Genomic DNA, 54,569 nt, shown 5'->3' on the forward strand with positions numbered 1-54,569 from the left:
GACACGTTCTTGAACTCGACCTGCACCGTGGCGGCGGCCGGGGTCGCGGCGCCTTCGGCGGCCGGAGCGGCCTCAGCGGCGGGCGCCGCCGGGGCAGCGGCCGGGGCCGGCGCGTCGGGGGTCATCGAACCGCCCTTGGAAGCCACCCAGGCCTCGAATTCCGGCTGGGTCACGACCTTGATTTCGATCGGCATGAAGGCGTGATCGACGCCGCACAGTTCCGAGCACTGACCATAGAAGGTGCCGGTGCGCTCAGCCTTGAACCAGGTTTCGTTGATGCGGCCCGGGATCGCGTCGATCTTCAGGCCGAAGGCCGGCAGAGCGAAGGCGTGGATGACGTCGGCGCCGGTGACCAGCACGCGGACGGTCTTGTTGACCGGAACGACCAGCGGTTCGGTCGACGCCAGGCGGAACGGAACGTCACGCTTCTTGGCTTCGTCCTCGGGCAGCATGTTCGAGACGAACTCGCCGACCTTCTGGTCCGGAAGCTCGTAGCCCCAGTACCACTGATAGCCCGTGGCCTTAACCGTGTAATCCGGCTTGGGCATGTCGTGATAGGCGAACAGCAGGCGGAACGAGAAGATCGAGATGCCCATCAGGATAAGGACGGGAACGATCGTCCAGATCACCTCGATGAGCGTGTTGTGGCTCCACTTCGCCGGAACCGGGTTCGAGCGCTTGTTGTAGCGCACGACCACCCAGATCAGCAGGCCCAGCACGAACACGCAGATCAGCGTGATGATCGGCAGCAGGATAAGATTGTGGAAATCGTGCGCAGCGTGCTTCAGCGGCGAAGCCGCCGGCTGCAGCCCGATGCCGCCTGGGGTCGGTTGCCCCATCAAATCCTCTGCGAACGCCTGGACGCCCCAGAACGCCGACGTTGCGCCCGCCGCGGCTGCCGCCGCCCACGTCCGCATGCCCTGAACCCTAGACTTCATGTCCCCTCGGTCTGCTTGGCCGGCCGCGCCTCGCGAAAGACGATCGCCCCCGCCGACTGAATCAAGACGTAGCGCCGCGCAAACCGCGAGGCCCCGCCCTTAAGCCGGGGTGCATACGCGCTCTCCCGGAGCTTGCCAAGGCGCTAAGACCCCCTATGGCGCAATGTCTCGACATGGAGACGCTTCGGATCATGGGAGCACGCCTGAAAACGGCCGTTTTCGCATAACTGCGGAAGGTTAAGCGGGCCAGTTTCCATCAAGGCGCCGCCAAACCGGGGGCTGGCGGCGGTTTGGGGTGACGATCGCAGCGCGAGCCCCTATTTCTGTGGGCTCGCCTTCCGAAAGCAGAACCGCCGATGAACGCCCTCGCTCCCGCCGCCTCGATTCTCGATTCCGTCGGAGTCGCCCCCGAACGCGCCCGCGAGATCCTCGGCGAGGCCCTGGCCGGGGCCGACGACGGCGAGCTGTTCGTCGAACGCTCCGAGAGCGAAGCGTTCCTGTTCGACGACGGACGGCTGAAATCGGCGTCGTATGATTCGTCCGAAGGTTTCGGCCTGCGGGTGGTGGCCGGCGAGACCGCCGGCTACTCGCACTCGAGCGAGGTTTCCGAGGCCGCGATCAAGCGCGCGGCGTCGTCGTCGTCGCTGGCCAAGCGCGGCTACTCCGGCGTGTCGGCCGACGGCCCGCGCGCCACCAACACCAAGCTCTATGGCGAGGACGATCCCACCGCCTCGCCCGCCTTTGGGGACAAGGTCGCCCTGCTGCAGGAGATCGACGCCTGGGTGCGGGCGCGCGACCCGCGCGTCGTGCAGGTGATGGCCAGCATCGCCGGTGAGCGGCGGATCGTGGAGATCCTGCGCGCCGACGGCCGGCTGATCCGCGACGTGCGCCCGCTGTGCCGGGTGAACGTCCAGGTCACCATGGAAAAGGACGGCAAGCGCGAGAGCGGCTATTCGGGCGCCGGCGGCCGCGCCGGCTTCGACGCCTGGATCGCGCCCGACAAGTGGCAGTCCCAGGCCGACGAGGCCATCCGCCAGGCGCTGGTCAATCTCGACGCCGTCCCCTGCCCGGCCGGTGAGATGGACGTGGTGCTCGGCCCGGGCTGGAACGGCGTGCTGCTGCACGAGGCGGTCGGCCACGGGCTGGAGGGCGACTTCAACCGCAAGGGCACGTCGGCGTTCTCCGGCAAGATCGGTCAGCGCGTCGCCGCCCCCGGCGTCACCGTCTTCGACGACGGCACCCTGCCCGGCCGCCGCGGCTCGCTGACCGTAGACGACGAGGGCACCCCGACCGAGCGGACCATCCTGATCGAGGACGGCATCCTGGTCGGCTACATGCACGACCGGATGAGCGCGCGGCTGATGGGCATGGAAGCGACCGGCAACGGACGGCGCCAGTCATACGCCCACATGCCGATGCCGCGGATGACCAACACCGCCATGCTGGGCGGCCAGCACAAGCGCGAGGAGATGATCGCCTCGACCAAGCGCGGCCTCTACTGCGCCAACTTCGGCGGCGGCCAGGTGGACATCACCAACGGCAAGTTCGTCTTCCAGTGCACCGAGGCCTACCTGATCGAGGACGGCAAGATCACCACGCCGGTCAAGGGCGCGACCCTGATCGGCGACGGCCCCTCGGCCCTGACCCGGGTGACGATGATCGGCGACGACTTCGACTTCGACGCCGGCGTCGGGGTCTGCGGCAAGTCCGGCCAGAGCGTGCCGGTCGGGGTCGGCCAACCGTCGCTGAAACTGACCGGCCTGACGGTGGGAGGCACCAGCATCTAGACGCTGGACCGTTCGGCGACCGCGGAACATGTCGCCGATTTAATCCACCTTTCCGGGATTTAATTGGCCTCTCGCGGCCCCCACAGGTCACCTGCAGGTGATCTCTGGGGGAATTGTTACATGCTCGTTTCGGCCTTGGCCTCAGCCCTTGCGCTCGTCGCGCCCGATGCGGCGCAGGACGCCGCCGCGCCGTCGGCCGCCGCGGCCGAACAGTCTCCGTCCCAGAGCCAAGGCGTCATTCGCTATCCGCCGGAGTTCTTCGCCGCCGCCCAGCCGACCACCGCGCTCGACATGCTCCTGCGGCTGCCGGGCTTCAACATCGACACGGGCGACTCGGTTCGCGGTTTCGAAGGCGCCGCGGGAAACGTGCTGATCGACGGCCGGCGACCGGCCACCAAGACCGACAACCTCGAGGAAATTCTCCGCCGGATTCCGGCCTCTCAGGTGGCCCGCATCGACCTCATCCGCGGCGGCGCGCCGGGCGTCGACATGCAGGGCAAGTCGGTGCTGGCCAGCGTCATTCGAAAGGATGGCGGCGGCTTTCGCGGTCTGGTCGCTCTGTCGGGCCGCGCAGTCTATGACGGCCGCAACACCGTCAGCGGGCGCGTCGAGCTGTCGGGCGGCAGCGCCGCGCGCACCTGGGAAACGTCGCTCAACATCGGCAAGGGCATCGACGACGGTTCCGGAGAGGGACCCGGCTTGCGCGCCGGGCCGGGCGGCGCGGTGATCCAGCAGTCAGAAATCGACCAGGAGGGCGACACCATCCAGACGACGGCTACGGCCGCCTACTCGACACCGCTCGCCGGCGGAACCTTCAAGCTCAACGGCCGGGTCTTCGACGACAATTTCAAGTTCGACGAGGTGAACCACATCGTCTTCCCGACCGACCGGATCGAAAAGACCGTCGAGCATTACGACGAATTGGAATCCGAACTGGGCGCCAGCTTCCTGCGCGACTTTGGAAGCAAGACCACCCTGGAGGTCATCGGTCTGCGCCAAGACGCCCAGGTCGACATCGTCTCGGACTTCTCGGCCGGCGCCCGAAACGCCAACTTCACCCTGGACCGCACGACCAGCGAGACGATCGGCCGCGCCGTGCTGAAGCACCGCCCCAGCGACAAACTCTCGCTCGAAGGCGGCGCCGAGGTGGCGATCAACGTTCTGGAGAGCGAGACCGCGTTCGCGGAGAACGGCGTGGCGATTCCCCTGCCCGCGGCGAACGTGCGGGTGCAGGAGGATCGCGGCGAGGCGTTCGTGAAGGCGGTCTGGCGTCCCAGCGCGATCTGGACGCTTGAAGGCGGCCTTCGCTACGAAGCCTCCGCCATTGAATCCAGCGGCGACGTGAGCCTGGAAAAGACGCTCTACTATCCCAAGCCGCGGCTGGCGGCGACGTGGGCGCCGAATAAGTCGACCCAGCTGCGCTTCCGGTTCGAGCGGATGGTCGACCAGCTCGACTTCGATGACTTCGTCGCCGACTCCTCGCTGAACACCGGGGTCGTCACCGCCGGCAACCCGGACCTCGTGCCCGAACAGGCCTGGGTCACCGAGGGCGCCGTCGAGCAGCGCTTCAAGGGCGGCGCCGTGCTCGTCCTGACTGCCCGGCATTACGCGATCTCCGACGTGGTCGACCGCGCGCCGGTCTTCACCCCGGCCGGCGTCTTCGACGCGCCCAGCAACATCGGCGACGGGACGAAGGACGAACTGGCCCTGACGCTCAGCCTGCCGTTGGCGCCGTTCGGCTTCAAGGGCGCGACGATCCGCGGCGAGTCGACGTGGCGGAGGTCGGAGGTCAACGACCCGACCACCGGTGAAGCGCGGGAGATCTCGGGCCTGCACCCGGTCGATTGGGAGATCCATTTCACCCACGACCTGCCGGCCTATCGCACCAACTGGGGCGTCGACCTCTACGGCGGCTGGCGCGAGAGCTACTACCGCTTCGACGAGATTTCGACCGACAAGCTGAAGCCGTTCATGGTGCTTTTCGCCGAGTGGAAGCCGCGCTCGGATATCGTGATACGCGCCGAAGTCCAGAACGCGACCTCGCGCGGCTTCCGTCACACGCGCACCGTCTATGACGGGCCCCGCAACACGGCCGACGTGCTGTTCGTGGACGACCGCGACATCCAAATCGGCTCGATCTACTGGATGCGGGTGCGCAAGACGTTCGGCGCCTAGGCGGTCCGCGACGGCAAAAGAAAAGGGCCGGAGGCGGCGACGCCTCCGGCCCTTCCTGTCAGCGCTTCGCGCCGGAGGTCCTAGTTCTCGCGGTCGGCCCGGATCGCCGCAGGGCTGACGGCCTGGCGCTCGCCGTCCAGCACCGGAGCGATCGGCTCAGGCTGGGCGTGGGCCGGATCGTTGGCTCCGTGGGCCCAGTGCTTGATGAAGAAGCTCAGCACCACGAACACCACGCCGACGCCGACACCGGCCCAGCCGAGCTTGTTGAAGCCGTCCATGGACGTGGCCAGCGCCGCAGCCGGATCCAGCACCTGGCCGCCGACCGTCTCGGTCCCCATCGCGCCGGCGATGGCGCCGCCGACGAACTGGGCGATGGACGAGGCCAGGAACCACACCGCCATCATGAACGAGACCACCGAGGCCACCGAAAGCTTGGTGATCTCGGACAGGCCCACCGGCGAGAGGAAGAGCTCGCCCGTGGTGTGCAGCATGTAGAGCAGCGCCAGCATGATCAGCGGCAGGCGGTAGTTGTCGTCGGCCAGGCCCTGGGCCCAGACCACGACCAGGAAGCCGAGGCCGACCTGCAGCAGGCCGAAGCCAAACTTCAGCGTCGGGTTCGGATCGCGGCCGCGCGCGCCGAGCCAGGCCCACAGCGCCGCGAAGATCGGCGCGAAGATGAGGATGAAGCCGGCGTTGAACGACTGGGTCTGGGCCGCTGAGATGCCCATCAGGTCGACGTTGCGGGCGGCGAACAGGTTCAGCGAAGTGCCGGCCTGTTCGAACAGGGTGAAGAACACCACCGAGCCGAAGATCAGCACCAGCGCCAGCATCATCCGCTCGCGCTCGATCTTGCCGCACTTCACGACCAGGAAGTAGGCGATGAACGCCAGCGCCAGGACGGTCGAAATGCCAAGCGCCCAGCCGACCAGCTGGTTGCTCTGCACCAGCAGCCAGATCGGGGCGACGCCGAGGATGGCGAGGATGTAGATCAGCCATTCGCGGTTGATCGGGCCCGCGATCGGGGCCTTCAGCAGCTCGAGGTTCGGCGGCTCGCCCTTGCCTTGCAGCAGCGGCTTGCCGAGCACGAAGACGACCCAGCCCAGCGCCATGCCGACGCCGGCGAGGCCGAAGCCCGCCCACCAGCCGACCGTCTGGCCGAGCAAACCGCAGAGCACCGAGGCCCAGAAGGCCCCAAGATTGATGCCGTAGTAGTAGAGGGTGAAGCCGGAATCCCGGCGCGGGTCGCCCTGCGGATAGAGCTGGCCGACGATGGTCGAGATGTTCGGCTTCAGGAAGCCGACGCCCATGATGATCAGCGAAACCGCCAGGTAGAACGCGTTCTTGCCGAGCGGATCGACCTGCTTCTCCATGGTGTAGCTGTCCTTGGGGAGGACGGTGGGCAGCGGGCCGCCGGCCTGCAGACCCTTGATCTCCAGGCCGCCGCCCTCAGCGGGACCGAAGTCATAGGCCTTGTCGCCGACCATCAGTTTGACGGTCCGCGATTCCATCCGCCCCTCGGCGACGACCTCGTACTTCTGACCACCATAGACGAGCTGCTGGGTCGCAGGCTTGCCCTCGACCGCCATGGTCAGGTGACCGGCGACGAGCAGCAGGGCGCCGAAGGCCACCGCCTTGCGGGTGCCGAGATAGCGGTCGGCCAGCAGGCCGCCGATCAGCGGCAGCAGGTAAACGAGGCTGGTGTATGAGCCGTATTGCGCCCCGGCGGTGGCGTCGTCGAACAGCAGATGCTGCGTCAGGAAGAAGATCAGGATGCCGCGCATCCCGTAGTAGGAGAACCGCTCCCACATCTCGGCGAAGAACAGGATGATCAGTCCTCGCGGATGCTGTTTCAGCAACTGCATGAGGACGGGGATCCCGGTCGCCAACGTAATGACGATCCCCAAAAGGATTACGATGTTCATGAGGGCGGTGTTCCGATTCCTTGGTCTGCCGGCTCGTTGAAGGGGGTCGTTTTCGCCCCCGCCGGCTAATTTGGCGGGAGAAGATCACGCAGCCGGGTCGAGCACAAGCAATCGGGCGCCTGAAGCTTGGCAATGAGGGAGCCTGCACCCCACCTTGAGCGTTGCATCTGCACGAAGGAGGAGCGTCCCATGCTGACCCCCGGTCCCGACCATCCCATCGAGATCACCCCGGCCAAGACCCGCTGGCGCGTCATGTACGGGGAGCACGTGATCGCCGACAGCGGCGACGTCCTGATCCTGACTGAGGCCAGCTATGCGCCGGTCGCATACTTCCCGCGGTCCGACGTCTCGATGGAGTACTTCTCGCGCTCCGACCGCCAAACCCATTGTCCGTACAAGGGCGACGCCGCCTACTACACGATCCTGATGGACGGGCGGTTCGCCGAGAACGCGGTCTGGACCTACGAGGAGCCGTATCCGGCGATGGACGCCATCCGCGGCCGGCTGGCCTTCTATCCGGACAAGGTCGAGGTCTATGCGGTCGAGGACGTGCTGGTCGACCGCAAGCACCCGCATGCGGCGGTGGATCAGATCGTCCAGCATACCGACAGCGGCTCGGGCGCAAGCCAGCGCGACCATTGGCCGCCGAACGTCACCTCGCCCTCGCCCCAGGGCTAGCCCTAGTCAGGCGCGCGGTCCGGGCCATTCCGGCCGCGCGTCCGGATCCTCCAGCGTCATGCCGACGCCCTCGGTGGCGCGCACCGGAACTGAGCCCGGATCGAAGCCGTCCAGACAGAAGACGTTGATGCCAAAGTGATCGGGCGCTGATCGCTTGCGGTGGAAGGTGTAGATCCCGCAGCGGCTGCAGAAGTAGTGCCGCGCCCGGCGCGTGTTCCAGCGATAGAGCGAGAGCACGTCCTCGCCCGCCGTGATGGTCAGGGCGCTCTCATGCACCTTGGCCATGACGGCGTTCTTCTTCACACACAGCGAGCAGTCGCAGGTGGTGAGTTCGGTGATCTCCGCCTCGACCTGGAAGCGCACGGCCCCGCAGTGGCACGAGCCGGCCAGCATGGTCAGTAGGCGAAGTCTTCGAACACCCGGCGCACGTCGCCCTTCCACGGGCCGTTGTAGAGCTCGAGCAGGCGCTCGGCCGGGGTGATCCCGCTGTCGGCGATCTCTTCCAGCTCGGCCAGATAGCCGCTCTCGTCGACCATGCCGGCGCTGAGCCGATTGCGGTTCTTCAGGCCCTGCTTGGCGATGGCGACCATGTCCTTGGCCACGTCCTGGACGCTGCGGCCGTTGACCTGCGCCTTGAGGCCGAGACGCGCGACGTCGGCGCGCAGGCGCTCATGGTCCTCGACCTGCCAATCCTTGCAGAGGTCCCAGGCGGCGGCGAGCGCAGCCTGGTCGTAGAAGATCCCCGCCCACAGCGCCGGCAGAGCGCACAGGCGGCTCCAGGGGCCGGAGTCTGCGCCGCGCATCTCAAGGTACTGCTTGAGGCGCACTTCCGGGAAGGCGGTGGTGGTGTGGTCGGCCCAGTCCTTGAGGCTGGGGCGGTCGCCGGGCAGTTCGGCCAGTTCGCCGGCCATGAACTTGCGGAACGACTTGCCGGCCAGATCGACGTACTTGCCGTCGCGCTTGGCGAAGTACATGGGCACGTCGAGCGCATAGTTGGCGTAGGTCTCGTAGCCGAAGCCGTCGGCGAACACGAAATCCAGCATGCCGGTGCGGTCCGGATCGGTGTCGGTCCAGACGTTGGCCCGAGCCGACAGGAAGCCCGACGGCTTGCCCTCGATGAACGGCGAATTGGCGAACAGCGCGGTGGCGATCGGCTGCAGCGCCAAGCTAGTGCGGAACTTGGCCACCATGTCGGCTTCCGAGCCGAAGTCGAGATTGGCCTGGACCGTACAGGTGCGGAACATCATGTCGAGGCCGAGCTTGCCGACCTTGGGCATGTACTCGCGCATGATCTTGTAGCGGCCCTTGGGCATGACCGGGATCTCATCCCGACGCCAGAGCGGGGTGAAGCCGAGGCCGAGGAAGCCGAGACCGAGTTCATCGGCGACTGTCTTCACCTCCGTGAGGTGCTGGCCGGTCTCCTCGCAGATCTCGTGCATGGTCTCCAGCGGCGCGCCGGAAAGTTCGAACTGGCCGCCGGGCTCGAGGCTGACATTGGCCATGCCGCGTTCCAGGGCGATGATGTTTTCGCCCTCGTAGACGCCCTTCCAGCCGAATCGGGTCAGGCCGTTGAGCAGCGCCTGAATGCCGGCAGGACCCTCGTAGGGAATCGGTTCGGCGGTGCCCAGGCGGAACACGAACTTCTCGTGTTCGGCGCCCACACGCCAAGCGCTGGCGGGCTTTTCTCCTGCCTCGAACCAGCGGACCAGGTCCTCCAGCGTGAGGGGACGCTCGTCGGTCACGACGTCGGCCATCTCGTTCTCCAGCCCAATCCAGCCCAAAGCGGCGCGATCTTTACGCCGCTCAGACAGGTGGGCGCAATTCAGGAAACCTCAAGGCTACGCCAATCGCCCTGAGCAGCTTGCCAAAGAGTAAGCGCGCTGATGGCGGCGGTGTCGGCCCGCAGGATCCGTGGCCCTAGGGTAGCGGGCGTGGCGTAGGGAAGGTTCCGCAGGGCTTCGCGCTCGGCCGGCGAGAAGCCGCCCTCGGGCCCGATCAGGATCGCCCAAGGCGCGGGCGACGCGCCGTCGAGGGCCGCCAGCACCGGATTGGCGTCGCCGGCCTCGTCGCAGAACAGCAGCCGGCGCGGGACGTCCCAGCCCTCGATGAGCTTGGAGAGCTTCACCGGTTCGAAGACTTCCGGCACGTCGAGGCGGCCGGTCTGCTCGGCGGCCTCGGCGGCGATGGCGCTCAGCCGGTCGACGCGGGTGCGCTCGGCGTTGGTGCGCTCGGTGATCACCAGCCGCACCCGGCGGGCCCCCAGCTCGGCGGCCTTCTCAACGATGGTCTCGACGCGCGAACGCTTGACCAGGGCGATCACGAGGTCGAGGTCCGGACCGAAGGCCTGGGGCCGTTCCTGCGCCGTCGGACGCAGGATCACGCCGCGCTTGCCGGCCACCTCGATCACGGCGCGCCACTCGCCGTCCCGGCCGTTGAAGACCAGCACCTCGTCGCCGACAGCCCGGCGCATGACCGAGGTCAGATAGTGGCTCTGCCCGTGATCGAGCCCGAGGGCGACGTCCTGGGAAAGATCGGCGGCGACGTGAAGACGGATCATGCACGAGGTTCTAGCCCTGGGCGGCCGTTCAGGACTAGGCTTCGATCCATGGCGAAGTCAGACAACGGCGATGACGCGTACGAGGCCGAGCTCGCGAAGCTGCAGCTGGCCCTGGTGCGCTACCAGCAGCACGCGATGAAGGCGGGCGACAAGGTGCTGGTGATCTTCGAGGGCCGTGATGCGGCCGGCAAGGACGGCACGATCAGCCGGATCACCGAGCACATGTCGATCCGCGCCACCCGGGTCGTGGCGCTGCCCAAGCCCACCGAGCTGGAATCCAGCCAGTGGTACTTCCAGCGCTATGTCCCGCACCTGCCGTCCGCCGGCCAGGTCGTGATCTTCAACCGCTCCTGGTACAACCGCGCCGGGGTCGAGCGGGTCATGGGCTTCGCCAGCCACAAGGACCAGGAGATCTTCCTCCGCGACGTGCCGCATTTCGAAGAGATGTTGGTCGAGAGCGGCCTCAAGCTGGTGAAGATCTGGCTCGACATCAGCCGAAAGGAACAGGGCGAGCGGCTGAAGGAGCGGCGCGAAGACCCGTTGAAGGCGCTGAAGACCAGCCCTCTCGACGACGTCGCCCAGGAGAAGTGGACCGACTACAGCGCCGCCCGCGACACGATGCTGACCCGCACCCACCAGGCGGCCGCGCCCTGGACCTGCGTGGTCACGGACAAGAAGAAAGTCGCGCGCATCAACGTCATGCGCCACCTGATCAAGACCATCGCGCCGGACGACATCGCCGAGAGCGTCGAGGCGCCCGACGAGCACGTGCTGTTCCCGTTCGAGATCGGCGCGATCGCCGAGGGCCGGCTGAACAAGTAGCCGCAGGTGACTGGGGTGGAGGATATCTCGGCCCGCGAGGCGAGGCGCATCGCGCTGGCCGCGCAGGGGTTCGCCGACCGGCGGCCGACCGCGCCCGGCAAGAGGCATCTGCTGAAGACCATCGAGCGGCTGGGCGTCGTGCAGATCGACTCGGTCAATGTGGTGTCGCGCACCCACTACCTCCCGATGTTCTCGCGCCTGGGCGCCTACCCGCGGCCCCTGCTGGAGGAGATCGCCTGGGGCCGGCGCCCCGCCCTGGTCGAGTACTGGGCGCATGAGGCCTCGCTGCTGCCGGCCGCGACGCATCGGCTGTTGCGCTGGCGGATGGACGACGCCCGCGCCGGGGTCGGCGTCTGGAAGGGCGTCGCCCGCTTCCTGAGCAGCCACGGCGACTTCATCGACAAGTGCCTGGCCGAGATCGAAACCCGCGGGCCGATGCCGGCGTCCGAGCTCAGCCTCGGCGCCAAGGGCGCCGGCAGCTGGTGGGGCTGGAGCGAGGGCAAGCGGGCGCTGGAGTGCCTGTTCTGGGTCGGCGACCTGACCACCGCCACGCGGCGCGGGACCTTCGAGCGGGTCTACGGCCTGCCCGACAAGGTGCTGCCCAAGGCGGCCCTCGAGGAACCGCCGCCGCGCGAGGAGGCCCAGCGCGAGCTGTTGCGGATCGCCGCGCGCGCCCAGGGCGTGGCCACCGAGCGCGACCTGCGCGACTACTTCCGGATGGGCGTGGCCGAGACCAAGGCGCGGATCGCCGAGCTGGTCGAGGCCGGCGACCTGATCCCGGTGAAGGTGAAAGGCTGGGACAACGGGGCCTATCTGCACGCCGAGGCGCGACGCCCGCGGAAGATCACCGCCAACGCCCTGCTCTCGCCGTTCGACAACCTGATCTGGTTCCGCGAGCGGACCGAGCGGCTGTTCGGGACCAAGGTGCGGCTGGAGATCTACACCCCGGCCCACAAGCGCGTGCACGGTTACTACGTGCTGCCATTCCTCCAGGGCGAGGCGATCACCGCGAGGGTCGACCTGAAGGCCGAGCGCAAGAAGGGCCTGCTGATGGTCCAGGCGGCCCACGCCGAGCCGGGCGCCGACGCGGCGACGCCGACCCTGCTGGCCGGCGAGCTGAAGGTGATGGCAGGCTGGCTGGGCCTCGACCGGGTCGAGGTCGCGCCGAAAGGGGATTTGGCCGGAGCGCTGGCGAGCGCGCTGTCCTGAGTTCCTCCCCTTCTGGGGGAGGTGGATCGAGGCGCAGCATCGAGACGGGGGCGCCTGCCGCCTCAGTCAGCCTTTCGGCCGGCAGCTCCCCAGAGGGGGAGCATCTAAGGTCCCCTACCCCTTCGGCGTCATCACCAGCCACGGCGTGGCCTGATGCCGGAACTCCCAGACCGCCAGCAGCTGGTCGAGGTGGCCCGCGCCCTTGAGGAAGTCGGGCAGCGGCAGGGTCTTGGGCTGCGGGTCCAGGCGGACGATGTCGTGGGTCGGCGTGAAGCGCTCGATCAGTCGCGCCAGGACGCCGGGCCGGTAGACGTCGTGGGTCTCGACGATCAGATCCATGCCTGCCAGGGCGGGCGAGAGGTCAGGCCGCAGCAGGTCGTCTTCCGCTCCCTCGATGTCGACCAGTACGAGGCAGCGGCGATCCTTGAAGGCCTCGAAGCCGTCGGGTGCGAAGCGCTCGCCGATGATCACCCGCTCGGACACGCCGTTCTTGGCGGCGAGGTCGGCGCAGGCGGTTCGGGCGGTCTCCTGGATGTCGAAGGCGTGGACGGTGACGCCCGGCATCATCCGCGCCAGCCCGACGGCGTAGTAGCCCTCAGCGCAACCGACATCGATGACGCAATCGAGCGCCTTTTCGGCGAAGCGCTGCAGATAGGGATGCAACTCGGACTCGTAGGTGCCGATCAGCCGCGGCGCCAGCGCCCCCTCGGTGGCGGAGGTCACATAATCCATGCCCGCGAACGGGCCCTGCATGATCTTGGCGCCGTACTGCCGGATGTAGGCGTTGGCGATGCCGCGCGAGCGCCAGACCGCCAGCACCCGCAAGGCCATGTTCAGCTCGCGCGGGTCGGCCAGCGACGGCTCGCGCGCCAGCCGGTCCCGCAGCCACTGCACCACCTGCTCGATATAGGTCATGCGACTCCCCCCAGGGTCGATGAGTCCCTGGGGGGCATCTAACACCCGCGACGATGCGTCTGTCAGCCGTCAGACCGTCCCCTCGGCGACCGCGTGCAGACGGGCGTAGGCGCCGCCCATCTTCACGAGGTCCGCGTGGCGGCCCTCTTCGACGATGTGGCCCTGGTCGAAGACCAGAATCCGGTCGGCGTTACGCACGGTGGACAGGCGGTGGGCGATGACAATGGTCGTGCGCCCCGCCATCAGCTCCTCCATCGCCGCCTGGACGTCGCGCTCGGTTTCCACGTCCAGCGACGAGGTGGCCTCGTCGAAGACAAGGATCGGCGCATCGGCCAGGAACGCGCGCGCAATCGCCACCCGCTGCCGCTCACCGCCCGACAGTTTCACCCCGCGCTCGCCGACCAGGGTCTTGTAGCCCTGAGGCAGCCTGGTGATGAACTCGTGCGCCCGCGCCCGGCGCGCCGCGAGCGCGACCTCCTCGGTCGTCGCGTCGGGACGGGCATAGGCGATGTTGTCGGCGATGCTCCGGTGGAACAGCGCCGGGTCCTGCGGCACCACGGCGATGGCTCGGCGAAGCGAGCCCTGCTGGACGCCGGCGATGTCCTGGCCGTCGATCAGGATCCGGCCCTCGTCCAGGTCGTAGAGCCGCTGGACCAGCTTGACGAAACTGGACTTGCCCGAGCCAGTCGGGCCGACCAGGGCGACGCGCTCGCCGGGACGGATGGTCAGGGAGAAGTTCCGGAACAGCGGCTCGGTCACCGACTTGTAGCGGAAGGTGGCGTTCTCGAAGACCACTTCGCCCAACTGACCGGCCAGCGGCGCGGCGCCCGGACGGTCGGCGACCTGAGGCTCGATCTCGGCGAAGCGAGCCACGTCCTCGACGTCGTCCAGCCCCTTCTGCAGCATGCGGACGTTCTCGCCGATGTTGCGAAGATAGCCGCTCATCACCAGGAAGGCCGTGATGCCGAAGGCGACGTCGCCGGGGGTGGCCTTGCCCTGCGCCCAGAGCAACAGCAGCAGGCCGGTGAGCCCGCCCTGCAACACTGCCAGCAGCATGTTCTGAATGAGCCAGAGGTCGGTGAACCGGTTCCAGGTGCGCACAACCGCCCCGCGCCAGGTCTCGGTGATTTCGCCGATGCGGGCGCTCTCGCGGGCCTCGGCGCCGAAGCTGCGAACCGTGGCGTTGCCGGTGACGGAGTCGGCCAGCGCCCCGCCGATCCGCGAGTCCAGCGCCACCGACCGCTGGTTCAGCGGCCGGCCGTACTTGGCCGTGAGGATGACGTTGGAGGCGATGTACAGGCTGACGACGGCCAGCGAGAACAGGCCGACCATCGGCCAGCGGACGATCATCATGCCCGATATGCCGATGAGCACGAGCAGGGCCGGCCCGATCCACATGACGATGGCGTCCGAGACCATGTCGTAGCCCCACATCGCCCGCGACAGCCGGCGCACGGTGGCGCCGGCGAAGGCGTCGGCGTGCCAGTCGGCGGAAAACGACTGGATGCGTGCGAAGCCTTCGTCGGTCAGGTCGCGCATGTTCAGCGCCGCCAGCGGGTTCCAGAACTTGTTGGCGATGTTCCGCACCACCGACAGCACCAGATAGAGCCCGACGAACACCGCCCAGGCGCCCCAGGCGACGTTCGCCGCCTGGGGGCCTTCGGCGACGGCGTCGACCAGCCGGCCGGCGGCCAGCGGGATGGCCATGTCGGCGGCGATGGCCAACAGCGTGAAGAACGTCATGCCGCTCAGCAGTCCAGGCCGGCGCAGCCAGTAGCGCATGACGAAGCCGATGACCCTATGGTTGGGCAGGGTCCGCTGCTTCTGGTCCTCGGCGTCTTCGTAGTGGTCGGTCACTGCTCGATTCCTTCGGTCACGGCGTGAAGCCGCGCATAGGCGCCGCCCTTGTCGATCAGTTCGGCGTGGCGGCCTTCCTCGACGATCCGGCCGCGGTCGAAGACCAGGATCCGGTCGGCGCCGCGGATGGTCGACAGCCGGTGGGCGATGACGATGGTCGTACGGCCGACCATCAGCTCCTCCATCGCCGCCTGCACCTGACGCTCGGTCTCCACGTCCAGCGACGAGGTGGCCTCATCGAGGACCAGGATCGGCGCGTCGGCCAGGAAGGCGCGGGCGATGGCCACGCGCTGGCGCTCGCCGCCCGACAGCTTCACGCCGCGCTCGCCGACCGGCGTGTCGTAGCCGTTGGGCAGGCGGGTGATGAAGTCGTGGGCGCGGGCGCGCTTGGCGGCCAGCATCACCTCGTCCGGAGTCGCCTCGGGCCGGGCGTAGGCGATGTTCTCGGCGATGCTGCGATGGAACAGGGCCGGGTCCTGCGGCACCACCGCGATGGCGCGGCGCAGACTGTTCTGGCCGACCTTCGAGATGTCCTGGCCGTCGATCAGGATCCGGCCGCCCTGTACGTCGTACAGGCGCTGGATCAGCTTCACGAAGGTGGACTTGCCCGCCCCCGTCGGACCGACCAGGGCGATGCGCTCGCCCGGCGCCACGATCAGGGTGAACCCCTCGTAGAGCGGCCGCGGCTGGTTGGCGTAGCCGAAGGTCACGCGGTCGAAGATCACCTCGCCGAGGTCGCCGCGGAACGGCCGCGCCTCGGCATGGTCGTTCAGCTGCGGTTCGGTGCGCATATAGGTGGCCACGTCCAGCATGTCGTCCAGGCCCTTCTGGAGCATCTGGGTGATCTCGCTGAAGTTGCGCATGTAGCCGGCCATGACGATGAACGAGGTGATCGCGAAGGCCACGTCGCCCGGCGTCGCCTGCCCCTGAGCCCAGGCATGGACCAGGAACCCGGTCAGGCCCGCCTGCAGGATGATGAGCAGCAGGTTCTGGCCCAGACCCACGACGTTGAAGCGGTCCCAGGTCTTGTTGACCGCCCAGCGCCAGGCGTCCGCCGTCTGCGCGAAGCGCTCGGCCTCGCGGTCCTCGGCCCCGAAGCTCTTGACCGTCGGGTTCGCCCCGATGGCGTCGGCCAACGCCGCCCCGATCTCGGAGTCGAGGGCGGTTGAACACAGGTTGGCCGGCCGCACGAAGTGCACCGACATCAGGATGTTGTAGGTCGCGAACACCGCGATCACGACGGCGACGAACAGGCCCGCCAGCGGCCAGCGCAAGCCCAGCGAGATGGCCAGACCGCCCAGCACCAGGACGGTCGGCAACAGCATGGCGATCAGGGCGTCGGCGGCGCTGTCATAGCCCCACATCGCGCGGCTGACCCGCCGCACCGTGGCGCCGGCGAAATTCGAGGCGTGCCAGTCGGACGAGAAGGCCTGCACGCGGGCGAAGCCTTCCTTGACCATCCGCGACATGATCCGGGCATAGAAGCCGTTCATCACCCGGAACATGCTGGTCCGCGACATGTAGAACACGAGGTAGAGGCCAGACAGCGAAGCCCAGGCGATCCAGGCCGCGTCGGTCACCTTCTCCGGACTGGAGACGGCGTTGATCAGGCCGCGGGTGGCCCAGGGGATCGAGAGGTCGCAGACCGTCGCCACCAGGCCGAAGCCGATGATCAGCGCGAACTTCTTCGGCTCGCGCATCCAGTGCCCGGCCATGAAGCCGAGCACCTGGCGATTGGTCAGGGTTCGGGGACGGTCGAGGTCGTCGTCGAGAATGTCGGTCATGACGGATTTCACAAATCGGCCCGGCATGCCGCCGGGGGTAAATTGAGACATCGAGGGTGGGCGCCGGGGCCCGTGGGGGAGCACGGGCCCCAGCGCCGCTGCCGCGCCCCTAGGCGGGTCGCCGGGCCTCGAAATTGAGTATTCGGCTCGACCGGCCGGGCGGCCGCCCGGGCTGGTGATCGGCGCCGACGGAGATGTCCGTGAAGCCCGCCGCGGCGAGCGCCAGTTCTAACTCCTTCAGGCCCCAGAGCCGGAAGGCCATCACCTCCAGCTCGGTCTCCACCAGCCGGCCGTCGCGCCAGCGCTCGTAGCGGTCGTGAGTGACCCGGCGCTGACGGACGAGATCGATCTCCACGGCCCGGCCCTCGATCCGCAGGACGTCGCCCGAGGGCGTGGTCCAGGTGCGGATGTCCGGCCGTTCGTTGGTCAGGTAGCCGAGCGGCATCAGGTCGATCATCAGCCGCCCGCCCGGGCGGAGGTGATCGAAGAACCGCTTGAGCACCGCCAGCGCCTCGGCGAAATCGTCCAGCAGGGTGAAGGTCCCGGCCGGCACAAGGATCGCGGCGAAGTCGTGGTCGTAGCCGAAGTCCTGGAACCGCGCCTGGCGGAGCGCGGGCGCAAGGCCGCGCGCGGCGCAGTGGCGGGCGCAGGAGGCCAGCATGTCGGCGGAACGGTCGAAGCCCTCCACCTCCAGCCCAGCCTCGAGCAGCGGGATCAGCAGGCGGCCGGTTCCAACCCCGGCCTCCAGGATCGGGCCGTCGGCTCCGGCCAGCCGCTCCAGATAGAACGGCACGTCGGGCAGCGAGCCGGGCGGTTTGTCGAGATCGTAGACCTCGGTGCACATCGCCCCGTAGCGATTGGGTTGCGGGGCGTTCGTCGGGACCGAAATGGGTTCGGCGATGGACATGTCGTCGTCTTTCGAGACGGACGGATTGCGCGCGTTGCGAAGGCGGAATCCGTGGAATCTGGGAACGCCAGGGCGGCGCGACGGATCGCGCTGGCATGCTGGCGATGGAGGAGCAGATCAGCCCGCTGGCGGGGCCGGGCGCGACCTAGTCGCGGAACCGTCCTGCATAGGCGATCACGGCGACAAGCGGCATCTGCAGGCGATGATTTACTGCTTTCACGATGATCACCTCCCTGTCAGATGGTTGCGGGGCCGGACGACGACGGGATGCAAACTGCGCGCATGGATTTGCCCTGTCAATCGCAATGACCGGCGTTATTTCACCTGCACCGCCTAGTTGCAGTCGAGGAGTGGCCGCGACGCCACAGGCGGAGTAAAGCCAGCCCATGACCGCCCAACTGCCCGACGCCGCGCCCAGCAACTGGGTCGATCGCCACGCGCCCGCCGCCCTGCAGCCTTGGCTGAAGCTCGGCCGCTTCGACCGGCCGGCCGGCATCTGGCTGCTGATGCTTCCGGGCTGGCAGGGCGCGGCGCTGGCTGCGGCGATGGACGGCAAGCTGCCCGACCCGCTGCTGCTCGCGAAGATCTTCATCGGGGCGGCGCTGATGCGGGCGGCGGGCTGCGCGTTCAACGACATCGTCGACCGCGACTTCGACGCCAAGGTGGCGCGCACCGCCATGCGGCCGGTGGCTTCCGGCCAGATCAGCGTGGCGCAGGCCTGGAGCTTCATCGTCGCCTGCAGCCTGGTCTCGCTGGGACTGCTGCTCAGCATGACGCCGCTGGCCGTGGGTCTTGGCGTCGCCTCGCTGGCGCTGGTCGCAGGCTATCCGTTCATGAAGCGCATCACCTGGTGGCCTCAGGCGTGGCTCGGCCTGACCTTCAATTGGGGCGCGCTGCTCGGCTTCGCGGCGGCGACCGGATCGGTCGGCGCCTATGGCTGGCTGGCGGCGCAGGCCGGCGGCGTGGTCCCAGCCGAACAACTGGAGATCGGCCGACTGACCCTGGCGGCGGCGCTGCTCTACGCCTCGGGGATCTTCTGGACGCTCGGCTACGACACGATCTACGCGATCCAGGACCTGGAGGACGACGCCCTGGCCGGGATCAAGTCGTCGACCCGACGACTGGGCGCGAACGTCAAGAAAGGCGTGCTGGTCTTCTACGTGCTGAGTTTCGCCTTGGCGCTGGCGGCGGCCTGGGCCGGAGACCTGGGCCCGCTGTTCCTGCCGCTGGCGGCGCTGTTCGGGATGCACCTGTCACGGCAGGCCGCCCGCGTCGACGTCAATGACGGGCCCTCGGCGCTGGCGTTGTTCAAGTCCAACCACCTGGCCGGACTGCTGCTGTTCCTGGCGCTTGCGGCCGGAGCCTGGAAAGGCCCCGTGGCGGGGTTCTAGGCCGCCACGGGATCGGCGTCAGCCGAAGGCGGCGCGGCCGGCGCGCTCGGCGAGTGCGGCTTCCAGCCGGGCGCTGGCGTCGTGCAGCACCTCGATCGCCTGGTCGATCTCGTGACGCTGGGCCTCGAACGCCTTGATGCGTTCCTTGAACTTGCCCAGGGCCTGGGTGTTCTGAGCGATCAGGTCGTCGTCGCGCTCGTAGAGATCGAGGATGTCGCGGATCTCGGCCAGCGATAGGCCGACGTGCTTGCCGCGCAAGATCAGGGTCAGACGCGCACGGTCGCGATAGGTGTAGATGCGCGCCTGGCCTTCGCGGCTCGGCGACAGCAGCCCCTGTTCCTCGTAGTAGCGGAGCGCCCGCGGGGTCGTTCCGAACTCGCGGCAGAGCTGGGTGATCGTGAAGGTGGTCGCCGGACGGCGAAGCTTCTGGAGCATCGTTACCTCCCTGATTTGTCTCTCATGCGCGGGGCTTGTTCCGCGCCCGTCAGGTCGAAGAGTTCCCCGACCTTACGTTCACGTCAATGCTGACGTTGGGTGAGCATTGCCGCACCCCTCCCTACGGCGTGAGGATGGCGAAAACAGGGAGGACGAGACGATGGGAGAGCTGGATTTCACCGGCCAGACCGTGCTGGTCGTGGGCGGATCGAGCGGGATCGGAAACGGCGTCGCGCACGGCTTCCGGGAGCGCGGTGCGGAGGTTCACGTCTGGGGCACCCGGCCGAGCGCCGCCGACTATGCGGCGACGGAAGGCTCCGACCTCATGGGCCTGGCCTATGCGCAGGTCGACGTCGCCGACCGCGACGCCATCGCCGCCAACGTCCCGGACTTCGAGCGGCTCGACGTGCTGGTGCTCTGCCAAGGCACGGTCGTCTACCGGCGCGGCGAGTTCGAACGCGCGGGCTGGGATCAGGTCATGGCGGTCAACCTCGACAGCCTGATGGCCTGCGCCGCCAAGTTCCACGACATGCTGGCCGCAGCCAAGGGCTCGATCATCATCGTCAGCTCGGTGTCGGGGTTCCAGGCCAACCGCGGCAACCCCGCCTACGCGGCGTCCAAGGCTGGCGCCGTCAGCCTGACCAAGACCCTTGGTCAGGCCTGGGCCGGCGACGGCATCCGGGTCAACGGCCTGGCCCCCGGCCTCGTCGACACCAAGCTGACCAAGGTCACCACCGAGCATCCAGATCGGCTGCGCGGAGCTCTGAACCGCATCCCGGCCGGACGCATGGGGGAGCCGGCCGACATGGCCGGGGCGGCGCTGTTCCTCGCCTCGCCGCTGGCGTCCTACGTCGTCGGCCAGACCCTGGTCGTGGATGGAGGGCTGAGCCTGTGAGCCGCCTCAGCCGATCGATGAAGGGCGCGCGGGTGCTGGTCACCGGCGCAGGCTCGGGCATGGGCCGCGCGACGGCCGAGGTGTTCGCCGAAGAAGGCGCGCGGGTGGCGGTGACCGACCACGCCCTGGCGCCGGCCGCCGCCGTCGCCGAGGAGTTGGCGGCCCGCGGCCTCAGCGCCCGCGCCTGGAAGCTGGACGTCTCCGACGCCGCCGAGATCGCAGCCGTCGTGCCGGAAATCGCCCAGCAGCTGGGCGGGCTCGACGCGGTGATCAACAACGCCGGCATCTCGGCCTTCTCACCCATCGACAGCGACGGATACGAGGCGGTGTGGGACCGCTCGCTAGCCATCCTGCTCAGCGCCCACCAGCGGGTGATCCGAGCCGCCCTGCCGTTCCTGCGCGCCTCGTCCGCCCCGCGGATCGTCAACATCGCCTCGACCGAAGCCCTGGGCGCGACGGCGATGGACAGCCCCTACGCCGCGGCCAAGGCAGGGGTCACCGGCCTGACCCGCGCGCTGGCGGTCGAACTGGGCCGCGAGGGGATCACCGTCAACTGCATCTGCCCCGGCCCGATCGCCACCGGCATGACCGCGGCCATCCCCGACGACCAGAAGGCGGTGTTCGCTAAGCGGCGCACGGCGCTTGGCCGCTATGGCCTGCCGGACGAGGTCGCGCACATGACGCTCAGCCTGTGCCTGCCGGCGGCGTCCTACATTACCGGGGTGAGCATTCCGGTCGATGGCGGACTGATGGCGCGCAACGCCTGACGTCCGATTGACCGCCATGTTTGTATGACGTACAAATAACGTCATGACGAACGTGCGACCCTTGAAGGCGACGCGGGCTGTCCGGGAGCCGGGCAAGCGGATGCGCTCGCGCCTGCTGGACGCGGCGGTGGAGCTGTTCAAGGACCAGGGACTGGCGGGTGTGGCGGTGGCCGACATCGCCGCGGCGGCCGGGGCGTTTCCCAGCCAGATCACCTATTACTTCCGCACCAAGGAAGCGCTGTTTGTCGAGGCCGCCTGCCGCGAGGTGCTCTACGTCGCCCGCCGGGCCGAGGAGGCCGCGGCCAGGGCCGCGACAGGCCCCGACTACAACCGCGTTTTGGTCGAGACGGTGATCGGATCGCCCGGTTTGGCGCTGTTCGTCGAGGCGCTGTCCCTGACCCGCCGCCGCCAGGACCTGGTTCCGCTGGTCGAGCGCACCTTCGAACGCCTGCACGCCCAGGGCGACCGCGCCTATGCCGAGACCAAGACGGCCAGAGGCTGGAGCGGCGGCGATGATCCCGCCGTCACCGCCCGCCGGTTCTGGACCCTGGCGCTGGGCGTCACCCTGCGCGACGGCGCGACCGGCGCCACGACGCAGGAAGCCGTCGACGAAATGCTCGCCCTGCTCCGGCATGGCGCCAGCGGAGGACACGACTGATGGCCGCGGCCGCCCGCCTCTCGCCCAAGGACTTCTTCACCGACCAGGAATGGGCGCCGATCTCGACGCGCTCGGTCTGGCGCGGCCCAGCCATGATCGCCCACGCCTGGGCGCTGATCATCGCCGCCGGCGCCATGGTTGTGATCTGGCCGCTGACCCTGCCGCTGGCGGTGATGATCATCGGCACGCGCCAGCTGGGGCTGGCGATCCTGATGCATGACGCTGCGCACGGCGCCCTGCACAAGAACCTCAAGCTCAACGACTTCATCGGCGAGTGGCTGACGCCGGGCGGCCTGCACCGCTACCGGCCCTACCACCTGACACACCACCGCTTCGCCCAGCAGGGCGAGGATCCGGACCTGGTGCTGTCGGCGCCGTTCCCGATCACGCCGTTGTCGCTGAGGCGCAAGATCATCCGCGACCTGACCGGCCAGACCTTCTTCAAGCAGCGGTTCGGCGGGTTCGTCGCCAGGCTGAAGATGCGCAAGGCCGGACAGCCCGTGCTGCCGATCATCGTCCAGGAGATCAAGGACAAGCGCCGCTGGCTGGGCTTCGGCCTGGTCGTCACGGCGCTCGGCGCGCCGTTTGGGCTATGGTGGATCTGGCCGGTGCTGTGGGTGCTGCCGCAGGCGACCTGGCTGCCGCTGGTCACCCGGCTGCGCAACATCGCCGAGCACGCCTGCATCGACGTCAATGAGCCCGACCCGATGCGTCAGGCGCGCACCACCCAGGCGAACTTCCTCGAGCGACTGCTGATCGCGCCCTACTATGTGAACTATCACTGCGAGCATCACATGTTCATGCATGTGCCTTGCTACAACCTGCCCCGGGTGCACCGCGCGCTGCGCGCCAAGGGCGTCGACGAGCGCATGCTGATCGAACCGGGCGGTTACCTGAAGGTGCTGAAGCTGGCCTCGTCGAAGGCGGCCTAGAGGCCGGCCTTCTTCCGCGCCGACCGGAGCTGGAAGGCGAGAAACAGCAGCACGACGCCGAACACCAAGCCATAGATCCCGAGCCACCAGGTCAGCACCACTCCGCCAGCCATCGGCGACAGGATCAGAACGATCCCGAACAGCAGCGACACCACCGCCGAGAAGGCCAGCCAGCCGCGCGCCGGCACCGGTCCGCGACGCATCGCCGTCACCAGTTTCACACCGCCGGCGAACAACGCCCAGACCGCGACGATGACGACGAAGGTGATCATGCCGAGGCCCGGCATGAAGAACAGGATCAGGCTGGCCAGGATGTTGGCCACCCCCTCGACCGCCAGCAGGCCCCAGGAATGGCGCTCGCGCATCGCCCGGAAGGCGCTGGCGATGGCCAGGAAGCCGTCCGCCATCAGGTAAATCGAGAACACCAGCACCAGCGACAGCGCCGTCGTCACCGGCGCGAAGACCGCCAGCAGCCCGAACAGCACCCCGACGACGCCGCGCAGCGCGATCGCCTGCCACGAGACCCCTTCGAACATCGAGGTCAGCACAGGGTTGGGGGAACGCAATCCTTGATCTGTCGTCATGGCCTTCTCCCGCTTGGAGGGAAAAAGGCGAAACCTGGGCGTTCGGTTCCCGCCAATCGCGGCGCGCGCGCCTCGCCGGCCCATGCTAGGGGGCGCGGGTGATCATCCAGACCCTGGAAGGCCGCCGCGCCTTCATCCTCGAAAACACCCGCATCCAGCCGCCGCCGCACACGCCGGAGCTGACCCTTCACCTGGCCGACGAGGTGACGCCGATCTGGCGTCTGACCGAGGAAGCGCTGGCGGAAATCGGCCTGCCGCCGCCGTTCTGGGCTTTCGCCTGGGCCGGCGGCCAAGCCCTGGCGCGCTACGTTCTCGACCATCCGGACGAGGTGGCGGGCAAACGGGTCCTCGACTTCGCCTCGGGCTCGGGGATCGTCGGCATCGCCGCCATGCGGGCGGGCGCCGGACACACCCTGGCCACCGACATCGATCCGTTCTGCGGGGCGGCCCTGGCGGCGAACGCCGAGCTCAACGACGTGCGGATCGACTTCACCGACCAGAACCTGCTGGACGCCCCGCCGCCGGACGTCGACGTCATCCTGGCCGGCGACATCTGCTACGAGAAGCCGCTGGCCGACCAGGTCATGAACTGGCTGGCCGCCGCGCACGTACGCGGAACCCGGGTGCTGATCGGCGACCCCGGCCGCAGCTACTTCCCCCGCGTCGGGCTGGAGAAGCTGGCCGAGTACGAGGTGCCGACCACGCGCGAACTCGAAGACCGTGAGGTGAAGAAGACCGCCGTCTGGACTCTGCCGGCCTGACCACGCAGATTGGAACGAATTAAGAACTAAGTAGCGGAGATCGCCATGCGCGAAGACGGCAAGATCGACTATGTGGAACTGCCGGGCGGCGATCTCGTCTCCACCAAGCGCTTCTATCAGTCGGCCTTCGGCTGGACCTTCACCGATTACGGCCCCAGCTACGCCGCGTTCGAAGAGGGCCTGGACGGCGGGTTCGACGCCGACGCCGCGGCGCAGACGGAGAAGCCGCTGGTGGTGCTCTACGCCCACGACCTGGAGGCCATGGCCGCGAAGGTGCAAGCCGCCGGAGGGGCCATCGTCAAACCGATCTTCAGCTTCCCGGGCGGTCGGCGCTTCCACTTCCGCGACCCGTCGGGCAACGAGCTCGCAGTCTGGTCTGAGAACTAGAGCGTCGTCGAACCGTCACGCGCCGTCGCTATCGTCCGCCAGCGGACGATGACGGGAGACGCGTGCGATGGGCAAGAGCTGCGGCGAGTGCGGCATGTGCTGCAAGCTGCTGGCGATCCAGGCCCTGGACAAGCCGGCCGGGGCCTGGTGCGGGCACTTCAAGCGCGCAGCAGGCTGCGGGGTCTATGAGGACCGGCCGCCGGCCTGCCGCGGCTTCATCTGCCTGTGGCTCGACTCCGAGAAGCTGGACGAGGCCTGGCGGCCCGACCGCGCCAAGTTCCTGATGTACACCGAGAAGGACGGCCGGCGACTGAATGTCGTCGTCGACCCCAGCCAGCCGGCCGCGTGGAAGCGCGAACCCTATTACCGCCGGCTGAAGGCGATGTCGGAACTGGCGAAGGAGGGGCGCGAACTGGTCGTCTGCATCGGCGACCGCCGCATCGTCGTGTTCCCGCACGAGGACGTGGACCTCGGCCTGGTCGATCCCGAGCACAAGCTTGTCAGCGGCTATGCGGAGCGCGACGGCATGATGGTCCCGTACGCGATGATCCTCAGCGACGTACAGGCCAGCTAGGTCAGCTGCGAAATCATCGTCGGGTCGCAGGTGGTGGCCAGCGCCATGCCTGCGCGATCCCTGGCGAGCGGCAACAGCCCCTCGTCCGCCCTGGCCGACGGCAAGGTCATGGCATAGCAGGCCTCGGCGGGGCCGCTCATTGCGCCCAGCAGCCGGACCATGTCCTGCTCCAGAATCCAAGTATCGGCGGCGATCTCGTCGGGCGACGCCTGCTGGCCCGCCACCTGGCTGAACGCCAGGACGGCAAGCAACGCCGCCGACGCCGCCAAGGCGTCGATTGTTCGCATGTCTATCCCCAAAGGCGCATATAGCCGAGCCGTCCCCCAAAGGGCAATCGGACGGGGACGGAAAGTCCCTGCGACAAGGTGGGACGGCCCGCAGAACCCGCGCGCACGGGGCAAACTTCACCTTATAGTGGCGTGTCGCCGAGCATCGATGTCGGGAGTTCCCATGCGCCGCCGCACCTTCCTCGCCGCCCTGCCCGCCACGGCCCTCGCCGGCGGCGCGCTGGCGCAGAGCCGCGCCGACAATCCCAACCGCGACCGGCCCGACATGCATGGCGGCGACCGCATCGACGGCGCGACCTTCGCCTCGCGCAGCGCCGCCTGGGGTGCGAACGGCGCGGCCGCCACCGCCCACCCGCTCGCCAGCATGGCCGCGCTCGACATCCTGCGGCTGGGCGGCTCGGCGGTGGACGCGGCGATCGCGGCCAATGCGGTGCTGGGCCTGGTCGAGCCCATCGCCTGCGGCATCGGCGGCGACTGCTTCGTTATGGTCTGGGACCCGAAGACCCGCCGCGTCGAGGGGCTGAACGGTTCGGGCCGCAGCCCCAAGGGCCTGTCGCTGGAGACGGTGCGCGGCCGGGCCAAGAACGGCCTGATCCCGTCCTACGGCGCGGTGTCGGTCAGCGTCCCCGGCGCGGTCGACGCCTGGTGGACCCTGCACCTGCGCTACGGGAAACTGCCGTGGAAGGACCTGTTCGCCCCGGCGATCATCTATGCCGAAGAGGGGCACGCGGTGTCCCAGAACGTCGCCTACTACCTTGACCGCTCGCTGAAGAACTTCACGCGCCCGACGGCGGGCATCGAGGAGGTGGAGAACTTCAGGAAGGTCTGGGCGCCCGACGGCCGCACGCCGAAGGAAGGCGAGGTCTTCAAGAACCCGGCGCTGGGCCGCACCTATCGCCAGATCGCCGCCAACGGCCGCGACGGGTTCTATGGCGGCGAGGTCGCCCAGACCATCGAGACCTATTTCAAGCGGATCGGCGGCTGGATGACCAAGGCCGATCTCGCCGCCCACCACGCGCGCTGGGACCCGCCGCACAAGGTCAACTACCGCGGCGTCGACGTCTGGGGCCTGTCGCCGAACAGCCAGGGCCTGGCGACGCTACAGATGCTGAACATCATGGAGATGTTCGACTTCAAGGCCATGGGCTTCCAGTCGGCGGCGGCGATCCATCATGCCGTGGAGGCCAAGCGCCTGGCCTTCGAGGACCGCGCCAAGTTCTACGCCGACCCCGACTTCTTCAAAGTTCCGACCGAGTGGCTGCTGTCGAAGGAGTACGCGCGCGAGCGGGCCAGTCTGATCTCGCCCGACAAGATCCTGACGCCGGTCTTCCCGGGCCAGGCGCCCAGCCGCGGCGACACCACCTACTTCACCACCGCCGACAAGAACGGGATGATGGTTTCGATCATCCAGTCGAACTATCGCGGCATGGGCTCGGGCCTGTCGCCGGACGGGCTGGGCTTCATGTTCCAGAACCGCGGCGAGCTGTTCGCGCTGGAAGACGGCCACGCCAACATCTATGCGCCGGGCAAGCGCCCCTTCCAGACCATCATTCCGGGCTTTGCGACCAAGGGCGGCGATCCCTGGCTGTCGTTCGGGGTGATGGGCGGCGACATGCAGCCCCAGGGCCAGGCGCAGATCATCTCCAACATGATCGACTTCGGCCTAGGCGTGCAGGAGGCGGGCGACAGCCCGCGCTGGCACCACGGCGGCTCGAGCGAGCCGACCGGCGAGGCGCAGAAGGGGGTCGGGATCCTGAACCTCGAGAGCGGCGTGCCGGAGGCGACCAAGACGGCGCTGGCGGCCATCGGCTGGAACCTTGCGCCCGATCCCGGCGGCTATGGCGGCTACCAGGCCATCGAGCGCTGGCCCGGCCGCTACGCGGCGGCGACCGAGATGCGCAAGGACGGCGTGGCCCTGGCCTACTGATGTCGCCGACCTTCTTCGAGACGCCCGAGGCGTTCCGCGTCTGGCTGGAAGAAAACCACCAGACGGCGACCGAACTCTCGGTCGGCTTCCGCAAGAAGGGCGCGGGCCGCGCCTCGATCACCTGGCCGCAGGCTGTCGACCAGGCCCTGTGCTTCGGCTGGATCGACGGGGTTCGCCACGCGATCGACGGGGAGAGCTATCGCATCCGCTTCACGCCCAGGCGTCCGAAGGGGATCTGGAGCCAGGTGAACATCCGCAGGATCGAGGAGCTGCAGGCCCTGGGCCTGGTGCATCCTGACGGTCTGGCCGCGTTCGAGGCCGGCAAGGGCCGCACGAACGAGTACTCGCATGAGCGAGGCGTGCAGGTCTTCTCCGAGGCCGAGACGGCGGCGTTCCAGGCGAACGCGCCAGCCTGGGTGAACTTCCAGGCCTTCTCGCCATCGTATCGCAAGGTCGCCATCCACCGGGTGGTCAGCGCCAAGGGAGCCGACACCCGCGCCAGGCGGATGGCGATCCTGATTGACGCCTGCGCCGACGGGGTGAAGCTGGTCTCGGCGACCAAGAGGGAAGCGTGATGACCTCCGATGAAGTCCGCGAGTTGGTGCTGGCGTTTCCGGGCGCCGAGGAGGGCACGTCCTACGGTCAGCCCTCGTTCAAGGTGAACGGCAAATTCTTCACCCGGCTGCGCGGCGAAGACCAAAGCCTGGTGCTGCTCGACGTCAGCCACGACGAGCGGGAGATGCTGATCGAGGCCGAGCCGGCGACCTTCCACATCACGCCGCACTACAAGGACTATCCTAGCGTGCTCGCCCGCATCGAGCGGCTGCATCCCGGGTCGCTGCAGAACTTCCTGGAGCGCCGGTGGCGCAAGATCGCGCCGAAGAAGCTCGTCAAGGCTCGCGACGCAGGCGCCTGAGCCCCCTACGGAAGATTTCGTGGAACGGAGATGGCGCGCATCCGCTCAGAGGGCGATGGTCCGCACACTTCGCGACGCCAACGGACAGGAGTTCCCCATGGCCCAGCCGAAACCGCTCGAGCGCTTCGAATTCGAGGAAACAGACGAGGGCTATCTGCTGACCGTGGCCGGCGCCGGCGGCGAGCCCGTCGCGCTCGAGGTCTCGCCCGACCAGATGGACGCCATCATCGACGCCCTGAACGATGTCCTGGGCGGCGACGAAGGCTTCGACGATGACGACGATGACTGACTAGCGGACAGCCAGACCAGTGCGCACCTGGGCCGAGGCCTGGGCGAGGGTCTCGCGATAGCAGTCGGAGCGCGCGATGGCCTGTTTGACCATCCGCACGCTGTCGGCTTGGGCGCCGCACGCTTCGAGCGCAGCGGCCTCAAGTCGCTTCTGGAGACGTGCGACGTCGGCCGGACGGCCCGCGTCGAGGTCGCCCACCCGCACCACGGCGGAGCCGTAACCGGCGGGAGCGGCGACCGCAGCGCCCGCGACCAGGGCGAGCGCAGTCGAAACTGCGATGATTTTGAGCATGGCGTTTCCCTACTGCTGAATTAAGTCGCAGCTGCGGGGCTCTGCGGCCTCGTCACGCCACAACGCTTGACAGATATGGGGTTTGCGGCGGCCGCGCCACAGAAAACGGGAGGCTTAGAACTCGTCTTCCATGGCCGAGCGGAACTGCTCGAAGATCTCCGCGGCGCGCTCATTGCTCGGCTGCTCCGGCTCAGGGGCGGGCTGCGGCGCGGCCGCACCGACCAATCGGCCGGCCACTGCGCCGTTCTGCACCAGCAGCAGTTCCTCGCCCTCCTCCACGGCGGCGAGCAGCTGGGCGAGCTTGGGCGGAAGGTCGTCGAGATCGATGCGCTTCATGACCCGCCGTTTTTACCGGCGTCGCGCAGGTGACACCAGAGCCGCCCCGCCCTAGACCAAGCCTCAGCACGAATGGAGAGCGCATGGCCTATCGGTCGCTGAGGGATTTCATCGCCAAGCTGGAAGCCGCCGGCGAACTGGTTCGCGTCTCCGAGCCGGTCTCCAGCGTGCTGGAGATGACCGAGATCCAGCGCCGGCTGCTGGCGACCGGCGGCCCCGCGGTGCTTTTCGAGAACGTGATCCGCGCTGATGGCGAGCGCTCGCCCATGCCGTGCCTGGTCAACCTGTTCGGGACGGTGAAGCGCGTCGCCATGGGCGTAACCCTGGAGGGCCAGGAGCGCACCACCGCCGGCGAACTGCGCGAGGTCGGCGAACTGCTGGCCTTCCTGCGCAGCCCCGAGCCGCCGCGCGGCCTGAAGGACGCCTTCGAGATGCTGCCGCTGGCCAAGACCGTGATGTCGATGCGTCCGGCCACGGTGAAGAAAGCTCCGGTGCAGGAGGTGGTTTGGACCGGCGACCAAATCGACCTTTCGAAGCTGCCGATCCAGACCTGCTGGCCGGGCGAGCCCGCGCCGCTGATCACCTGGCCGCTGGTGGTGACCAAGGGCCCGTCGGACGAGCGTGAGGACGACTACAACCTCGGCATCTACCGCATGCAGGTGCTCGGCAAGGACAAGACCATCATGCGCTGGCTGGCGCACCGCGGCGGCGCCCAGCATCACCGCCGCTGGAAGGCGGCCGGCAAGCCCGACGCCCTGCCCGCCGCCGTGGTGATCGGCGCCGATCCCGGCACCATCCTGGCCGCGGTGACGCCGGTGCCCGAGACGCTGTCGGAGTATCAGTTCGCGGGCCTGATGCGCGGCGCGAAGGTCGACCTGGTCCAGGCCAAGACCGTGCCGCTGCTGGTCCCGGCCCAGGCCGAGATCGTCATCGAAGGCCACGTCATGCTGGACGAGTACGCCGACGAGGGTCCCTACGGCGACCACACCGGTTACTACAACTCGGTCGAGCAGTTCCCGGTGTTCAAGGTCAGCGCCATCACCATGCGCAAGGATCCGATCTATCTGACCACCTTCACCGGCCGCCCGCCGGATGAGCCGAGCGTGCTGGGCGAGGCGCTGAACGAGGTGTTCATTCCGCTGCTGCGCCAGCAATTTCCGGAGATCATCGATTTCTGGCTGCCGCCGGAGGGCTGCTCCTACCGGATCGCCGTGGTCTCGATGAAGAAGGCCTACCCCGGTCACGCCAAGCGCGTGATGATGGGCGTCTGGAGCTTCCTGCGGCAGTTCATGTACACCAAGTGGGTGATCGTCGTAGACGACGACATCAACGCCCGCGACTGGAAGGACGTCATGTGGGCGCTGTCGACCCGCATGGACCCGGCTCGCGACATTACCCTCGTCGAGGGCACGCCCATCGACTACCTGGACTTCGCTTCGCCCGAGAGCGGGCTGGGATCGAAGATCGGCCTGGACGCCACCAACAAGTGGCCGCCCGAGACCCATCGCGAGTGGGGCGAGAAACTGGGCATGGACGAAGCCACCGTGAAGGCCGTCACCGAGAAGTGGGCGCGCCTGGGATTGCCTGGCGGCGGCGCAGAGGTCTGACCTCACGGAGGACGTGACCGGGGCAAGCCTTGCCCTTTGCGTAAATCCAAGTCCAACTGCGCGCCTTCGCGGGGGCGACAGAGGGACAATCGAGTATGGACGCCGTGACATCCGGCCACGCTGCGGCCCTATGGGTCGGGCTGCACCTGATCCTGCTGCTGGTGCTGTCGCTGCTGGTCGTGCGCCAGCGGCGTCGGCACAAGGTGGCGCTGGGCGACGGCGGGGTGCCGGAACTGGCCCAGGCGATCCGCGCGTTCGGCAATGCGACCGAGTACGTCCCCGCCGCGATGGTCGGCATCGCGGTGCTGGCCATGGTCGATGCGCCGCCGCTGGCGGTGCACCTGACCGGCCTGCTGCTGTTCGTCGGCCGCGGCCTGCACGCGTTCGGGCTGTCGCGCAGCGGCGGCGCCTCGTTCGCCCGCTCGATCGGCGTCACCCTGACCTGGCTGGCCTATGTCTTCGCCAGTGTCGCCCTGCTGTTCTACGCCATCGCGTGAGCCGCCGCTTGCCGCGGAGCGCGCATCCCGCCATATGGCCTTGATGGACGAAAACCTCCTCGCCGATGTCGTCTCCGCCGCGCTGAAAGCCGGCGCGGACTCCGCCGAAGCCGTCGGGGCGCAACGCGCCGCCCTCGGCATCAATGTCCGCATGGGCGAACTGGAAGAGGTCGAGCGCGAGGAAAGCCGCGATCTCGGCCTGCGCGTCTTCGTCGGCCAGCGGCAGGCGACGGTCTCCGGATCGGACATCTCGCCCGAAGCCCGCGCGAAGCTGATCGAGCGGGCCGTGGCGATGGCCAAGCTCGCCCCGGAAGATCCGTATGCCGGCCTCGCCCCCAAGGAGCGTCTGGCCCAGGGCCCGTTCACCGACCTGGACCTCTACGATCCGCAGGAACCGTCCCCGGAATCGCTTGAGGAAGTCGCCCGCGCCGCCGAAGACGCCGCCCGCGCCAATCCCAAGATCACCAATTCCGACGGCGGCTCGGCCTCGGCCTCGTCGTCGCACTGGCGACTGGTGACCTCGGACGGCTTCTCCGGCGTCTACCAGGCTTCGGCCTTCTCGATCACCGCCTCGGCGATCGCCGGCGACGGCGAGACCATGGAGAGCGGCTATGACGGCCGTTCGGCCCGCTGGCGCGGCGACCTGCCCAGCGCACAGTCGATCGGCGAAGAAGCCGGCCGCCGCGCGGCGCAACGCCTGGGCGCGCGCAAGATCGACTCGACCACCGCCCCGGTGATCTTCGAGAACCGCGTGGCCATGTCGCTGATCAGCCCGCTGATCGGAGGCATCGCCGGTCCGTCGATCGCGCGCGGCACCTCTTTCCTGAAGGACAAGCTGAACGCCCAGCTGTTCGCCAAGGGCGTGAACATCATCGACGATCCCCACAAGGTCCGCGGCCTCGGCTCCTCGCCGTTCGACGACGAAGGCGTCGCCAACCGCCGCTGGGCGCTGATCGAGGACGGCGTGCTGACCACCTGGCTGATGAACACCTCGTCGGCCCGCCAGCTGGGACTGGAGACCACCGGCCACGCCTCGCGCGGGCTGGCCGGCGCGCCCGGTGTGTCGACCACCAACCTGACCGTGGAACCTGGCGCGCACAGCCAGGCCGAACTGATCGCCCAGGCCGGCAAGGGCCTGCTGATCACCTCGATGTTCGGCCCCTCGCTGAACGGCAACACCGGCGACTGGTCGGTGGGCTGCTCGGGCTTCTGGTTCGAGAACGGCGAGCTGGCCTATCCGGTCGCCGAGATCACCGTCGCCGGTAACCTGATCGACATCTATGGCCGGCTGGTCCCGGGCGCCGACCTGGAGATCCGCGGATCGGCCAATTCACCGTCGCTGCTCGTCGACGGACTGGCGATCGCCGGGCGCTGATGACGGATCCCGCCCAGGACCTCGAACTGATCACCCAAGCGGCGTTCGACGCCGGGGCGCTGGCCCAGAAGCTGCGCGGCGAAGGCCTGGAGACGTCCTACAAGGAGGGCGACTCCCCGGTCACCAACGCCGACCTCGCCACCGACGCGCTGATCAAGCAGATCCTGACCAGCGCCCGTCCCGACTACGGCTGGCTGTCCGAGGAAACCGCCGACGATCCTGCGCGCCGCTCACGGCGGCGGCTGTTCGTGGTCGACCCGATCGACGGCACGCGCGCCTTCATCAAGAACCGCCCCTGGTGGGCGGTGTCCGTCGCCGTCGTCGAGGACGACAAGCCGATCGCCGGCGTGGTCTTCGCTCCCGACGTCGACGAGACCTACCAGGCGATCGCCGGGAGGGGCGCGAGCCTCAACGGCCAACCCATTCAGGCCTCCGACCGCAACGTCGTCGAGGGCTGCGGCATGGTCGGCGACGCCCGGATGTTCGCCCACCCCGCCTGGCCGACCCCCTGGCCCGAAATGCGGATCGAGGCGCGCAACTCCACCGCCTATCGGATGTGCATCATCGCCGCCGGCGCTTTCGACGCCACCCTGGCGCTGGTCGCCAAGTTCGACTGGGATCTGGCCGCCGCCGACCTCATCGCGCGGGAAGCCGGCGCCTTCGTGGGCGATCACCGCGGTCGGCCGTTCGTGTACAATGGCGTAAAACCTGCACAACCGAGCCTAGTTTGCGCCGCGCCGCGCTTGGCCCCATTGATCCTTGAGCGCGTACGGCATATCGACCTACCCAACTGACCATTTTGGGGAACATCATGCCCGAGAAACAGCTTCTTCACCTCGTCATCGGCGGCGAACTTGAGGATCTGGAGCACAACACCTTCCGCGATCTGACGAAGATCGACCTGGTGGGCGCCTTCGCCAGCCATGGCGAGGCCGTCGCCGCCTGGCGCCGCAAGGCGCAGGAAACCGTCGACAACGCCCACATGCGCTACTTCGTGATCCACGCGCACAAGCTGCTCGATCCCGACAAGGATCCGCAGGAAGACTAGGCGTCGTCCACTTCCTCCCTTTGGGAGGTGCGAAACGTCGAGACGGAGGGGGCTTGCTGAGCCAGCGATCCCCCTCAGCCAGCCACGTGGCTTACAGCCCTTGAAACCTGTCTTCGGCAATAGACGAGCCCCCATGGCCCGTGTCGTAAGCTAGGAAAACAGAAAATCGCCCGAGGTCAGGCTGCTCATCGGGACGCCGGCGAGGACAATCGTCAGGCCATCCAGCGTGATCACCGTATCCGCGCCGACCATGGCCATCTTGCCGGACAAGGCCTGGAAATCCGCCGCCTGTGCGACTGACAGCCGGATGTGATCACCCTGTGTGAAGTCCGCGACGATATCGCGGCCTGTCCCGCCCACGAAATTGAAGAGATCTGCGCCCGCTCCGCCGACGAGGATATCGTCGCCCTTGTCGCCGGAGAGGTAGTCGGCACCGTCGCCGCCCATGATGAGGTCGTCGCCCTGGCCACCCAGAACGGTATCGTCGCCGAGGTCGCCCAGCAGCACGTCGTCGCCCGCATTGCCGTGGACGAAATCGTTGCCCTTGCCGCCGGAGACGGTGTCGTCGCCGAGGTCCCCGAACAGCAGGTCGTTCCCCTGGTTGCCGTTCAGGAAGTCGTCTCCCTGACCGCCGCTGACGATGTCGGGGCCCGCCCCCGCAGAGATGCTGTCGGCGCCGGTATTGCCCTGCAGGACGTCGTTGTTCAGCCCGGCGATCAGGGTGTCGTTACCCGCGCCGCCGGCGATCGTATCGGCGCCGCGCCCGCTCCATTCGATGAGATTGCCGCCGCCGTCGCCGGTGACCAGCGAGCCGAACGGCGTCACGATGGTGACGACCGACGGCGGCGGCGGTTCGGGTGGCGCCGACGCCTCGATGGTGATCTGCAGACCCGCGCTGGCGCTCGACGTGTTTCCCGCCAGGTCCGTGATCTTGGCCGAGACCGTATGCAGGCCGACCGCCAGGGTGCTCGACGTGATCGACCAGTTCCCCGAACCGTCGGCGGTTGCAGTCCCAAGCACGGTCGTTCCGTCGGTGTCGAACAACGAAACGGCCGCGTTCGCTTCGCTCGTGCCGGTAAAGGTGGGCGTGGCGTCGCTGGTGATATTGTCGGTGCTCGACGCCCCGGTGTCGGACGCGGGGCTGAGGTCCGGCGCGGAAGGCGCGGCGGCGGAGGTGTCGAGCACGTATCCATTGAGAGCGGTGCTGGCGTTGCCTGCGGCGTCGACGACCTGAACCTTCAGGACGCCGCTGCCGACGAGCGTGACGCCATTCCAGCTCAAGACGCTACCGCTTACCTTGGAAGTGATGTCAGTCCAGGTGGCCCCGTTGTCCAACGAGCCCAATACCTGGTCTCCCGCCGCCAGCCCGCCGCTCAGGACGCCGCTGATGGTCTGGGCCGCAACGCGGGTGACGAAGTCATTCGAGGAAGCGCCGCTGTCGTTCGACAGGGACAGGCTGGTGACCCCGGCCGGCGCAACTGTGTCGTATACATAGGCCTGGGCGAGGTGCGCACCCTCATTGCCGGCCGCGTCGACGACCCGCGCCTGCAGCGTGTTGCTCTGGGCGAGGGTGACGCCGCTGAGCGACCACGCGCTCGAACCTACCGAGGCGGCGACCGTGGTCCACGATGCGCCGTTGTCCGTCGAGAGCTGAACTTCCTCGCCCGCCGCCAGATTGGCTGACAGCGTGCCGCTTAGCGTCTGCGCGGCGGTCTTGGTGATGAAGTCGGAGTTGGAGCTCCCAGTGTCAGCCGAAAAGGCGAGCGCCGTGATGGTCGTCATTGGCGGCGTGGTGTCCAGCACGTAGGCCTGGGACGAGACTGAACCGTAATTGCCCGCCGTATCGACGATCCGCACTTTCAGCGTGTCGCTACCGGTGAGTGTGGCGTTCAGGGACCAAGTGTTCGTGCCCGCCGTGGTGGAGACCGCCGTCCAGGTGGCGCCGTTGTCGAGCGAGACTTCAACCTTGTCGCCCGCCACGAAGTTGCTCGCCGCTCTGCCGCTGATGGTCTGCGAAGACGCGTTGGTGATGAAATCGCTCGAGGAGAGTCCGGTATCATTGGACAGGCCAATGCTGCTGACGCTGGGCGGCGGCGTGGTGTCGAGCACAAAGGCGAAGGACGCCGCCGAGCCCTGATTGCCTGCAGCGTCGTCGACCCGCACCTTGAGCGTGTCGCTGCCTGCGAGGGTGACGGGCGTCGGGATGTTCCACATGCTGCCGGCCGACGGGGCTGTCGTCCAGGACTGGCCGTTGTCGAACGACACCAGAACGGTTTCGTCTGGCGCCAAAGGACCTGTCAGGACGCCGCTGACGGACTGCGAGGCGACGTTCGTGATGAGGTCGGTGTTTGAGGTCCCGGTGTCTGCCGAAAAGGTCACGGTGGCGCCGGTGATCGTGGGCGCGGTGGTGTCGACGACGATGCTGGCGTTGGCTCCCAGCGAGCCTGCCGCGCCTGGCACGGCCAGGGTCAGGACGACGGCCGTATGGGTCGCGGCGTCGGTGATCGCCGCGCCGTTCAGCGCAAGCGCCGAGGTCGAGGCGTAGTCCAGATCGGCGCTCGTTTCGCCAGCGCCGACCGTGTAGCTGAAGGTTAGGGTCGAGGAGCCGCTGCCGCCCACGTAGGTGCCCACCCCGCCGCTGCTCAGCGACAGTGTCGGCACGCCCCCTGCGGTGTCCACGAGCACCGCGCCGTCGAAATTGATGGCCAACGTCACCACGGCGCCGGCCTTGTAGCTGCCACTGGCGGGGACCGCGGTGACGGAGGCGACGTTGGTCATACTGAGTTCTCACTACCCGGAGGAATTTTCCCCGGGGGGGGGCCGGGACCTGATCGCCGGTCGCTCCCAGCGGCCAGCTTTCCGGCGGCGATTTTCAACAGAGCTTGTTAAGACTCTCTGGACACCGCGCTTCACCGGGCCCGTCGGTCAAGGACTGCGCAGGAAATCGTCGCCTGATCGAAATTGAGCTGAGCGTTTGCCCAGAACACCTCGCGACCGCTTAGAGCGCCAGGCTTGAGGCCCGCCTGCGTCCGTCTGCTCACAACCTAAGCAATCCGTGCCTCGCCGCCCTACTCCCGCTTGAGCACGCCTTCGGTGAGCAGCCGCCCCCACATGTTGGCGCGGAAGTCGGCCTTGATGGCCGCCTCATCGTAGGCGTCGCTGTCGACCCACTCCAGGAAGGTCTGGCCCTTGGGCTCGCCCTCGGCCAAGTAGCGTTCGAAGGTGTAGTCCAGCACCCCGGTCTTGCCCTGCTTCACATGCAGGTAGCGGATGTGCAGCTGATCCAGCGCCTCCCGGATCGGCAGGCCCTTGCGGAAGTGCATGTAGAACACGCTCATGATGCCGGCCCGGTCCGCGCCGGACTTGCAGTGCATCAGCGCCGGGTACTCGATCGTCTCGAACAGCTCCTTAGCGCCGTGCACGCGCGCGCGGCTGGGCACCTCGCGCGAGGTGATCGTGAAGTCGACCATCTTCAGGCCCAGGCGCTCGCAGGCGTCCTTCTCCAGCGCGTGGAAGCTGGCGTCGAACCCGCCGCGCAGGTTGATCACCGTCTTGATGCCGCGCTTCTTCCACTCGGCCAGCTGATGGGGCCAGGGCTGGTTGGTGCGCACCAGTTCGTCGCTGATCCAATGGGCGTTGGAAAAGCCCAGGCGCAGATAGGCGTGATCCTTCCAGAGATAATCCAGATAGGCCGCGGTTCGCCCCTTGGGCGTGGTGAGGTCGAAATCGGCCAAGCGAGCTTCCTGCATTGCGCGCGCCTAGATAGGCGGTTCGGGGCGCCAGCGGAAGCCAAGCGCGACGTCTGGTCCTAGGTCACGGGCTTCAGCACGGCGGTGAACCCCGCGACCTTGCCGCTGCTGGGCATCAGGGCGCAGGTGAAGGTGAAGTCGCGCCAGGCCGAGCCCGAGCGCACCTGCCCCGCGCCGGTCAGGCTGCGGGTGCTGACCAACGTCAAAGTCTTGGGATCGTCCGTGCCCAGGAACACCCGGTCGGCGTTGGGCACCTGCTTCTTCAGCGCCGGCAAGGCGACCGGCCGGCAGATCACCTCGGCGACCTTCTTGGCGTTGCTCCACCCGCTCGCCAGGCGCCGCTCTTCGGGCGTCTTGAGGGCCGCAATGGATTTGGCGATCGCAGTGTTTTGGGCCCGCGACAGCTCAGGCTCCTTGCCGAGTACGACCGGCGGGGCGGCCGGCGGAACCGGCGGCGTTGCGAGCGAAGATTTGGCCGACGGCGTCGCTGGTGCAGCCTTGGCAGGCGTCGGGGCGGCCGCCTTGGCCGCGGGCGCTGCAGGCGCGGCCGTGGACGGCTGCGCAACGGCGATCGCCGGTGCGAGCGTCAGGGCCAGGACGGATGCGACGGTGCGCATGACGGTCTCCATATGGGGTGAGGATCGCCGCCGCGCCCGTCACGACGGGTCAGGATCGGCGGCGCGGTTCAGTTTCACCCCGACCGACACCATATGCCGCCTTTGCGCCGGGCCAAGACGCCTTCTTGACTTCCCCGCGCCGAGAGCCGACCCCAGGACCGATGAGCGAGCCCGCCGCCGAACTTTCCACCCGCGCCGTCGTCGCCCGGATCGCGCGCGTCTACATGGCGCCGCGTTGGAAGGGCTGGACCGTGGCCATGATCGCCGCGATCGCGGTGGCCTATCTGAGCGCCAGCCTGATCCAGATCCTGGAGCCGGCGATCAACGACCTGCTGGTCAATCACAAGCCCGGAACCCTGCTGGCGGTGCCCTTGACCATCGCCTGTCTCGCGCTGGCGCGCGGCCTGTCGCAGGTGATCCAGGCGACCCAGGTCAACCGCATCGGCAACGAGGTCGTCGGCCAGGTCCAGGTGCAGCTGTTCGGCAAGCTGGTGCGCGCCGACCTGGCGCGCCTGCGGGCCGGCCACACCGGCTCGTTCGTCTCCTCGGTGCTCTACGACGCGGGCCTGATCCGCGAGGCGGCCACCGCAGGGGTGATCAACTATACCCAGCACCTGCTGACGGTGATCGGGGCGATCGTCGTGATGGTCAGCAACGACCCGATGCTGTCGCTGACCCTGGTGGTGGCCGCGCCCCTGTCGACCTGGGTCATGCGCCGTTTCTCCAAGCGGACGGTCAAGGCCACCAAGGGCGCCATGGCCGAGACCTCGGCCCTCTCCACCGCGATCATGGAAAGCCTCGACGGCGTGCGGGTGGTGAAGATCGAGAACCGCGAGGCCTATGAGGAAGAGCGCGTGGCCGAAGTGGTCAAGCGCCGCCAGAAGTTCCTGGTCAAGGGCGCCAACGCGCGCGCGCGCGCCGCTCCGGCGACCGAGACCCTGATGACCCTGATCACGGCCGGGGTCATCGCCTATGCCGGCTGGCGCTCGCAGTCCGGCGGCATGAACGTCGGGGCATTCGTCGCCTTCATCGGCGCGCTGGGCCTCGCCTCGCAGTCGCTGCGCCAGCTCGCCAACCTGCAGACGGTGATGGCCGAGGGACTGTCGGCCGCGCGCCGGCTGTTTGCGTCCCTCGACGTCGAGCCGGAAGTGCGCGAACGCCCCGGCGCCAAACCGCTGGTCATCACCAACGGCACCGTCGCCTTCGACGACGTCGGCTTCGCTTACGGCGCCGAGGACCGCCCCGCGCTGCAGGGCGTCAGCTTCGAGGTCCGGCGCGGCGAGACCGTCGCCCTGGTCGGCCCGTCCGGAGGCGGCAAGACCACGATCCTCAACCTGATTCCGCGCTTCTACGACGCCAGCAGCGGCAAGGTGACGATCGACGGCGTCGACGTGCGCGACGTCACCCTGGCCTCGCTGCGCGACCATGTCGCCCTGGTCACCCAGGAGCCGTTCCTGTTCGACGAGACCATCCGCGCCAACATCGCCTACGGCCGGCCCGGCGCCACGCCCGAGCAGGTGATCGAAGCGGCCAAGGCCGCCGCGGCGCATGAGTTCATCAGCGTCCTGCCCGAAGGCTACGAGACCCTGGTCGGCGAGGCCGGCGCGCGCCTGTCCGGCGGCCAGCGCCAGCGCATCGCCATCGCCCGCGCCTTCCTCAAGGACGCCCCGATCCTGCTGCTCGACGAAGCCACCAGCGCACTCGACACCGAGAGCGAGGCCCAGGTCCAGGCCGCGCTGTCGCGGCTGATGCACGGGCGCGCCACCATCCTGATCGCGCACCGGCTGTCGACCGTGCGCGGCGCCGACCGCATCTATGTCATCGAAAAGGGCAAGGTCGTCGAGACCGGCGACCATGCGAGCCTGATCAAGAAGCGCGGCCTTTATGCCCGGCTGGCCAAGAGCCAGGACCTCGACATGGAACCCGCACTTTGAAGAACCTGTTGCGTAACCCCGGCGTCCAGACTTTCCTGAGCTGGCTGCTGTGGCTGCACCTGATCATCACGCTGAAGAGCCGTCGTTGGACGCACGACAACATGGCCTGCGTGGAACCGGTGCTGCAGGACGGCAAGCCGGCGGTGGGGCTGTTCTGGCACGGTAGCATCCCGCTGTGCCTGGGCCTGGCGCCCGTCTGGTGGCGGCGCGACAAGGTCCGCTGCATGGTCTCTCCGTCCTCCGACGGCGAGTTCGTCGCCCAGGCGCTGTCGCGGGCCGGCTTCCCAGCCATCCGCACCTCCTCGGCCAAGAAGGGCGACACCACCAAGGCTCGCCAGGCCGTCGCCGCGATCCGCCAGGCGATGAACTGGGTCAACGACGGCGGCGTGCTGATCGTGACGCCGGACGGTCCGCGCGGCCCGGCCGAGGTGATCGCGCCCGGCTCCCTGCAGATCGCCCGCAAGACCGGCGCGCCGATCTACCTGATGGGCCTGGCGGTTTCGCCGGCCATCGTGCTCGACACCTGGGACAAGGTCACCTTCGCCTGGCCGTTCGGGCGCGGCGCGACCGCCTGGGACGGCCCGTTCTACGTGCCCGCCGACGCCGGCGAGGCCGAGATCGCCGCCCTGATCGCGGATCTGTCGGCCAAGCTGACAGCCACCACCCAGCGGGCCCAGGCCCTGGTCGGGCGACGTTGATCCTTCCGCGCCAGGATGACACATAGGGTCATGGCGCACGACCATCACAGCCATCGGCACGACGACCATGATCACGACCACGATCATGGCGGGCACGCGCATGGCCACGGTCATTCGCATGCCCACGGGCCGGGCGGCCACAGCCATGCGCCGAAGGACTTCGGACGCGCCTTCGCGATCGGCGTGGGGCTGAACTTCGCCTTCGTCCTGGCCGAGGCCGGCGTCGGCATCTGGTCGGGCTCGCTGGCGCTGCTGGCCGACGCCGGACACAACCTCTCCGATGTGCTCAGCCTGCTGCTGGCCTGGGGGGCGACCATTCTCGCGAAATCGGCCCCGACCTCGCGCCGGACCTACGGCCTGCGCAAGGCCACGATCCTCGCCTCGCTGGCCAACGCCGTGCTGCTGCTGGTCGCGGTCGGGGTGATCGTCTCCGAAGCCATCCACCGGTTCTCCGAGCCGGCGCCGATCGCCACCTGGCCGGTCATGGCCGTGGCCGCCATCGGCGTCGTGATCAACACCGCCACGGCGCTGATGTTCATGAAGGGCCACGAGGACCTCAACATCCGTGGGGCCTTCCTGCACATGGCGGCCGACGCCGCCGTATCGCTGGCCGTGGTGATCGGGGCCGGCGCGATCGCGCTGACCGGCCTGCTGTGGATCGACCCGGCGCTCAGCCTGCTGATCGCCGCCGTCATCGTCATCGGCACCTGGGCGCTGCTGCGCGATTCCGTCGATCTCGCCCTCGACGCCGCCCCTCGGGGACTGGACGTCGAAGCGGTGCGCGCCTGGCTGCTGGCCCGCCCCGGAGTAACCGAAGTGCACGACCTGCATGTCTGGGCGATGAGCACCACCGAGACGGCGATGACCGCCCACGTGACCCGGCCGGAAAACACCGACGGCGACGCGTTCCTGCACGAGGCCTGCGAGGGCCTGGCCCACAAGTTCGGCATCGGCCATGCGACCCTGCAGGTCGAGACCGGCCACTCGGCGGCCTGCCGGCTCGCCAACGCCCACGCGATCTGAGCCCGGCCCTTGCGTCCGCTCTCCCTCGCGCTCTACGCCGCCGCCACCGGGCTGGCCGAACCGCTGGCGCCCGGCCTGCTGCGCCGGCGCGCCGCACGCGGCAAGGAGGACCCGAACCGCGTCGGCGAGCGCCTGGGCCACACCGGCGTCGCCCGCCCGCCCGGCCCGCTGGTCTGGCTGCACGGCGTCAGCGTCGGAGAGAGCCTGTCGCTGCTGCCGCTGGCCGAGGCCCTGGTCCGGCCGGGCCTGACTCTGCTGGTCACCTCGGGAACCCGCACCTCGGCCGAATTGCTCGCCAAGCGCCTGCCGCCGGGCGTCATCCACCAATATGCGCCGGTCGATACGCCGGGGGCCGTGCGCCGGTTCCTCGACCACTGGCGCCCGGACACCGCGATCCAGGTCGAGAGCGAGCTCTGGCCGAACCTGATCCTCGGCGCGAAGGCCCGCGGCGCAAAGCTGGCGCTGATCTCGGCCCGCATGACACAGGCCAGCGCGGACGGCTGGGCCCGCGCACCTGGCGCCGCCCGCGCGCTGCTGTGCGCATTCGACCTGGTCCTGCCGCAAGATGACGACACCGAGGCGCGGCTGCGCGGCCTGGGCGCGGCCACCGGCCCGCACCTCAACCTCAAGAACGTCGGCGCGCCGCTGCCGGCCGATCTGGCCGAACTCGAACGCCTGAAGGCCGCCACCGGCGAACGCCGGGTCATCCTGGCCGCCAGCACCCATCCCGGCGAGGACGAGATCATCGCCCGCGCCGCCGCCGGGACAGGGGCCCTGCTAGTCGTCGCGCCGCGTCATCCCGACCGCGGCGAAGCCGTGGCCGCGCTGCTGACCCGGCTGGGCCGCCAGACGGCGCGGCGCGCGGCTGGCGAACCGCTGACCGCAGCGACCACAGCCTATGTCGCCGACACCCTGGGCGAGATGGGCCTGTTCTTCCGCGCCTGCGACGTCGCGGTGATGGGCGGCAGCTTCGTGCCCGGCGTCGGCGGCCACAATCCGCTGGAGCCCGCGCGGCTCGGCGTTCCGATCGTCACCGGTCCGGACGTATTCAACGCCGCCTCGACGTACGAGGAGATGTTCGACTGCGTAGCCGCGATCCGCTGCGCCGACGAGGCGGCCCTCACGCGCGATTTGCGCGGCCTGTTGAACGAGCCGCTGATCGCGCCGCGGATCGGCCGCGCCGCCCTCGCCTACGCCGAACGCCAGGGCGCGGCCCTGGACAAGGCGCTGGCCCTGCTCACCCCACTGCTGCCCGCATGAAGCTCTCGACCCCACGCTGGTGGTACGCCCGCGAGGGCGCGCCGGCCCCGATCACCCGCGCCCTGCTGAGGCCCGTCTCCTGGATCTGGGCGGCGGCGACCGCGCGGCGCATGGCCAAGGCCGAGCCGGTCGATCCCGGCGCGCCGGTGATCTGCGTCGGCAACCTCACCGTCGGCGGCTCGGGCAAGACGCCGGTCGTCCGCGAACTGCTGCGCCGCCTGCCCGGGGCCCACGGCCTGTCACGCGGCTACGGCGGGTCCGAGCGGGGGCCGCTGCGCGTCGATCCGGGCCGCCACACCGCTGCGCAGGTCGGCGACGAGCCGCTGATGCTGGCCGGCGACGCACCGATCTGGGTGGCCCGCGACCGCGCGGCCGGGGCTCTGGCCGCCGTCGAGGCCGGCGCGTCCGCGATCATCATGGATGACGGACATCAGAATCCGAGCCTGAAGAAGGCGCTGTCGCTGGTGGTCGTCGACGGCGAGACCCGCAACAACGTCTGGCCGCTGGGCGACGGATCGGTGTTTCCCGCCGGACCGCTGCGTGAACCGCTGGCGATCGGGTTGGCGCGGGCCGACGCGGTGATCGTCATGCTGCCCGCCGATCTGGCCGAGCCCGATCCGGAACTGCTCGCCGCCCTCGCCGCAAAGCCGGTGCTGATCGCGCGCCTGGAGCCGGCCGAGGCGCCGCCGCCTGGACCGCAGGTGGGCTTCGCCGGCATCGGCATGCCCTGGAAGGTCGAGCGAGCGCTGAAGGCGGCCGGCTGCGAGTTGGTCGACTTCGTGCCGTTCCCCGACCACTTCGCCTACGACGCCGCCGCCTTGAAGCTGATCGAGGGCCGCGCCGAGATCTTCGACGCCGGCCTCGTGACCACCGAGAAGGACTGGGTGCGCTTGCCGCCCGCGTGGCGTGAGCGAGCCAAAGCCTGGCCGGTGCGGGCGGTGTTCGAGGACGACGACGCCCTCGAACGCTTGATCGCGCCCTACCGCTAGAAGATCGGCTGCGCCGGCTGCTGAGCCGCCTGCGGCGGCGCTGCTGGGGTCGGCGCCGGCGCCGGCTCGGCCGGCGGCGCGGCCGGGTCGGTCGGCTCCACCGGCATGAGATCGTCGATCGTCAGTTCAGGGGCCTCGACCGGCGGCGGCGCGACCGGGGCCAAGCCAATCTGGCGGCCGTTGGCGCGCACCACGCCCTTGCTCATCGCGAACCGCGCAAAGTCGCGCCAGATCTCGGCCGGCAGGCCGGCGCCGGCCACGCCGTTCATCGGGCTGTTGTCGTCGTTGCCGACCCAGACGCCGATCACCAGATCGCCGACGTAGCCGAGGTAAAGCGCGTCGCGGTAGTCCTGGGTCGTGCCGGTCTTGCCATAGGCGTACTGCGAGACGTTGCCCCCGTTAGCGGTGCCGAAGACGACCGCGGCGCGCAGCATGTCGCGCAGGCCGTCGCGCTCCTTGGCCGGCAGTTCCTTGGGCGCGGGCTTCCGCGCCTGGATCACGCCGTAGGGGGTCACCGGATAGCGGCCGCCCGCGACGCCGGCATAGGCCGCGGTAAGGTCCAGCAGCGTGGTCGGGGCGGTGCCGAGCGCCAGCGTCAGGTCGGGCGGAAACTGCGAGCGCAGGCCCATGTCCTCGGCCGCCTTGATTATCGCCCCGCGGCCGACCTGCTGCGCCAGGCGCGCGGCGGCCACGTTGGACGAGCCGGCGAAGGCGTTGCGCAGGTGGATCTCGCGGTTGGCGTAGTGGCCCTCGTGGTTCTTGGGCGACCAGTCGGCGATGGTGACCGGCGCGTCGAGGATCAGGCTGTCGGGGGTCATGCCCTGGCGCAGAGCGGCCTGGTAGACGAACAGCTTGAAGGCCGAGCCCGGCTGGCGCTGGGCGTCTGCGGCGCGATTGAACTGGCTGGTCTTGTAGTCGTCGCCGCCGACCATCACGATCACCCGGCCGTCGGGGCGCATCGCGACGAGCGCCGCCTGGCTGGCGTGCAGATAGCCGCCATGACGCTTCAGGGCGGTGCTGACGATCTCCTCGGCGCGGTCCTGCAGGATCGAATCCAGCGTGGTCGGGACCATGACTTCGCCATAGGCGGCCTCGAACGCCTCGCGCGCCTGGGACGAAACCCAGTCGGCGAAGTAGGAGCCGACCGGCAGCTTCTCGCGGCCTGATCGGACAGTGGCCGGCCGCGCTCCGCGCGCCTGCTGCGGCGTTATGACGCCCTGCTCGGCCATGGCCGCGATGACGATGCGGGCCCGCGCTTGGGCGGCCGGCAGGTCCTCGGTCGGGGCTAGGCGCGAGGGCGCCTTGACCATGCCAGCGAGCATGGCGGCTTCGCTGATGCTGAGGTTTTCCGGGGTCTTGTCGAAGTAGTGGCGCGCGGCGGCCCGCAGGCCGAACACCCCGTCGCCGAAATAAACGGTCGAGAGGTAGCGCGAGAGGATCTCGTCCTTCGACAAACGCGCCTCGAGATAGAGCGCGATCATCGCCTCCTGGGCCTTGCGGCGCAGGCTGCGCTTGTTGCTGAGGAAAGCGTTCTTCGCCAACTGCTGGGTGATGGTCGAGCCGCCCTGCTGGACCTCGCCGGCCGAGACGTTGCGCTGCAGGGCGCGGGTCAAAGCCTTCAAATCTATACCGAAATGACTGTAGAAGCGCCGGTCCTCGATGGCGATGAACGCGCCGGGGACGTACTTGGGCAGCTTGGTCGCGTCGACCGGCTGCTCCTTATACGAGCCGCGCCGGGCGAACGGCTTGCCGTCGGCGGTGACCAGCACCAGCGTCGGGTCGGGCAACGGCTCCAAGGCCCGTCCCAGCGGCAGCGACCAGACCATGAAGACGATCACGGCGACCATGGCGAGCGCCGCGCCAGCGGCGATCTGCCAGGGGCGGCGACGCCAGATCGGCGGCCGTTCGCGCACGACTTCAGGTGCGCCGGTAAGCTCGGTCATGGGGCTCCGTACTCGGACGTTGGGCGATCGGCCGATCGCCCTCTTCGCACGCCGCTGAGACGGTTGCTAGGCCCCCGCCTTCTGGGCGTAGGTCCAGGCCGACTTGGCCAGTTGCGGCACCCGCTCGGCCATCGCCGCGGCCTGCGGGCTGTTGGCCGTGCCATCGCGGACCCGGCCGACGATGCCCTGACAGATCCCGGCCAGGCGGAACATGTTGTAGGACAAGAACCAGTCGAGGTGATGCAGGCCCGAGCGGCCGGTGCGGGCGCAGTAAGCCTCGACCGCTTCCTCGATGGTCGGAATGCCGTGCGCCTTGAGGTCCGGCAGCTGCGAGATCGTGCCGTTGACCCAGTTCATCAGCAGATAGGTGAAATCGGCCAGCGGCTCGCCCAGGGTGCCCAGCTCCCAGTCGAGCACGGCGATGACGCGCGGCTCGGTGGGGTGGATGACCATGTTGTCGAGGCGGTAGTCGCCATGGACGATCGAGGTGCGCTCCTGCTCGGGCAGGGTCTTGGGCAGCCAGTCGATCAGCCGCTCCATCTCCTCGATGTGGGTGGTCTCCGAGGCCTTGTACTGCTTGGTCCAGCGATCGACTTGCCGGCCCATGTAGTTGCCGGGTTTGCCGTAGTCGCCGAGGCCGATGGCCTGGTAGTCGGTGTTGTGCAGGTCGGCCAGAGTGTTGATCTTGGCCATGAAGATCGCGTGGCGCTCAGCCGGCTCGTACTGCGGCAGCTGCTGATCCCAGAGGATGCGGCCTTCGACCATGTCCATCACGTAGAACATGGTGCCGACCACCGACTCGTCCGTGCAGAGGCCGTAGGAGCGGGCGACCGGGAAGCCGGTCGGATAGAGCGCCGTGATCACCTTGTACTCGCGGTCGACCGCGTGCGCCGAGGGCAGCAGCTTGCCCGGCGGCTTGCGCCGCATGACGTACTTCTTGGTCGGGGTGACGAGCTGATAGGTCGGGTTCGACTGGCCGCCTTTGAACTGGCGCACTTCCAACGGGCCGGCGTAACCCTCGACATTGGCCTGCATCCAGGCAGCCAGCGCAGCCTCGTCGAAACGATGGGATTCAGCGACCTCCTTGGTCCCGCTGTTGAGCTGTTCGCGCTGCTGCTCTGCGGTGTCGGACATGGCGTTTCCCTCGACGTTCGTACAGTTGTTTGAACCACCATACCGAGGGCAAGGCATGCGGAGCAAGCCGTTCCGCCGCGGGAACTAACGCGACGTAAGCGCTCGCCAACCGATGTCGGTGCGGTGGAAGCCGCCCGGCCAGTCGATCTTCCCAACCGCCGCATAGGCCTTGTCCCGAGCCTCTTGCAGGGTCGCGCCCCGAGCGCAGACATTCAGCACCCGGCCGCCCGAGGCGCGGAGCGTCCCGTCGACGTCGCGCGAAGTCCCGGCATGAAAGACCACGACCTCAGGGCCAAAGTCCTGTTCGGCGCCGCGGATGATCGAACCGGTGACCGGAGCTTCCGGATAGCCGTCGGCGGCCAGCACGATGCAGATCGCGGATTCGTCGCGCCAGACCGGGGGAGGCATCTGGGCCAGCGTGCCGTTCGCGCAGGCGACGAGATAGGGAACCAGATCGCTTTCCAGGCGCAGCATCAGCACCTGGCATTCCGGATCGCCGAAGCGGACATTGAACTCGACCAGCTTGGGACCGTCCTTGGTGGCCATCAGCTCGACGAACAGCACGCCTTTGTACGGCGCACCTTCCGAGGCGATGCCGGCGAAGGCGGGCTCGGCCAGGCGCGTGCGGGTCTGCTCGATCAGTTCGGGCGTGAAGACCGGGGCCGGCGAGTAGGTGCCCATGCCGCCGGTGTTGGGGCCGAGCTCGCCGTCGTAGGCGCGCTTGTGGTCCTGGACCGCGCCGAAGACGATGGAGTCCTTGCCGTCGCAGAGCGCGAACAGCGAGCCGATCTCGCCTTCGAGGAACTCTTCGATCACCACCCGGGCGCCGGCGGCGCCGAAGCGGCCGCCGAGCGCGTCGTCGATGGCGGCTTCGGCTTCAGCCCTGTCCGCGGCGATGACCACGCCCTTGCCGGCGGCCAGGCCGTCGGCCTTGATCACGTAGGGCGGCTGGAACGCGTCGAGCGCGGCCTTGCCGGCCTCGGCCGTATCGCAAACCTTGTAGCCGGAAGTCGGCAGGGCGTGACGGTCGGTGAAGGCCTTGGTGAAGGCCTTGGAGGACTCCAGCTGGCCGGCGGCGGCGACCGGGCCGAAGCATGGGATCTGCGCCGTGTTCAGGGCGTCGGCGAGACCCGCCTCGACCGAGAGCTCCGGACCGATGACCACCAGATCGGCCGCCATCTCCTTGGCCAACGCCAGCAGGCCCGGAACGTCGGTGACCTTCAGCGGCGCCAGTTCGCCGAGAGCGGCCATGCCCGGATTGCCCGGGGCGATGACCAGACGCTTCACCAGCGGCGAGGCCGCGATCTTCCAGGCCAGCGCGTGTTCGCGCCCGCCCGAGCCGACGAGGAGGATGTTCATGGGCGAGCGTTTGGCGCGCGCGGGCGCGGCGGTCAAGGATGGGCCGCGCCGGAGCCCGCTTCGATCCAGCGCCGAACCGTGGCGCGGGCGCGTTCCGACGTCTTCGTCGCCGGGCGGCTCGGCGGAGCGGTGACCTCAAGCACGACCCCGTCGGGGTCCTGGAAGTAGATCGACTGCTGGGCGCCGTGGTCCTCTTCCCAATAGCGCACGCCGGCCTCGCGCAGCCGCAGCCGCCAACCGGCGAGCTCAGCCACCGTGTCCGCGGCCATGGCGTAGTGGCGGGCGTCCTTGGGTAGATCGCGATAGAGCGGGGCCGGCGCGTCCTTGAGCTCGACCAGCACGATCTCGCCGCCGCCCGGCAACGCGAAGATCATCATCAGCCAGGCGTAGTCGCCCCAATCGTCGCCCTCATGGGCCTCGACGAGCTCCAGCCCGACGACGTCGCGATAGAAGGCGAGGCTGGCGCCGGCGTCGCGCACCGGAAACACCACATGGTCCAGCTTCAGCATGCCGACCGTCCTCCGCGGGGAGGCCGTCAGCATAGCACATGCCGCCTAGCCCCAGACGCGGAAATGCTTGGAGAGCTTGAGGCCCTGGCGCTGATAGTGGGACCCGCCTTCGCCGTAGAGACGGGCAGGTTTTGCGGTCAGCGGCTCATAAACCAGCCGAGCGACGGTCTGGCCGTCCTCGAGCAGAAACGGGGTTTCATGGCTGCGCACTTCGAGTACGCCGCGCGAGCCCACGCCGCCCGCCTCCTCGGTGCCGAAGCCGGGATCGAAGAAGCCGGCGTAGTGCACCCGGAACTCGCCGACCGACGGATCGATCGGGGTCATCTCCGCCGCCTCCATGACCGGGATCTCCACCGCCTCCTTGGACGCCAGGATGTAGAACTCGCCCGGATCGAGCAGCAGTTCGCCCCGGCGCGGGATCAGCGGCTCCCAGAAGTCCTTGGGGTCGTGGCCGTCGACATGGTCCATGTCCACCACGCCGGCGTGACGACGGGCGCGGAAGCCGGCGACGCCGTCGGAAAGGTCGACCCCGACGCTGCGGACCTGGAGTTTCGGCGGCTCGCCGCGCTTCAGGCGCAGCTGGTTCAGGCGCGTGGACGTCCGCACTAGGATCGAGAAGGTCTGCGGCGCGATCTCGATGAAGGTGGGGCCGGCATAGCCCTCGGCGACGTCGTCGAAGGCGACGGAATTGTTGGTCAGCAGCCGCACGAACACATCGACCCGGCCGGTCGAGCTCTTCGGGTTGGCGCGGGCCGAAATGCCCTTCGGCAGCGCCAGGGCCTCCTGCAACTCGGCGATGTAGACGCAGCCCTTCTCGAGCACGGCGCCCTTGGTCAGGTCGAGTTCGTGCATCGCCACGTCCTCGATGCGCTGGGGCACCGTACGGCCCAGGCCCGGCAGGAACGAGGCGCGCACGCGCCAGGCCCGCGCGCCCAGGCGCAGATCAAGACTGGCCGGCTGCACCTGGTCGGCGTCGAACGGACGGGAGGACGTGATGGCGCCCGCGGCGATCAGGTCATCGATGGACTGGGAAGGCAGGATACCGGCGGCTTGGCTCATCGCCGCGACACTCGCCGCCCGCCACGAGTCTTGCAAGGCTTCGCACCCGCCTGGCTGCAAGCTGCGGCAGATTTTCACTGGTGGCGAAGGCCCAGGTCGAGGTTTAGAACGCCCAGCCTAAGCTGAAAGGAACCACCATGGCCGAAGACACGCGCGACTGGGAGCTCGAGACCAAGCTGGTGCGCGGCGGCATGGTACGCACGCCCTACGGCGAAATTTCCGAGGCGCTGTTCCTGACCCAGAGCTTCTCGTACGAGAGCGCCGGCGCCGCCGACAAGCGCTTCTCCGGCGAGGAACCGGGTTTCATCTACCAGCGCTTCGGCAACCCGACGACGCAGATGTTCGAGGACCGCCTGGCCCTGCTGGAAGGCGCCGAGACCTGCAAGGCGACCGCCTCGGGCATGGCCGCGGTGCACGTGGCCCTGCAAGGCTTGGTGCGGGGCGGCGACCATATCGTCGCCGGTCGCGCCCTGTTCGGCTCCTGCCGCTGGATCCTGTCCGAGTGGATGCCGCGCTTCGGGGTCGAGGTGACCTATGTCGACGCCACCGACCTGGACGCGTGGAAGAACGCCGTGCGGCCCAACACCAAGGTGTTCCTGGTCGAGAGCCCCGCCAATCCGCTGCTGGAAGTCACGGCGATCGGCGCGGTCGCCGAGATCGCCCATGCAGCCGGCGCCAAGCTGGTGGTCGACAACGTCTTCGCCACCCCGGTCTTCCAGAAGCCGCTGGCCCTGGGCGCGGACATCGTCGTCTATTCGGCCACCAAGCACATCGACGGTCAGGGCCGGGTGCTGGGCGGCGCGATCCTGGGCGCTGAGCCGCTGATGACGGAATCCTACAAGGACATCCTGCGCCACACCGGGCCGGCGCTGTCGCCGTTCAACGCCTGGGTGCTGCTCAAGGGCCTGGAGACGCTGGAGCTGCGCGTCACGCGCCAGGCGCAGAACGCGGCGAAGATCGCCGACGTGATCGCCGCGCACTCGAAGGCCAAGACGGTGCTCTATCCCACCCGTCCCGACCACCCGCAGGCGGCGATCATCGCCAACCAGATGACCGGCGGCGGCAATGTCGTGGCCTTCGACCTGGGCAGCCGCGAGGCGGCCTGGCGGTTCCTGGACACGCTGGAGATCGTCGACATCTCCAACAACCTCGGCGACGCCAAGTCGATGGCCACGCACCCCTGCACCACCACGCACCGCTCGATGCCCGAGGCCGAGCGCCTGGAAATCGGCCTCACCGAGGGCTGGGTGCGGATGAGCGTCGGCCTGGAAGGCGCCGGCGACCTCACCCGCGACGTCAACCGCGCTCTGGACGCCGCCTGAACTTGAGCGCCTGATCGCAGGCCTCTCCATCGGGAGGCCTGCGATGACCCGCGCGACATCGCTGATCGGCTCGGCTCTGTTCCTGGTGCTGGCGCCAGGAACGATCGGGCTGCTGGTTCCTCACCTGATCAAGCTGGCGACGCCGCGCGCCGACCTGCCCGGATGGCCGCTGCTCGCCGTGATCGGCGCGGCGTTAGCGCTGTCTGGGCTGGCCGTGCTGCTTGAGTCCTTCTTGCGTTTCGCCCTGCAGGGCCGCGGGACCCCGGCGCCGATCGCGCCGCCCGAGCGCCTGGTCGTGGCCGGCTTCTATCGGTACGTCCGCAATCCGATGTACGTGGCCGTGCTGGCGCTGGTCGCGGGCCAGGCGCTGGTCACGGCACGCCCCTGGACGCTGGCCTATGGCCTTGCCCTCTGGGCGATCTTCCATGCCTTCGTGACGGCCTATGAGGAGCCGACGCTGCGCCGCAGCTTCCCCAACGCGTATGGCCCCTACTTCGCCAACGTGCCGCGCTGGGCGCCGCGCCTGCGTCCCTGGAAGGGCTAGCCCAGCCAGGCCAGAATTTCCGCGCTCATCTCGATCGGGTAGGTGTGGGCGAGATCCTCGATCTCCCGATAGGCGACGTCGGCGCCAGCAGCCTCCAGCGCCTCGACGGCGGCGCGCGCCATGCCGATCGGGAACATCCAGTCGAGCGCACCGTGCACGACCTGGATCGGCAGCCCGTGCAGGCGATCGCTGTCGGCCGCCTGAGCCAGCATCGGATGGAAGGCGGCCGCGACCGGCGCCAGATGCGTGAACGGCGAGTTCGCCTCCAACCCGCTGACATAGCTGAAGGTGCCGCCGTCGCTCATGCCGGTGAGCAACAGGCGGCTGCGGTCCAGGTTCCACCGCGCGCCGATCTCGCCGACGATATGCGCCAGGTTGGGCGTGTCGAAGTCGGGGCCCGTCAGCGCCCAGGTCTGGCCGGCGGCGGTCGGCGCGACCACGATCGCGCCGCGGCTGCGGGCGGCCCGCAGCCAGCTCCACAGAAAGGCGCGGCCGTTCCCGGAGCCGCCGTGCAACGCCACCACCAGCGGCCAGGCGCGGTCGGCTGAGTAGTATTCCGGCACGTAAAGCGAGAAAGCCCCCCGCGCGCCCGGCTCGCCCCCCGCATGCATGACGCCGGTGTGCGGCGCGGGTGCGTGAAAGCGCGCCTGCAACGCCGCATCGCCGCGGACCCCGGGCTCCAGGAAGAAGCGGTTCACGGGCGGCAGCAGGCCGGCCAGGGGATAGAGCGCCTCCTGCGCCCGGGGGCCATGGCGCAGCCCCCGGAACGCCTGCATCACGTCGCCCGCCGCCACGCCCGCGCGAAGCTCCTCGAACCCCGACACCACGGCGAGGCCGGCTTCTTCAAGCAGCTCGCGCAGCGCCACGACCTGACCCTGCCAGCCGGCCATCCGCTGCAGAGACTCGCGTAACGCCTCCTCCGGCGCGCCGACCGCGGCCAGCAGCGCGGGCAGGTCCGGCGGGTTCAGCCGCCGTCCAATGAAGGCCAGCGCCTCCAGCGCGCCCAGCAGCGCGCCGGTGAGGGTGGCCAGTTCTTCAAACTCGCGGTCGGCGTCTTGCATGACGCCATAGTCGCGTCGGCGGGGGCCGGAGGCCAGCCCGGTCTTAGGCCAGGCCGGCCGGATCGATCGCGTAAACCCGCGAGCAGTACTCGCAGGTGACGCGGATCTGACCGTCGTCCTCGACCATGTCGGCGCGCTCGTCCTCGCCGAACGATTTCAGCACCGTCTCGATACGGTCCTGCGAGCAGCGGCAGAAGGCCTGCAGCGGCTTGGGCTCGAACACCCGCACGCCGTCCTCGTGGAACAGGCGGAACAGCAGGGTCTCGGCCGAGATGGTCGGATCGAGCAGTTCGTCTTCGCCGATGGTCTCGAAGAACGCCTGGGTGCGGACCCACGCTTCGGTGGTCGAGCCGCGGGCGTCGTCCTCGGCGATGTTCTGGATCAGCATGCCGCCGGCGCGCCATTGTGGGCCCTGACCGACGTCGGCCTGGCCGACGGCCAGGCGCACGCGGGTCGGTGTCTGCTCCGACTGGGCGAAGTACTGCTCGGCGCAGAGGGCCAGGGTCTCGCCCTCGATCGCCGTGACGCCCTGATAGCGGTCCATGTCCGGGCCCTGGTCCACGGTCATGATGAACACGCCGCCGCCCAGCAGGCTCTTGGCGCCGGGCCGCACGAAGCCGGTCGTCAGCTTGGCGACCTCTTCCTCGTCGTATCGGCAATAGCCGCGCAGGGCGCCGCTGGTGTCGTAGTCGACCACCACGTAGCGCACCGGGCCGTCGCCCTGGGCCTGGACGATCAGCCGGCCATCGAACTTCAGGCTGGAGCCGACCAGGGCGGCGAGCGCGCAGGCTTCGCCCAGCAGATTGGCGACCGGCTCGGGATAAGCATGGCCGGAGAGGATTTCGTGCACCGCCGGGCCCAGCCGGACCAGGCGGCCGCGCACGGCTTCGCCTTCGATCTGGAAGGGGGCGACGATGTCGTCGGGGATGGCGTTCATGACGGTGTCGGACATGGTGGCGGCATATAGGGAGGCGCGGCCTAACTTGCGAGCTTCAGCTGCGGCCTCCCGTTGTCGCGGTTAGATCGCCCCGAAGCACCAGGCGAGGATGGATTTCTGGGCGTGGATGCGGTTTTCCGCCTCGTCCCAGATCAGCGACTGCGGACCGTCGATGACGTCGTCGGTCACCTCTTCGCCGCGGTGCGCCGGCAGGCAGTGCAGGAACACGCCGTCCTTGGCGGCTAGAGACATCAGATCGCCGTCGACCTGATAGGGCTCCAGAGCCTCCATCCGCTCGTCGTGGTCGACGTCGCCCATCGACACCCAGGTGTCGGTGATCACGCAGTCGGCGCCCCGCACGGCTTCGCGCGGATCGTCGGTGGTGAACACCTGGCCCTGCAGATCGGCCGCGCGGGCCAGATCCATCAGGTCAGGATGATAGAGCGCCGGGCTGGCGATGTTCAGCTTGAAGCCCAGCTTCGGCGCGGCGTGGATGAAGCTGGAGCAGACGTTGTTGCCGTCGCCGACCCAGGCCAGGGTCTTGCCGGTCACCGGACCGCGATGTTCCTCGAAGGTCATCAGGTCGGCGATGATCTGGCAGGGATGCCCCTTGTCCGACAGGCCGTTGATGACCGGCACGGTGGAGGCGTAGGCCAGCCGCTCGACGTCTTCGTGGCTGTTGGCGCGCAGCATGATCGCATCGACCATCCGCGAGAGCACCTTGGCGGTGTCCTCGATGGTTTCGCCGCGGCCGAGCTGCATGTCGTTGGCCGTCGAGATGATGACGTCGCCGCCCAGCTGGCGCATGGCTGCGTCGAACGAGAAGCGGGTGCGGGTGGAGTTCTTCTGGAAGATCATAGCCAGCGTGCGCTCGCGGCACGGGGCGTCGCCGTCCACGCGCCCCTGCGGCCAGCCGCGGCGGG

Annotated in this window: 54 protein-coding genes (1 of these 54 running past the window's edge); 29 read left to right on the plus strand and 25 right to left on the minus strand. The window is 68.7% G+C overall.

Translation table 11 applies throughout. The features are described from left to right. Positions 1-938: cytochrome c oxidase subunit II (gene coxB / locus AC1Q87_RS07075; protein WP_492608277.1), on the minus strand; the 938-nt coding region annotated here is incomplete at its 3' end. Positions 939-1,294: 356 nt separating this feature from the next. Between coxB and tldD the strand changes: the two genes are divergently transcribed. Both tldD and AC1Q87_RS07085 read left to right on the plus strand, forming a co-directional pair. Beyond that, on the plus strand, positions 1,295-2,725 hold the full coding sequence (tldD, locus tag AC1Q87_RS07080; protein ID WP_492608278.1) for a metalloprotease TldD: 1,431 nt from the start codon (positions 1,295-1,297) through the stop codon (positions 2,723-2,725). A gap of 135 nt (positions 2,726-2,860) precedes the next feature. Beyond that, positions 2,861-4,900 carry a TonB-dependent receptor plug domain-containing protein gene (locus tag AC1Q87_RS07085; RefSeq protein WP_492608279.1) on the plus strand — a complete coding sequence of 680 codons (2,040 nt, stop codon included), beginning with the start codon at positions 2,861-2,863 and terminating at the stop codon, positions 4,898-4,900. Positions 4,901-4,980: 80 nt separating this feature from the next. Here the strand turns inward: AC1Q87_RS07085 and AC1Q87_RS07090 are convergent, their stop codons facing one another. Continuing rightward, positions 4,981-6,822 carry a peptide MFS transporter gene (locus AC1Q87_RS07090; RefSeq protein ID WP_492608280.1) on the minus strand — a complete coding sequence of 614 codons (1,842 nt, stop codon included), beginning with the start codon at positions 6,820-6,822 and terminating at the stop codon, positions 4,981-4,983. Between the two features lie 189 nt (positions 6,823-7,011). Between AC1Q87_RS07090 and AC1Q87_RS07095 the strand changes: the two genes are divergently transcribed. Then, positions 7,012-7,500 (plus strand): DUF427 domain-containing protein, encoded by a 489-nt coding sequence (locus AC1Q87_RS07095; protein ID WP_492608281.1) that lies wholly within the window; start codon positions 7,012-7,014, stop codon positions 7,498-7,500. Between the two features lie 6 nt (positions 7,501-7,506). On the opposite strand, the gene AC1Q87_RS07100 is transcribed toward AC1Q87_RS07095, so the two are convergent. The 3 genes from AC1Q87_RS07100 to AC1Q87_RS07110 form a co-directional block, all read right to left on the minus strand. Further along, positions 7,507-7,893 carry a GFA family protein gene (locus AC1Q87_RS07100; RefSeq protein ID WP_492608282.1) on the minus strand — a complete coding sequence of 129 codons (387 nt, stop codon included), beginning with the start codon at positions 7,891-7,893 and terminating at the stop codon, positions 7,507-7,509. A gap of 2 nt (positions 7,894-7,895) precedes the next feature. Further along, on the minus strand, positions 7,896-9,254 hold the full coding sequence (locus AC1Q87_RS07105; RefSeq protein WP_492608283.1) for a glutamate--cysteine ligase: 1,359 nt from the start codon (positions 9,252-9,254) through the stop codon (positions 7,896-7,898). A 68-nt stretch (positions 9,255-9,322) separates the two neighbouring features. Beyond that, positions 9,323-10,057, minus strand: a complete 735-nt coding sequence (locus AC1Q87_RS07110) for a 16S rRNA (uracil(1498)-N(3))-methyltransferase (RefSeq protein ID WP_492608284.1) — start codon at positions 10,055-10,057, stop codon at positions 9,323-9,325. A gap of 48 nt (positions 10,058-10,105) precedes the next feature. Between AC1Q87_RS07110 and ppk2 the strand changes: the two genes are divergently transcribed. Both ppk2 and AC1Q87_RS07120 read left to right on the plus strand, forming a co-directional pair. Next, positions 10,106-10,879: a polyphosphate kinase 2 gene (gene ppk2, locus AC1Q87_RS07115; protein ID WP_492608285.1), complete on the plus strand. Its 774-nt coding sequence runs from the start codon at positions 10,106-10,108 to the stop codon at positions 10,877-10,879. A 6-nt stretch (positions 10,880-10,885) separates the two neighbouring features. Then, positions 10,886-12,088, plus strand: a complete 1,203-nt coding sequence (locus AC1Q87_RS07120; protein ID WP_492608286.1) for a winged helix-turn-helix domain-containing protein — start codon at positions 10,886-10,888, stop codon at positions 12,086-12,088. Positions 12,089-12,202: 114 nt separating this feature from the next. On the opposite strand, the gene AC1Q87_RS07125 is transcribed toward AC1Q87_RS07120, so the two are convergent. The 4 genes from AC1Q87_RS07125 to AC1Q87_RS07140 form a co-directional block, all read right to left on the minus strand. After that, positions 12,203-13,003 carry a class I SAM-dependent methyltransferase gene (locus AC1Q87_RS07125; protein WP_492608287.1) on the minus strand — a complete coding sequence of 267 codons (801 nt, stop codon included), beginning with the start codon at positions 13,001-13,003 and terminating at the stop codon, positions 12,203-12,205. Positions 13,004-13,072: 69 nt separating this feature from the next. Continuing rightward, positions 13,073-14,860 carry an ABC transporter ATP-binding protein gene (locus AC1Q87_RS07130; RefSeq protein WP_492608288.1) on the minus strand — a complete coding sequence of 596 codons (1,788 nt, stop codon included), beginning with the start codon at positions 14,858-14,860 and terminating at the stop codon, positions 13,073-13,075. Further along, positions 14,857-16,644, minus strand: a complete 1,788-nt coding sequence (locus AC1Q87_RS07135; protein ID WP_492608289.1) for an ABC transporter ATP-binding protein — start codon at positions 16,642-16,644, stop codon at positions 14,857-14,859. Before AC1Q87_RS07135 ends, AC1Q87_RS07130 begins: the two co-directional genes overlap by 4 nt. A 109-nt stretch (positions 16,645-16,753) precedes the next feature. Next, on the minus strand, positions 16,754-17,551 hold the full coding sequence (locus tag AC1Q87_RS07140; protein ID WP_492608290.1) for a class I SAM-dependent methyltransferase: 798 nt from the start codon (positions 17,549-17,551) through the stop codon (positions 16,754-16,756). 386 nt (positions 17,552-17,937) lie between these two features. Here AC1Q87_RS07140 and AC1Q87_RS07145 point away from each other — a divergent pair, with 386 nt between their 5' ends. Then, positions 17,938-18,942, plus strand: coding sequence for a UbiA family prenyltransferase (locus AC1Q87_RS07145; RefSeq protein WP_492608291.1), 1,005 nt, complete (start codon positions 17,938-17,940; stop codon positions 18,940-18,942). Positions 18,943-18,960: 18 nt separating this feature from the next. Here AC1Q87_RS07145 and AC1Q87_RS07150 read toward each other — a convergent pair whose 3' ends face one another. Beyond that, positions 18,961-19,377 carry a MerR family transcriptional regulator gene (locus tag AC1Q87_RS07150; protein ID WP_293404065.1) on the minus strand — a complete coding sequence of 139 codons (417 nt, stop codon included), beginning with the start codon at positions 19,375-19,377 and terminating at the stop codon, positions 18,961-18,963. A gap of 160 nt (positions 19,378-19,537) precedes the next feature. On the opposite strand from AC1Q87_RS07150, the gene AC1Q87_RS07155 reads away from it, so the two are divergent. From AC1Q87_RS07155 to AC1Q87_RS07170, 4 genes are read left to right on the plus strand one after another with little or no spacing between them, the layout of a single operon-like run. Next, on the plus strand, positions 19,538-20,272 hold the full coding sequence (locus AC1Q87_RS07155) for an SDR family NAD(P)-dependent oxidoreductase (RefSeq protein ID WP_492608292.1): 735 nt from the start codon (positions 19,538-19,540) through the stop codon (positions 20,270-20,272). Continuing rightward, the gene (locus AC1Q87_RS07160) at positions 20,269-21,039 is read left to right on the plus strand and encodes an SDR family NAD(P)-dependent oxidoreductase (RefSeq protein ID WP_492608293.1); all 771 of its coding nucleotides are present in this window, start codon (positions 20,269-20,271) and stop codon (positions 21,037-21,039) included. The genes AC1Q87_RS07155 and AC1Q87_RS07160 overlap by 4 nt, the downstream gene beginning before the upstream one ends. 43 nt (positions 21,040-21,082) lie before the next feature. Beyond that, entirely contained in the window at positions 21,083-21,697 is a 615-nt protein-coding gene (locus AC1Q87_RS07165; RefSeq protein WP_492608294.1) for a TetR/AcrR family transcriptional regulator C-terminal domain-containing protein, read from the plus strand. Further along, on the plus strand, positions 21,697-22,629 hold the full coding sequence (locus AC1Q87_RS07170) for a fatty acid desaturase family protein (protein ID WP_492608295.1): 933 nt from the start codon (positions 21,697-21,699) through the stop codon (positions 22,627-22,629). The genes AC1Q87_RS07165 and AC1Q87_RS07170 overlap by 1 nt, the downstream gene beginning before the upstream one ends. Here AC1Q87_RS07170 and AC1Q87_RS07175 read toward each other — a convergent pair. Beyond that, positions 22,626-23,213, minus strand: coding sequence for an HdeD family acid-resistance protein (locus AC1Q87_RS07175; protein ID WP_492608296.1), 588 nt, complete (start codon positions 23,211-23,213; stop codon positions 22,626-22,628). The genes AC1Q87_RS07170 and AC1Q87_RS07175 overlap by 4 nt on opposite strands. A gap of 98 nt (positions 23,214-23,311) precedes the next feature. Here AC1Q87_RS07175 and AC1Q87_RS07180 point away from each other — a divergent pair, with 98 nt between their 5' ends. The 3 genes from AC1Q87_RS07180 to AC1Q87_RS07190 all read left to right on the plus strand — a co-directional run bounded on the left by AC1Q87_RS07180 (position 23,312) and on the right by AC1Q87_RS07190 (position 24,935). Then, a complete protein-coding gene (locus AC1Q87_RS07180; protein ID WP_492608297.1) occupies positions 23,312-23,974 on the plus strand; it encodes a class I SAM-dependent methyltransferase in 663 nt (220 codons plus the stop codon). Positions 23,975-24,019: 45 nt separating this feature from the next. Continuing rightward, positions 24,020-24,361 carry a VOC family protein gene (locus AC1Q87_RS07185; protein ID WP_492608298.1) on the plus strand — a complete coding sequence of 114 codons (342 nt, stop codon included), beginning with the start codon at positions 24,020-24,022 and terminating at the stop codon, positions 24,359-24,361. Between the two features lie 67 nt (positions 24,362-24,428). Beyond that, positions 24,429-24,935 (plus strand): YkgJ family cysteine cluster protein, encoded by a 507-nt coding sequence (locus AC1Q87_RS07190; RefSeq protein ID WP_492608299.1) that lies wholly within the window; start codon positions 24,429-24,431, stop codon positions 24,933-24,935. Here AC1Q87_RS07190 and AC1Q87_RS07195 read toward each other — a convergent pair. Continuing rightward, complete coding sequence (locus tag AC1Q87_RS07195; RefSeq protein WP_492608300.1) at positions 24,932-25,222, minus strand: hypothetical protein; 291 nt, start codon at positions 25,220-25,222, stop codon at positions 24,932-24,934. The two genes, AC1Q87_RS07190 and AC1Q87_RS07195, sit on opposite strands and share 4 nt — an antisense overlap. Positions 25,223-25,385: 163 nt before the next feature. Between AC1Q87_RS07195 and ggt the strand changes: the two genes are divergently transcribed. From ggt to AC1Q87_RS07215, 4 genes are all read left to right on the plus strand, one after another. Next, entirely contained in the window at positions 25,386-27,149 is a 1,764-nt protein-coding gene (gene ggt / locus AC1Q87_RS07200; RefSeq protein ID WP_492608301.1) for a gamma-glutamyltransferase, read from the plus strand. Then, complete coding sequence (locus AC1Q87_RS07205) at positions 27,149-27,724, plus strand: YdeI/OmpD-associated family protein (protein ID WP_492608302.1); 576 nt, start codon at positions 27,149-27,151, stop codon at positions 27,722-27,724. The genes ggt and AC1Q87_RS07205 overlap by 1 nt, the downstream gene beginning before the upstream one ends. Further along, positions 27,724-28,065 carry an MmcQ/YjbR family DNA-binding protein gene (locus AC1Q87_RS07210; RefSeq protein ID WP_492608303.1) on the plus strand — a complete coding sequence of 114 codons (342 nt, stop codon included), beginning with the start codon at positions 27,724-27,726 and terminating at the stop codon, positions 28,063-28,065. Before AC1Q87_RS07205 ends, AC1Q87_RS07210 begins: the two co-directional genes overlap by 1 nt. A gap of 97 nt (positions 28,066-28,162) precedes the next feature. Then, complete coding sequence (locus AC1Q87_RS07215; RefSeq protein ID WP_492608304.1) at positions 28,163-28,354, plus strand: hypothetical protein; 192 nt, start codon at positions 28,163-28,165, stop codon at positions 28,352-28,354. On the opposite strand, the gene AC1Q87_RS07220 is transcribed toward AC1Q87_RS07215, so the two are convergent. After that, on the minus strand, positions 28,355-28,645 hold the full coding sequence (locus tag AC1Q87_RS07220; RefSeq protein WP_492608305.1) for a UrcA family protein: 291 nt from the start codon (positions 28,643-28,645) through the stop codon (positions 28,355-28,357). It lies immediately after the preceding gene. A 114-nt stretch (positions 28,646-28,759) separates the two neighbouring features. Continuing rightward, positions 28,760-28,981, minus strand: coding sequence for a type II toxin-antitoxin system prevent-host-death family antitoxin (locus AC1Q87_RS07225; RefSeq protein WP_492608306.1), 222 nt, complete (start codon positions 28,979-28,981; stop codon positions 28,760-28,762). 83 nt (positions 28,982-29,064) lie between these two features. On the opposite strand from AC1Q87_RS07225, the gene AC1Q87_RS07230 reads away from it, so the two are divergent. From AC1Q87_RS07230 to AC1Q87_RS07250, 5 genes are all read left to right on the plus strand, one after another. Continuing rightward, positions 29,065-30,588 carry a UbiD family decarboxylase gene (locus AC1Q87_RS07230; RefSeq protein ID WP_492608307.1) on the plus strand — a complete coding sequence of 508 codons (1,524 nt, stop codon included), beginning with the start codon at positions 29,065-29,067 and terminating at the stop codon, positions 30,586-30,588. A 95-nt stretch (positions 30,589-30,683) separates the two neighbouring features. Continuing rightward, positions 30,684-31,085 carry an MAPEG family protein gene (locus AC1Q87_RS07235; RefSeq protein WP_492608308.1) on the plus strand — a complete coding sequence of 134 codons (402 nt, stop codon included), beginning with the start codon at positions 30,684-30,686 and terminating at the stop codon, positions 31,083-31,085. Between the two features lie 43 nt (positions 31,086-31,128). Next, complete coding sequence (locus AC1Q87_RS07240; protein ID WP_492608309.1) at positions 31,129-32,460, plus strand: TldD/PmbA family protein; 1,332 nt, start codon at positions 31,129-31,131, stop codon at positions 32,458-32,460. Beyond that, positions 32,460-33,254 carry a 3'(2'),5'-bisphosphate nucleotidase CysQ gene (locus AC1Q87_RS07245; protein ID WP_492608310.1) on the plus strand — a complete coding sequence of 265 codons (795 nt, stop codon included), beginning with the start codon at positions 32,460-32,462 and terminating at the stop codon, positions 33,252-33,254. Before AC1Q87_RS07240 ends, AC1Q87_RS07245 begins: the two co-directional genes overlap by 1 nt. A gap of 17 nt (positions 33,255-33,271) precedes the next feature. Next, positions 33,272-33,508 (plus strand): DUF4170 domain-containing protein, encoded by a 237-nt coding sequence (locus AC1Q87_RS07250; protein ID WP_056017944.1) that lies wholly within the window; start codon positions 33,272-33,274, stop codon positions 33,506-33,508. Positions 33,509-33,658: 150 nt separating this feature from the next. On the opposite strand, the gene AC1Q87_RS07255 is transcribed toward AC1Q87_RS07250, so the two are convergent. The 3 genes from AC1Q87_RS07255 to AC1Q87_RS07265 all read right to left on the minus strand — a co-directional run bounded on the left by AC1Q87_RS07255 (position 33,659) and on the right by AC1Q87_RS07265 (position 37,874). Next, a complete protein-coding gene (locus tag AC1Q87_RS07255) occupies positions 33,659-36,286 on the minus strand; it encodes an Ig-like domain-containing protein (RefSeq protein WP_492608311.1) in 2,628 nt (875 codons plus the stop codon). A 290-nt stretch (positions 36,287-36,576) separates the two neighbouring features. Next, the gene (locus tag AC1Q87_RS07260; RefSeq protein ID WP_492608312.1) at positions 36,577-37,242 is read right to left on the minus strand and encodes a fused DSP-PTPase phosphatase/NAD kinase-like protein; all 666 of its coding nucleotides are present in this window, start codon (positions 37,240-37,242) and stop codon (positions 36,577-36,579) included. Positions 37,243-37,316: 74 nt separating this feature from the next. Beyond that, complete coding sequence (locus AC1Q87_RS07265) at positions 37,317-37,874, minus strand: hypothetical protein (protein WP_492608313.1); 558 nt, start codon at positions 37,872-37,874, stop codon at positions 37,317-37,319. A gap of 161 nt (positions 37,875-38,035) precedes the next feature. Between AC1Q87_RS07265 and AC1Q87_RS07270 the strand changes: the two genes are divergently transcribed. From AC1Q87_RS07270 to lpxK, 5 genes are read left to right on the plus strand one after another with little or no spacing between them, the layout of a single operon-like run. Further along, a complete protein-coding gene (locus AC1Q87_RS07270) occupies positions 38,036-39,808 on the plus strand; it encodes an ABC transporter ATP-binding protein (RefSeq protein ID WP_492608314.1) in 1,773 nt (590 codons plus the stop codon). 8 nt (positions 39,809-39,816) lie between these two features. Continuing rightward, entirely contained in the window at positions 39,817-40,506 is a 690-nt protein-coding gene (locus tag AC1Q87_RS07275; RefSeq protein WP_492608315.1) for a lysophospholipid acyltransferase family protein, read from the plus strand. 30 nt (positions 40,507-40,536) lie between these two features. Next, positions 40,537-41,529 (plus strand): cation diffusion facilitator family transporter, encoded by a 993-nt coding sequence (locus AC1Q87_RS07280; RefSeq protein WP_492608316.1) that lies wholly within the window; start codon positions 40,537-40,539, stop codon positions 41,527-41,529. A gap of 9 nt (positions 41,530-41,538) precedes the next feature. After that, the gene (locus tag AC1Q87_RS07285) at positions 41,539-42,789 is read left to right on the plus strand and encodes a 3-deoxy-D-manno-octulosonic acid transferase (RefSeq protein ID WP_492608317.1); all 1,251 of its coding nucleotides are present in this window, start codon (positions 41,539-41,541) and stop codon (positions 42,787-42,789) included. Further along, positions 42,786-43,778, plus strand: a complete 993-nt coding sequence (lpxK, locus tag AC1Q87_RS07290) for a tetraacyldisaccharide 4'-kinase (protein ID WP_492608318.1) — start codon at positions 42,786-42,788, stop codon at positions 43,776-43,778. The genes AC1Q87_RS07285 and lpxK overlap by 4 nt, the downstream gene beginning before the upstream one ends. Here lpxK and AC1Q87_RS07295 read toward each other — a convergent pair. The 5 genes from AC1Q87_RS07295 to AC1Q87_RS07315 all read right to left on the minus strand — a co-directional run bounded on the left by AC1Q87_RS07295 (position 43,775) and on the right by AC1Q87_RS07315 (position 49,782). Beyond that, positions 43,775-45,721 carry a transglycosylase domain-containing protein gene (locus tag AC1Q87_RS07295; RefSeq protein WP_492608319.1) on the minus strand — a complete coding sequence of 649 codons (1,947 nt, stop codon included), beginning with the start codon at positions 45,719-45,721 and terminating at the stop codon, positions 43,775-43,777. The two genes, lpxK and AC1Q87_RS07295, sit on opposite strands and share 4 nt — an antisense overlap. Positions 45,722-45,787: 66 nt before the next feature. Next, positions 45,788-46,855 (minus strand): phosphotransferase family protein, encoded by a 1,068-nt coding sequence (locus AC1Q87_RS07300; RefSeq protein WP_492608320.1) that lies wholly within the window; start codon positions 46,853-46,855, stop codon positions 45,788-45,790. A gap of 84 nt (positions 46,856-46,939) precedes the next feature. Further along, positions 46,940-48,214: a phosphoribosylamine--glycine ligase gene (gene purD / locus AC1Q87_RS07305; protein WP_492608321.1), complete on the minus strand. Its 1,275-nt coding sequence runs from the start codon at positions 48,212-48,214 to the stop codon at positions 46,940-46,942. A 32-nt stretch (positions 48,215-48,246) separates the two neighbouring features. Next, positions 48,247-48,723, minus strand: a complete 477-nt coding sequence (locus AC1Q87_RS07310) for a VOC family protein (protein ID WP_492608322.1) — start codon at positions 48,721-48,723, stop codon at positions 48,247-48,249. 45 nt (positions 48,724-48,768) lie between these two features. Continuing rightward, positions 48,769-49,782 (minus strand): 2'-deoxycytidine 5'-triphosphate deaminase, encoded by a 1,014-nt coding sequence (locus AC1Q87_RS07315; protein WP_492608323.1) that lies wholly within the window; start codon positions 49,780-49,782, stop codon positions 48,769-48,771. Positions 49,783-49,919: 137 nt separating this feature from the next. Between AC1Q87_RS07315 and metZ the strand changes: the two genes are divergently transcribed. Then, on the plus strand, positions 49,920-51,104 hold the full coding sequence (gene metZ / locus AC1Q87_RS07320) for an O-succinylhomoserine sulfhydrylase (protein WP_492608324.1): 1,185 nt from the start codon (positions 49,920-49,922) through the stop codon (positions 51,102-51,104). A 43-nt stretch (positions 51,105-51,147) separates the two neighbouring features. Continuing rightward, positions 51,148-51,648: a methyltransferase family protein gene (locus AC1Q87_RS07325; RefSeq protein ID WP_492608325.1), complete on the plus strand. Its 501-nt coding sequence runs from the start codon at positions 51,148-51,150 to the stop codon at positions 51,646-51,648. Here AC1Q87_RS07325 and AC1Q87_RS07330 read toward each other — a convergent pair. From AC1Q87_RS07330 to argF, 3 genes are all read right to left on the minus strand, one after another. Beyond that, positions 51,645-52,709: a carboxylesterase family protein gene (locus AC1Q87_RS07330; protein ID WP_492608326.1), complete on the minus strand. Its 1,065-nt coding sequence runs from the start codon at positions 52,707-52,709 to the stop codon at positions 51,645-51,647. The two genes, AC1Q87_RS07325 and AC1Q87_RS07330, sit on opposite strands and share 4 nt — an antisense overlap. A gap of 43 nt (positions 52,710-52,752) precedes the next feature. Beyond that, entirely contained in the window at positions 52,753-53,661 is a 909-nt protein-coding gene (locus tag AC1Q87_RS07335; RefSeq protein WP_492608327.1) for an Hsp33 family molecular chaperone, read from the minus strand. Positions 53,662-53,727: 66 nt separating this feature from the next. Then, positions 53,728-54,569, minus strand: the 3' portion of a protein-coding gene (gene argF, locus AC1Q87_RS07340; protein ID WP_492608328.1) for an ornithine carbamoyltransferase. The gene runs 94 nt beyond the window's last position; 842 of the gene's 936 nt are visible here — the last part of the coding sequence; the start codon falls outside the window, past its right edge; it ends in the stop codon at positions 53,728-53,730.

The organism is Phenylobacterium sp. GW823-FHT02A09, assembly GCF_058797775.1.

What these genes read in the sequence shown, in the direction of transcription:
- AC1Q87_RS07325 (WP_492608325.1), top strand. Translation starts at nt 51,148, where the DNA reads ATGACCCGCGCGACATCGCTGATCGGCTCGGCTCTGTTCCTGGTGCTG.
- AC1Q87_RS07265 (WP_492608313.1), bottom strand. Translation starts at nt 37,874, where the DNA reads ATGCGCACCGTCGCATCCGTCCTGGCCCTGACGCTCGCACCGGCGATC.
- AC1Q87_RS07195 (WP_492608300.1), bottom strand. Translation starts at nt 25,222, where the DNA reads ATGCGAACAATCGACGCCTTGGCGGCGTCGGCGGCGTTGCTTGCCGTC.
- AC1Q87_RS07335 (WP_492608327.1), bottom strand. Translation starts at nt 53,661, where the DNA reads ATGTCCGACACCGTCATGAACGCCATCCCCGACGACATCGTCGCCCCC.
- purD (WP_492608321.1), bottom strand. Translation starts at nt 48,214, where the DNA reads ATGAACATCCTCCTCGTCGGCTCGGGCGGGCGCGAACACGCGCTGGCC.
- AC1Q87_RS07310 (WP_492608322.1), bottom strand. Translation starts at nt 48,723, where the DNA reads ATGCTGAAGCTGGACCATGTGGTGTTTCCGGTGCGCGACGCCGGCGCC.
- AC1Q87_RS07125 (WP_492608287.1), bottom strand. Translation starts at nt 13,003, where the DNA reads ATGACCTATATCGAGCAGGTGGTGCAGTGGCTGCGGGACCGGCTGGCG.
- AC1Q87_RS07145 (WP_492608291.1), top strand. Translation starts at nt 17,938, where the DNA reads ATGACCGCCCAACTGCCCGACGCCGCGCCCAGCAACTGGGTCGATCGC.
- AC1Q87_RS07300 (WP_492608320.1), bottom strand. Translation starts at nt 46,855, where the DNA reads ATGTCCGACACCGCAGAGCAGCAGCGCGAACAGCTCAACAGCGGGACC.
- AC1Q87_RS07245 (WP_492608310.1), top strand. Translation starts at nt 32,460, where the DNA reads ATGACGGATCCCGCCCAGGACCTCGAACTGATCACCCAAGCGGCGTTC.
- AC1Q87_RS07270 (WP_492608314.1), top strand. Translation starts at nt 38,036, where the DNA reads ATGAGCGAGCCCGCCGCCGAACTTTCCACCCGCGCCGTCGTCGCCCGG.
- metZ (WP_492608324.1), top strand. Translation starts at nt 49,920, where the DNA reads ATGGCCGAAGACACGCGCGACTGGGAGCTCGAGACCAAGCTGGTGCGC.
- AC1Q87_RS07330 (WP_492608326.1), bottom strand. Translation starts at nt 52,709, where the DNA reads ATGCAAGACGCCGACCGCGAGTTTGAAGAACTGGCCACCCTCACCGGC.
- AC1Q87_RS07095 (WP_492608281.1), top strand. Translation starts at nt 7,012, where the DNA reads ATGCTGACCCCCGGTCCCGACCATCCCATCGAGATCACCCCGGCCAAG.
- AC1Q87_RS07315 (WP_492608323.1), bottom strand. Translation starts at nt 49,782, where the DNA reads ATGAGCCAAGCCGCCGGTATCCTGCCTTCCCAGTCCATCGATGACCTG.
- AC1Q87_RS07255 (WP_492608311.1), bottom strand. Translation starts at nt 36,286, where the DNA reads ATGACCAACGTCGCCTCCGTCACCGCGGTCCCCGCCAGTGGCAGCTAC.
- AC1Q87_RS07100 (WP_492608282.1), bottom strand. Translation starts at nt 7,893, where the DNA reads ATGCTGGCCGGCTCGTGCCACTGCGGGGCCGTGCGCTTCCAGGTCGAG.
- AC1Q87_RS07240 (WP_492608309.1), top strand. Translation starts at nt 31,129, where the DNA reads ATGGACGAAAACCTCCTCGCCGATGTCGTCTCCGCCGCGCTGAAAGCC.
- AC1Q87_RS07190 (WP_492608299.1), top strand. Translation starts at nt 24,429, where the DNA reads ATGGGCAAGAGCTGCGGCGAGTGCGGCATGTGCTGCAAGCTGCTGGCG.
- AC1Q87_RS07235 (WP_492608308.1), top strand. Translation starts at nt 30,684, where the DNA reads ATGGACGCCGTGACATCCGGCCACGCTGCGGCCCTATGGGTCGGGCTG.
- AC1Q87_RS07280 (WP_492608316.1), top strand. Translation starts at nt 40,537, where the DNA reads ATGGCGCACGACCATCACAGCCATCGGCACGACGACCATGATCACGAC.
- AC1Q87_RS07220 (WP_492608305.1), bottom strand. Translation starts at nt 28,645, where the DNA reads ATGCTCAAAATCATCGCAGTTTCGACTGCGCTCGCCCTGGTCGCGGGC.
- AC1Q87_RS07110 (WP_492608284.1), bottom strand. Translation starts at nt 10,057, where the DNA reads ATGATCCGTCTTCACGTCGCCGCCGATCTTTCCCAGGACGTCGCCCTC.
- AC1Q87_RS07090 (WP_492608280.1), bottom strand. Translation starts at nt 6,822, where the DNA reads ATGAACATCGTAATCCTTTTGGGGATCGTCATTACGTTGGCGACCGGG.
- AC1Q87_RS07155 (WP_492608292.1), top strand. Translation starts at nt 19,538, where the DNA reads ATGGGAGAGCTGGATTTCACCGGCCAGACCGTGCTGGTCGTGGGCGGA.
- AC1Q87_RS07165 (WP_492608294.1), top strand. Translation starts at nt 21,083, where the DNA reads ATGACGAACGTGCGACCCTTGAAGGCGACGCGGGCTGTCCGGGAGCCG.
- ggt (WP_492608301.1), top strand. Translation starts at nt 25,386, where the DNA reads ATGCGCCGCCGCACCTTCCTCGCCGCCCTGCCCGCCACGGCCCTCGCC.
- AC1Q87_RS07210 (WP_492608303.1), top strand. Translation starts at nt 27,724, where the DNA reads ATGACCTCCGATGAAGTCCGCGAGTTGGTGCTGGCGTTTCCGGGCGCC.
- ppk2 (WP_492608285.1), top strand. Translation starts at nt 10,106, where the DNA reads ATGGCGAAGTCAGACAACGGCGATGACGCGTACGAGGCCGAGCTCGCG.
- lpxK (WP_492608318.1), top strand. Translation starts at nt 42,786, where the DNA reads ATGAAGCTCTCGACCCCACGCTGGTGGTACGCCCGCGAGGGCGCGCCG.
- AC1Q87_RS07185 (WP_492608298.1), top strand. Translation starts at nt 24,020, where the DNA reads ATGCGCGAAGACGGCAAGATCGACTATGTGGAACTGCCGGGCGGCGAT.
- AC1Q87_RS07295 (WP_492608319.1), bottom strand. Translation starts at nt 45,721, where the DNA reads ATGACCGAGCTTACCGGCGCACCTGAAGTCGTGCGCGAACGGCCGCCG.
- AC1Q87_RS07150 (WP_293404065.1), bottom strand. Translation starts at nt 19,377, where the DNA reads ATGCTCCAGAAGCTTCGCCGTCCGGCGACCACCTTCACGATCACCCAG.
- AC1Q87_RS07230 (WP_492608307.1), top strand. Translation starts at nt 29,065, where the DNA reads ATGGCCTATCGGTCGCTGAGGGATTTCATCGCCAAGCTGGAAGCCGCC.
- AC1Q87_RS07105 (WP_492608283.1), bottom strand. Translation starts at nt 9,254, where the DNA reads ATGGCCGACGTCGTGACCGACGAGCGTCCCCTCACGCTGGAGGACCTG.
- AC1Q87_RS07170 (WP_492608295.1), top strand. Translation starts at nt 21,697, where the DNA reads ATGGCCGCGGCCGCCCGCCTCTCGCCCAAGGACTTCTTCACCGACCAG.
- AC1Q87_RS07135 (WP_492608289.1), bottom strand. Translation starts at nt 16,644, where the DNA reads ATGACCGACATTCTCGACGACGACCTCGACCGTCCCCGAACCCTGACC.
- AC1Q87_RS07205 (WP_492608302.1), top strand. Translation starts at nt 27,149, where the DNA reads ATGTCGCCGACCTTCTTCGAGACGCCCGAGGCGTTCCGCGTCTGGCTG.
- tldD (WP_492608278.1), top strand. Translation starts at nt 1,295, where the DNA reads ATGAACGCCCTCGCTCCCGCCGCCTCGATTCTCGATTCCGTCGGAGTC.
- AC1Q87_RS07225 (WP_492608306.1), bottom strand. Translation starts at nt 28,981, where the DNA reads ATGAAGCGCATCGATCTCGACGACCTTCCGCCCAAGCTCGCCCAGCTG.
- AC1Q87_RS07175 (WP_492608296.1), bottom strand. Translation starts at nt 23,213, where the DNA reads ATGACGACAGATCAAGGATTGCGTTCCCCCAACCCTGTGCTGACCTCG.
- AC1Q87_RS07250 (WP_056017944.1), top strand. Translation starts at nt 33,272, where the DNA reads ATGCCCGAGAAACAGCTTCTTCACCTCGTCATCGGCGGCGAACTTGAG.
- AC1Q87_RS07140 (WP_492608290.1), bottom strand. Translation starts at nt 17,551, where the DNA reads ATGTCCATCGCCGAACCCATTTCGGTCCCGACGAACGCCCCGCAACCC.
- AC1Q87_RS07215 (WP_492608304.1), top strand. Translation starts at nt 28,163, where the DNA reads ATGGCCCAGCCGAAACCGCTCGAGCGCTTCGAATTCGAGGAAACAGAC.